This window comes from Bdellovibrio sp. HCB2-146 (assembly GCF_047345725.1).
In the GTDB taxonomy this organism is placed as follows: domain Bacteria; phylum Bdellovibrionota; class Bdellovibrionia; order Bdellovibrionales; family Bdellovibrionaceae; genus Bdellovibrio.
In genome coordinates this window covers 1-57,671 of record NZ_JBLEQP010000001.1, presented here as the reverse complement: position 1 = coordinate 57,671, position 57,671 = coordinate 1, and the positions used below count along the sequence as shown (strand labels likewise).

Sequence of the window (57,671 nt, the reverse complement as noted above, 5' to 3'; positions counted from 1 at the left end):
CTTACAGTTTTAACGTGAATAATGAAGGCGGGCTGATGGATGGCGTTCGCAATATGTTCAATGTGAAAAAAGCCTTTCACATCGTCACGGCGAACGTACCTGGATTGGACGAAGATATTTATTTCCTCAATACGCATTTGCATCCGTCATCGCAAGCAGTTCGTTTGACACAAATTCTGGATCTTTTAAACTGGCGTCTTAAAAATCAAAATCGCAAGCTCATCATCTCAGGTGATTTCAACGCAAGCTTCGATAAGCTTGAGCATGCGTTTGTAGAATCTACCTTGAGGGTGACGGATTCTTTAGAGCAAGTGCTGGGGAAGTATCCCGCCGACATATGTACATATTGCCATAAAAATCCCCTTAGCTGGATGAATGACGATCACGTCTTTGACTATGTATTTTACTCGAATGTGGGAGAAGCAAAATCGGTTCTGAAAGCGGTTGATGGCCGTATCAATCTTAAGGGCACCGAGCGCCGTCCTTTGTCTGATCACTATGGTCTACGTATCGAGTTTTCCTGGCAGGAAGCGGCAATCACTGTCGATTTCTTGACGGTGGAATTGGAGCGCGGAAAGGCCATTCAAGTCTTGTTGCAAGCACATGAAGTTCTTAAGCGTGAGAAGGGTTCTGAGTTTGCGCCATATAAAAAACAAATCAAAGAACTTGTTGCTCAACTACGCAACAACCAAGGCGTGTTCGCCGACTATTTTACAAAATCGAATTGATAGCCCCCGCTCATTAATCAAAAATGGTGGGGGAAGGTGAAGGTTGTGGAGTTGGAATTGGAGGCAAGGCTATGTTCTGCTGTTGCAACTGCTGCCTTTGATTCAATTGCTCTTGTTGCAGCTGTTGTCTCATAAGTAAATTTTGCTGTTCGATGATTTGCCGTTGTTGTAATTGCTCTTGTTCCACATCCTGTTGTTGCAGAAGTCTTTCCACGCGCAACTGTTGCATCTGTAATTGCTCTGGTGAATAGGCAGGTTGGGAAAAAGGATAGGGATAGGGTGAAGGAGAAGGTGCGGGAGGCAGAGTATCCAACGACTGTGCACAAGCCACATTATTGAACATCACACAAAATAAACCTACTAAGAAAGCCCTCACCATAAAAGCCTCCCACGTGATCATTCTATCACTTTGCTAAAATGATCACGTCAGCAAAAATTCAAAGCTGACATTCCACAGCCGACCAAGGTGATAGAGGCGAATAGTGGATTATGCCGGCACACAAAATATCACTAGGCGTAGGTGCTTTTTTCTTTTACGCTTAGCATATGAAGAAGAGTGAATATCTAGGTCGACTTTTAGTTGTAGTTGGAATCACGCTTGTCGTTCTTTTTGGACGCAAGGTCTTTGTTGAATATATCGAGAAAGCTCGAGAGTCCGAAATGACCACGAACATAGCTGCCGTGGTGACGTCCGAGGAAGCTTATTATCAAGAGTTCAAAACCTACACCACAGACCTGAAAAAAGCCGGCTACGTTCCCGAAGGGAAGTTGCGTGGTGCCATTTATCTGACTTATGAAGAAACACCTGCCGACATTCAGCAGTTATTAACTGAAGATGAAAAGCCGTTTGTTTCCCAAGACAGCTACCGCATTTTGGGTGTTTTTCGCGACGGAAAAACAGAGATCATTCTCTTTGTAAAAGACAAAGATCAACCGATCAAAAGAATCGCCAATCGCCTGCCACAAAATTTAGACTCGAAGTAACTTATTTGATCGCGCCGCTGGCTTTTGTACCCGAGCCACCGCTATTGCCAGGTCTTGCAGGACGGGATTTTCCGACTTGAATGCAGACGTCACTTAAAACAGGACTGCCTTTTTTAGTTTCGTAAAACGAATAACGACTGCGTAATTTTCCACAAGCTTCCGGATCAACAGGGCAGCGGTAGGTCTGATCCTTGCCTTGCTCGCGAGCTTTCGCTTCCAGTTTCGAAACATTCTTATCATAGATCGCACGGGCTTTGGCATCTTCTACGCTTACACAATTGATACCTTCATCCCAACCGGCATCAACATAATCAGCCCAAGTAAAATTACGCACCTGCGACCATGTTCCACCCGAACAAGTGAGATACGGATTATTCGTGTCAACCAGGGCATGATAAAAAAGGATGCCGTGATAATTGGCCATCATATCAGCAGAAGAAACAATACCTGTGGAAGCAGCGCCATAGATAGAACTCTCCATCCCTTTGCTGCCATCTAAAGCCACATCCATTCTATTTCCGCGTTCGCGAAAATAACGATAGCGTTCAAAGCCTTGATCGATAAAGTGACCGAGCTTATCAGTGCCAATAAGTTCGCCGTTTACTTTAATCGTTGATGCGAGATCGAGATTATTAAAAATCAAACCTTTAGAAAGCACACCTTCGTAAATTGATCCGTCAGGGGAGGCCTTGCGCTTTGCGATCTTGTCATTTTTTTCAGCCCAACTTTCCATCGAACCAATTTGAAAGCTGGCTTTGTTTTGTTCATGAAAGAGAACGCGTATTTTACGAAATGTTTCAGGAGATTTATCGCAGGCAATGCCGTCGGAGTTCGCTTCTGCGACAAGTTCTTGCAGGCGTCTATTCATTTCCTTGTCTAAAACTTCCGTGCTGTCTTGCAGAGTTTTATATCGACCCGTTAAGTTGTCGGTCTCTTTCGCAGACGAAAAAGAGGAAAATATAAATACGGCAGAGAAAATAAAAAAAGACAGGCACTTCATGTCTGTCTTTTCGGAATAAACCCCTTCGAACTTTGAATAATTTTGAGAATGTGAGAGTCCCTAACGAGACCGACCTTAGTCGGCCAAATGATCAGGTGTAAACGCCTCGGGGAAGAGCTCGCCGAATTTAAAAGTTCGCATGGTCCCTTTGTGGTTTGCTGTATAAATCATCGTGTTCGGGGTCCCAAATTCTGCGATAACCTGGCGGCAAAATCCACAAGGCGGCCATGGCTGATCAAAATCACTGATGACCATCACTTCCTTGATTTCTTTTGCGCCGCCTTCGCTGACAGCTTTAAAAATCGCTGTGCGTTCCGCACATACAGTGCCGCCGTAAGAGGCATTTTCGACATTGCAACCGCCGTACATTTTACCGTCGGCCATTAAGACAGCGGCACCAATGTAAGCTTTTGAATAAGGCACGTGGGCCTTTTTCTGAGTTGCAGAAGCCAGGTCGTAAAGTTTTTTTTGAATTTCAGTCATAGTCCACATCTCTCTAAAATTTTACGTAGCTCCATCAACGGCAATCCCGTGATGGCTGTAAAGTCTTGGGAATCGATTTTATCAAATAACATGATCCCGTGTTTTTCAATCTTATAACTGCCAGCACAATCAATCGGATTGTCGAGGCTGACATAATGTTCAGCTTGGGCACGAGTCAAAGAGCGCATCGTGAGGCGAGTGATATCTGTATAAGGAATGGCTTTCATCCCATCAAACACGCAGATCGCGGTGACCAGTTCATGGGTTTTTCCTTGCATGGAAAGCAACTGTTCAACAGCCTTTTCAGGTGTGTGAGATTTCCCTAAAATACGTCCTTCAAAAGAAACCAGTTGGTCGCCACCAATCACCACACGGCCTTCTTGAGCCAAGCTCTCTGCCTTTTTCAAAGCCAGATGTTCCGCCAAAGCTCGCGGGGCAAAGCCCAACCCTTTTTCCTTTTCTTCGTCAAACAAAGGAGCTTGGGATTCAAATGGAATCGCCAACCTTTGCAGCAGTTCGCGGCGATATTTCGAGGTACTTGCGAGAATCAATTGCTTTTGTGACATAGAAAGCCCTTTGAGAATGTAAAAACTATAGAGGAAACAATGGTTTAGGTCAATTCCTGAGATGCGAATGGCCAAGAACTCAAAAAAGGACGCCAAATACAGAAAACTGCGGTAAAAGAACGGCCATGACCAAAGACTCTCTGCCAGACGTGGCTAAAGAAACTCACCAAGAAAAATTCGCACCGATTGACTGGGTTGGAATGGGTTCCATCGAGTTGCCAGTATTACTCAAGCAAGCTGATGGCACTTACCGAATTCCTGCTCGCGTAGACGCCAAGGTCAGTCTTGATAAAAAACCTTCTCGCGGTATCCACATGTCGCGTTTATATCTTATTGCTCAAGATGTTCTTTCGAAAGAAGATCTGCAGCTCGGCCTTCTTGGCAAAGCCACAGATGAGTTTTTGAAAACACATCTCGAACTTTCAACACGTGCCATTGTGCAGGTTCAGTTCGAAGCTCCATTGGTTCGTAAGGCGCTCAAAACGGCGAACCAGGCCTGGCGTTCATATCCAGTGGTTCTTTCCACTTTGAATGTAGAAGGAAACAAAAAATACTACGTTGAAGTTGTTGTGACTTATTCAAGCACATGTCCTGCATCTGCGGCACTATCTCGTCAGTTGATTCAAGATAACTTCAAACAACAGTTTGGCGAACAGTCCGTAGATTTTGACGTTGTTCACCAGTGGTTGGGGACAACTCAAGGAATCGTCGCGACACCTCATGCTCAACGCAGTTTTGCTCGCGTGAAAGCGCAAGTGGGCGCAGATTTTTACTATGGTGATTTGATTGATCTTGTCGAAGAAGCTCTGAAAACAGCCGTGCAAGGTGCTGTTAAACGCGAAGACGAACAAGAATTTGCACTTCGCAATGGTCAGAACCTAATGTTCTGCGAGGACGCGGCTCGCCGAGTGAAAGAAGCTTTGGATGAAAAGGCAGCTATCATCGATTACATCGCTGAGTTCAGCCACGTTGAAAGTCTTCACCCACACAACGCCGTTTCTATGATTTCTAAAGGCGGGGAGTTGCGCTCGTTCTAAGGCGCAAACCCCTCGGTTACATTTCCGTCATTACTAGCATAGAACTTAACAAGCCCTACAAGACTCCCTATATCTCGTTCTTTCAAAAAGGAGTCTTTATGCGTTTGCTTTTCGGGGCATCGATCACGTTGTTTATTATTGTTATTGCCACAGGAATGGCGAAAGCTACACCTCGAGTTGAAAGTAGTTTTATTGATATCGACAAAGATTGTGTCGTTGTTTCTTCGGCGACCGAAAATGCACCGATTGATTTTTTTGAATCAGAATGTCGGTCATTCGGCGGCTATCAACTCAGTATTAAAGGCAGTGATCTGCGCTACAGCCCACGCCTGTCGTATCTAGGACGCGAAATTGAACTGCTTCGTCCCATGTCTTTTCATGACATGAATGATTCGCAAATTGAATGGATTTACAGTCTTGAAGTTGATGAAGAAGGCTCCGGCCAAATTGAATGGCGAGGCTTGATCTATCAGCTGTCGGTGGCCGACAACGATGAGGAAGATGAAAATAGCATCGGCGATAGACCCGTTTATTATGCGGTTCGTTTGCAAGGCGAGCAGACCTGTGTAATCGGAACTGTTGTTTCTGCTGAAGAAGCGCGAGTTCTGATTGCAGACCCCGCGACTCCTTGTCTTGAACAATAATTATTCGTAAAGTTGGGTGCCAGTCGGAGAAAACTTTTTCACGAAATGATTATTCGTATCGGCAACCAAAATATTTCCTGCTGCATCTACAAACATACCGCGATTCCCGTTGAAACCTTCAGGTCCTGTCGGTGCAATAGGAGTCAGCGGGGTTTTATCAGAATCAAAGACGACAATTCTGTTGTTGGCTTCATCGGAAACAAAGACTTTACCGAATTTGTCGGCGGCAAGAGCCACCGAAACCCCGTAAGCGTAGGGTGCAGAGTTAGGATATGTGTCTAAGAGTGTGCCCGAGCTATCGAATTTCAGAATATTCACAGCCGACACACCATCGAATTTAAGGGCATAAATATTTCCATCACTGGCGCAGTAAACCCCCGTAAATATGCCAGCCGCAAAGACGGTCCCAGTTGTATCTCCAGCGGCGACTTTATAAAGCCCGCCACCCGCATCGGCAACAAAGACGTTATTGCTCGCGTCGACAGACACTCCATAGGGTTGTGCGCTTCCAGGCAAGGTGATGTTGGTCATAGCAACTTCATCGGCGTCGAATCTAAGGACTGCGTTGGTCCCGAATCTTGTTACATAGATGATCTTGTTTGAGTCTGTGGCAATGCTCATCAGTGCGGCTCCGGTACCAAATGTCTTCGTCAGAGATCCGTCAGGGCTGTATTTGTGGATTCCGTTTTGAGCGGCAACGTAAGTCGTTCCATCTTTTCGCTGAGTCACACTTGTTGGGCGATCCAATGGTTTTTCGTAAACGATTTCAAGCGTTCCATCGGTTTTATAAATATAAACATTGTCACCCGATGCGACGTAGTAGTGTGAATTGAAAATCCCGATGCTGATCGTGTTGAACGGGAAAACAGGGCCGCCATTTTCTGAGCCATCGAGTGTGAGCAAGTGAGTGCCGGCGCTATTGAATTTGGTGATAACTTTGGCGTTAGTTGTAGACGCCAGGAAGTTACCATCTGAATCGACTTGGAACTCCTCAACAATGTCGATCATAACGGGCTTTGGCCATGTGACGGTTGAGACATGGTTGCCGTTAGAGTCAAAAGTCTGTAGGCGGTCTGTCTCCATGTCGACGGCTTTAAGGCCTCCGCCCGAGGTTAATACAAAATCCTGAATGCTGCGGAACTCACCGTCGGCGGCGCTGTTGACACCGGTTCCAATCGTGTCGAGCAGGGTTCCACTCATGTCATATTTTACGATTCGATAATTTTGTATAAAATAGAAAGTGTTGTCTGACGCCAATTTAAGTTTTTCGATATGATTTGTGGCGAACACGCCACCGCCCATATCTGTCGGGGCGAAAGTTTTGATGACTCCGGCAAGATTTCCGTTGAAGTCATATTTTTCAATAAAGGAAGTGCCGTTCGTTGTATAAACACCTGCAATATATAAATATGTACCGGTGCTGTCCGAAACCATCCCATCAATTTTGTCAGCACTCATCTGGAATTTTTTTAACAGCTTTCCTTCTGAGTTGAGAACGTATACGTACTCATCAAGGTCATTAAAGACGAAGCGATTTCCGGGAACAGCTTTCATGTTGTATTTGTCGCGTCCGGTGAACGCGGGTTCACCTAACGGAAACTGTCCTTTGAAGAGCACTTCACCAGGGGCCGTTGATTCTTGCGACTTGCTGAAAACATCGAGTTTCAAACTGCAGGCAGTCTGAGTGAAAGAAATGACAATGATGAGTATCCAAACGTTCCAATTCATAATACATCTGATCGGTGTATTGTGAGGGACAATTAAGTTTTTGTAGTGGTTGATTTTGAGAAAATAAAATCTGTTTGCACAGTTTAAGGCCGACGCGGACCGATCACGAAATTTTATCGGTGTTTTCTGAGTGCGTTATCGTATTTGAGAGCAAAGTTGCACTCAGATTTACAGCTCGTTAAAGTAACGTAAGTTATTGAAATTACGTCATTCGTAAGCTAATCACAAGCTAACTGATAATGATTATTAAAATAAATGGACCTAGACCCGGCTTCCGCTTATAAAGACGGAAGGAGAGCCTCATGGGTAAAGATTCGATTCCAGTTCCGGTACTACCAAGACAACACGATGATGACATCATCATTCACAGTGACTCGTTCGACGAGAGTGAACTGAAGCGAATCATTCGTGCTTTGAACTTGAAAGTGACAGGCCAACGCTTGGCGATTCTTAAAACTTTGCATGAAGGTCGTCGTCACGTCACAGCTCAAGAGCTTTATGAGAAACTCAGCAAACACCATCCTGATATTGGGTTTGCGACGGTGTATCGTTTCCTTCGTACTTTGACAGAGGGAAATTTCGTGACGGAAGTGCGTATGGGTGGTTTGCCGGCTCGTTACGAGCTTACACCAAAAGGTCACCATGACCATTTGACGTGCGTGAAGTGCGGAAAAATTTGTGAGTTCGAAAACCGTGCGATTGAAAGTCTTCAAGAAAAAGTAGCCAATCAATTTGGCTTCAAACTCACTCACCATATCCTTGAGCTTTATGGGATTTGTCCAGAGTGCCAGGCTAAAGGCCGGACATAAAGGATCCCTCGAATTAAGCCGATAACTCACCTATGAAAGTCTCGTGGGTGAGAGGGCTTTTAGTCCTCATAACATTCTTTTGCTTAGCTTTGAAAAAAGACGACATCGTCGAGCTTGAGCAATATTTCAATGCGCGCTATTCCGCCGACTTTTTAAAAACCACGGACAACGTCAAATTCGTAATGCCTCCCGGAACTAAGGGCAGGGTGGAATCGTTTAAGAAATTCAATTCTGGCAATTATGGATTATTCGTTGAACTGCAAAGTGGCGCGAATAAAGGTGAGAAGGTGTGGGTCTACTATAAAACTCCACCAGCAGATCCTGGTATGAAATTGTATTCAGGCAGCGATGAAGCTGTCGCGGAAGAAACGGCTGTCGTTGAATCTGCAACTTCGATGGTGACGACGAAAGAAACTCTCGCGCTGCGTGCGCCGGCCTCTGATAAGCCGCATATTCCGTTAGTGGTGACGAAGGAACACGCTGCTAAAATGCTTGAGCAAATGGACAAGGCGAAAGAAGAAATCAAAAAAGTTGAAAACAAAAATAGTCAAAAACCATGTGACGAAGATTGTAAGTTAGCACAAGCAACATACTCGCGCGATAATGGAATTCCCGATAAACCCGCGCCGAAGAAAGCCGAGGTTGTTCAAGCGGCCAAACCGGCTCTAGCTAAAAATCCTCCGACTAAAAAAGTGGAAGAAGTTATTTCCGCGCCAGTGGAGCCCGTGAAATTTGTCGGGAGAAGCTCGGCGGGACCTCCGGTTTTGCGGAACCCAGCTCGCACAGAAAATCCCTATGGACTGGGACCGATTTCTTGTGTGGAAGAAACCAAGGGGTTGACTTATCAAATGTGTCGTTCTTTGGATCGAAATCTTCAAGAAGAAGGCTTTCGCATTGTGAATGGCGGTCCCAATAAAATTGTTTCAGGAACGGGTGGAGTGAAGGACTACAACCGCTATCGTGAATTCCGTTTTTCTTATGTGGGGCAAGCTCGTCAGGATATTCAATTCAGCGTCCTGGACTCCAATGGAACCAATTCCCAAAGCCAGGAAAGTGTATTTATGCTTTTCCCTCGTGAAACTTTGCCGCACGTGCGATCGCAAAATGGACAAAACATCGTCACTTTGCCGACAGGGGAAACTGTGAGTTTTGATTCTCGTACGAATCAGATCACGGGTGGGGTTTTATCAGAAGATGCTCCTAGTCGTGTGGGGCCAGGTATCCGCGCCGCTAAGATTTCTTACGGTGGTAAGGGTGTGATGATTCAAGCTGTCGGGCAACCTGGCAAAGACCCTCGTCGCCCGGTCGGGGATCGAAACGTGACGATCACGAAGCAAGGCAAAAAGTGCGTGGTTCCGAAAAAAGAGCTGTGGCCGGATCAGCGTGAAAGCTCACCTATGCATTTTAAATATTTCTCTGACAAAGATTTTGATAGCTATCTGCAGCGTCGTTGCAAATTCGGTCTCTACTAATATTGCCAAAAATGTTTCAGATTTCAGTGGCCTCTAGAATCTAAGTTTGCCACTATCAGGCATGCTTAAGTTAATCTCTGGAATATCATGTCTCATGATTTTTTTCTTTTCGGCGGTTCTCTTTGCCGAAAAGCCTGAGAAGATTCGCGTTGTCTATTATCATTTTCCACCCGATATCATCGATACGCCCAACGGCCCGAGCGGGGCGGCTTACGATATTTGGGAGCGCGCTGCTAAAAGAGCCGGTATTAAAATCGAATGGAGCGGCTCAATTCCATATTTGCGAGCGCTTAAGATGTTGGAGTCAGGTCGTGTTGACGGGATGCTTCGATTGGCCCGAACGCCTGAGCGTGAAGTGAAGTTTTACTTTACTGACAAAGCTCCTTTCTGGGGATCGACCGGGATCATTGTGAAGAAAAACGACTCTCTACAGAAAATCTCAACAGACAAAGACGTGGCCGGAAAGAAAATAGGGTGGTTGAGAGGCGGCACCTTGCCACCCTTTTTGGCGCGCAACAGAGAGCGCATTGCATGGGAGTCTGCAACTGACAACTCGATTGAAGTGAATATGATGAAGCTTCAAAGCGATCGTGTTTGGGGCGTGTATTTTATTTTTTCCAGCACAGCTTTGTATTACTTGTCGGAGCATCATATGCTAGCGGACTATAAGGTTTTGCCATTCCCAGGAAGTGAAAAGGGCAGTGATATGTATGCTGCTTTTTCACGCAAAACGAACAAAAAACTGGTAGATAAGATGCTGCATGCCTTTGCGGAAGAACGTCCTCATTATGATTATGAGAAACTCGCTCAGCATTATATCGACATGGCAGGCCGAAAGACCCTGAAATAGCCCAGTTGTAGCGCGGCATCATGGCCTCAACCGAAGTCAGGTTTCTTGCTACGGCCGCGTGGCTGCTCTACAATAAATTCTTATGTCTGAAGCTGAAGATGGAATCATAGTAAAGGGCGCCAAAGAGCACAATCTTAAGAATGTGAGCGTGACCATTCCGCGAAACAAGATCACGGTTTTCACCGGATTAAGTGGCAGTGGAAAGTCGTCGCTTGCCTTCGATACGGTCTACGCGGAAGGACAGCGTCGTTATGTTGAAAGTTTGTCAGCTTATGCACGAAACTTTTTAGAACAACTTAAAAAACCAGAAGTTGATTCTATCACAGGTCTGTCACCAGCAATTGCGATTGATCAAAAATCTGTGAGCACAAATCCTCGCTCGACTGTGGGAACAGTGACGGAGATTTACGATTACTTGCGTTTGCTTTTTGCAAAAGTGGGTGTTCCGGAATGTCCTATTCATCATATTCCCGTCAGCAGCCAAACACCTCAGCAAATTATCGATGATGTTTTCAAAAAAGGTGTCGGTGCTAAATTTTTTGTTTTGGCGCCTATGGCTTCGGGAAAAAAAGGGGAGTTCTTAGCTGAATTCCAACGCTGGGCTAAAAAAGGTTTCGTAAAAGCCAAAGTCGACGGAAAAATGATCGAACTAGGTAAGGCAACCAAACTAGCAAAAACCAAAACCCATGATATTGATTTGGTCGTCGATCAGTTGATTTTAAAAGATACGCTGAAGCACCGTTTGTCTGAAAGTATCAACACCGCTCTTTCCATGGCTAACGGTCGTGTGATCATTGAAACACTGGATGGCGAGCGCACTGCTTACTCTTTGCATTCGGCATGTCCTCAGTGTGGATACAGTTTCCCAGAAATTGAACCGCGACTTTTTAGTTTCAATAATCCTCGCGGGGCCTGCCAGACTTGTAATGGCCTTGGTACGTTGGATTTGATCGAGGAAGAACAATTTTCCGACGGTGAAGTTGGCGGAAAGAAACTCGACAAAGTCGTTTATAAATACAAAGGTAAGAAAACCTCCGACGAAGATGAAGAAGAAGGCGAAGAAATGGTTCTTTCAGAGTGCCCGGATTGTCATGGCACTCGTTTGCGTCCTGAAGCTTTAAGTATTCGTCTGGGTGGGAAAACCATTGCTGAGCTTTCGGATCTGGGAACTGTTGAGCTGCGTGATTGGATCAATGAGCTAAAGTGGCGCTCCAAAGATCAGCTGGTTGCAGAAAAAATCGTGAAGCAAATCGTTTCTCGCTTGGAGTTTTTGATTCGGGTGGGAACTGGATATCTGTCTTTAAGTCGCCCCGCACGTACACTTTCAGGTGGTGAGGCACAACGCATCCGGTTGGCAACACAAGTCGGTTCTTCATTGATTGGTGTTTTGTATGTGATGGACGAGCCGAGTATCGGTTTGCATCCGCGCGACCATCATCGCTTGCTTGATATTATCGGCGAACTTAAAGATCGCGGTAATACAATTTTGTTGGTTGAGCATGACGAAGACACCATTCGCTATGCTGACTTTGTCGTGGATCTGGGACCTCGTGCGGGTCGCTTGGGCGGCGAAAAAATGGCGCAAGGAACTCCTGCGGAGTTAGAAAAAAATCCCAACTCACTTACGGGTAAATATCTGAAAGGTGAGCTGCGCGTTCCAATTCCTAAAACCCGCCGTGAAGGCAGCGGTAAGTCGTTAAAACTTTTGGGTGCAAGTGGAAACAACCTCCAAGACGTGGACATTTCTATTCCATTGGGAACCTTTACAGCCGTGACGGGTGTGTCGGGATCGGGAAAAAGTACCTTGATCATTGATACGCTGTACAAAATTTTGGCGCAGCATTTTTATAAAGCTTCTGCCAAACCGTCGCCGTATAAAAAAATTGAAGGCCTGGATTTGATTGATAAAGTTATTGATATCAATCAACGTCCTATTGGTCGCACGCCACGCTCGACTCCTGCAACCTATGTGGGACTCTTCCCTATGATTCGTGATTTGTTTGCAAATCTTCCGGACTCAAAACTTCGTGGCTATGAACCGGGACGTTTTAGTTTTAACGTCAAAGGTGGTCGCTGCGAAACCTGTATGGGCCATGGCCAGATTCGTGTTGAGATGCATTTCTTAAGTGATGTGTTTGTGACCTGCGATACCTGCCAAGGCAAGCGCTACAATCGCGAAACTTTGAATATTAAATATAAAAATAAATCTATTTCTGATGTTTTGGATATGAACGTGGAAGAAGCTCTGGAGTTTTTCCGTAATCACACTCAAATTTTCAGAAAGTTGGAAACTCTTCACCGCGTGGGTCTGGACTATATGACCTTGGGTCAAAGTTCGACGACGCTTTCAGGTGGTGAGGCACAACGTGTGAAACTTTCTAAGGAGCTTTCTCGTCGTGGTACGGGTAAAACCATGTACATCCTTGATGAGCCGACGACGGGATTGCATTTCGATGATGTTCGAAAGCTTGTGGAACTCTTGCAAGAACTTGCAGATCAGGGTAACACGGTTTTAGTTATCGAGCACAACTTAGAGGTTATCAAAGCGTCTGACCATATCATTGATATGGGACCGGATGGGGGTTCAGGCGGAGGCCGTTTGGTAGCAGCGGGAACGCCGGAACAAGTTGTGAAAGTTCGCGAAAGCGAAACCGGTAAATTCTTAAAGCAAGTTTTAAAATAAAGAGGATAGCGATGAAGTACTTTACGGGTTCATTTGCGTTCACCTTCATTGGGTTGATCGCATCATATTTTGTTGGACATTATTACGGTGGAACGGTTGGGGCGGGCCTTCAGGCTTTATTTATTGCTTCGATCTTAGCGGTTCTTGAAATTTCATTGTCTTTTGATAATGCGATCGTCAACGCAGTCGTGTTGAAAGAAATGACTCCGGTCTGGAGGCATCGTTTCCTAACTTGGGGTATGTTGATTGCGGTCTTCGGAATGCGCTTGGTGTTCCCGTTGTTGATCGTGACATTCGCCGCCCATGTTAATCCTTGGGAAGCCTTGGTGATGGCAGCAACTCAACCAGATCAATATGCAAAATTGATGTTGGGAGCGCATCTGCAAGTGGCTGCTTTCGGTGGAACTTTCCTTTTGATGGTGGCTCTTAAATATTTTTACGATGGCAGCAAAGAGCTTCACTGGATTCCTTTTATTGAAAAACCAACAGCCTACCTCGGCAGCAAAGTCGAAGCTATTGAAGTGGCATTGTGCTTGGTTATCTTGGCTTTGATCTCTCAATTCCTTCCTGATCATGAATCTTTGACATTCTTGCAAGCGGGTATGGCCGGTTTGATCACTTACGTGATCGTTGACGGTATCGGTTCTTGGTTGGAAGCTTCTGACGAACAAATGAAAGATGTACATCGCGCGAGCGCAGGTATGTTCTTGTACCTGGAAGTTCTCGATGCATCGTTCAGTTTTGACGGTGTGGTTGGTGCCTTTGCGATCACTCACAATCTTTTCATTATCATGATTGGTCTCAGCATCGGTGCATTCTTCGTCAGAAGTTTGACGATTATGTTTGTGGAAAAAGAAACTCTCACAAAGTTTACTTACCTTGAGCATGGCGCTTTTTATGCGATTGGAATGCTTGCGATGATCATGCTCACAGATCCATTCTTGCACGTACCTGAATGGGTGACGGGGCTTGCTGGGGGTGTGGTTATTGTGGTGTCGTTCCTGTGGTCTTTGAAGCAGGTGCCCAAAGAATCTGCATAACGGAAGCAAACATAATCGCAACAGCACCTGCAATTTGAATAGGTCGCAGGTGCTCACTCAGGATTAAAAATCCAAATAAAGCGGCGAACGGGGATTCTAACAAGAACAACATGCTCGCCGTTGTGTCTGACAAAATCTTTTGCGTGCGAATTTGCAGATAAAACGCAATCACGCTTGAAGCAATTCCTAACATCAAAATTCCGGTCCAAGCTTTCCATGAATCCGTCATAACAGTGATACTCTCCTGATTGATTAAAAACGGAACCGATATCAAGCACGCCCAAAACGATTGGAAATTGTTAAAACGGAAGGCATTGCCAATGATATTGGAAACCTTTCCGATATAAATAATATGAAACGAAGCCAGTACCGCACATGCCAATGTCCAAAGATCTCCGGGATTGATATCGCTGAGATCGGCATTCACCAAAAGAGCCGTTCCAAACAAAGCAACTGCCGCTAAAAGATAACTCTTCCAGCTCGATGGATTCTTAAAAAACCAAGTGTTCATCAGCGGAACTAAAATCACATACAACGCCGTGATAAAACCACTTTTCGTCGCTGTCGTGTATTGCAGACCAATTGTTTGCGTGAGTAGCATGCTGCCTAAAATGAGTCCGGCAGGAAGTGCAAGTTTGAGATCCGCCCACATGCCAGTGAGACGGGGACCACGGAAAATAAGATAGAGAAACTCACCGACAACAGTTGCAATCAGCAGTCGGTACACCATGGTTTCATAGGGCGTAAACGCCGTCAGAGCCCAAATCGCAGCCACAAAACCGAAGCCCCAAAGAGCTCCGGCGAAAACCAATTCAAGGGCCGCACGATTTTTAGTCAAAAGCTTCGGCCCAGATTTTTGATTTATCAAGACCATCGATTTCAAGAAGCTGATGTTTCACTTCTTTGATCATGCCACCATTGCCGCAGAGGTAAAATGTCGTCGGAATATTTTTGTAATCGAACTCGGGTAAGAAGTTTTGCACGTAACCTTTTTTGCCTTTCCAGTTTTCAGAAGGGCGGCTCAATACAAACTCGTACTTGAAGTCAGGGAAGGCTTCAACCAAGGCATCGAGTTCTTTTTGATAGTACATGTCTTTTTCCGTACGAACACCAAAGAGCATGCGGTATTTCAAATTTGGATACTGTTCTTTTTTAGAAAGCAGATAACAAATGTGCTGTGAGAGACCTGTTCCAGTGTTGAGGAAGACGATTTGCTCTGTTGGTGGTTCTTGGAAAGTCACTTTACCAAAGGGTCCAGTGAAGTTTAAAAGTTCGCCACCCTTGAGCGCCCATACAAAAGTCGATGCAATTCCATTCTCAACGAATTTGAAGAGCAATCGGAAGCCATTTTTCATGCGGTCATCAGAGGCGATCGAGTACGCACGAAGGACTGGCTTGGCTTCACCTTGCGGCACGTGAAGCATAACGAATTGGCCCGCTTTGAAGTCAAATTCAGAGGGTGTCTCCGTTTTCAGAACCAACTCACGGACGTTTTCCGTGTGATCGATAATTTCTGTGACTCTCATATGGCGGACTGTGCGGACCGAAGACATAAAACCTCTCTCTGTGGTGCTCTTTCTTCATAGTCCGAAAATGCCAGACAGTCCAATATTTTAGCTTGTTACGCTAGCTCGCATTTTATAAACTTAAAGGCACTATCAGAGGAGTTTCATGAATACTGCGCAGCATCTGATTTTTGTAACGGCAATGACGCTGTCATTGTCTTCTTGGGCCCAGAATAATACGCAGCCAGCTCCTGAGGAGACGGTTCAACCAACCGAGGCGGCACCAGCCGAACCTCAAGCACAAGTCGAGGTTGCAGCTCCAGCTCCGACTCCTGAAGAAGAAATTCCAGCTTCTCAAGCTTCTTTGTTGAAATCGGCTGCGACCAAAGAATTTAACAAGGCTCTTTATTTCGATCAGATCGATAACGGAGTTATTTTACCTCCAATGGAAATCGATTACGAAATGACGGCGGATGGAAAAGCTCTTCGTATGGGAAACACCATCCTTAACGAAAAAACTTTTTTCTTTGCTCTCACTCAATTGGGAAAAGCTCATCCAAAATTGGCGCAGGTTTTAAACGGCGCTGAAAACAACAAATTTGCTCTTGTCATGGCATGGCCAGAAAAATTAATGAGCCACGGAACGCTCGAGATGATTTCTCGTACGGGAACAGTTCTATGGAGCTATACATTTACCGAAGCTGATCGTCAGGCCTGGCAAAAACGTGTGAATGAGTGGCGAGCGTCTTTGTTGAAAAAAGGCGTTCCTGCGACGGAAGTGGCACGGACTGGAATTTTTGCTTCTACTTTCGCGATTCCAGATGTGGAAGTGGCCAAAGCTCCTTTCTGGAGCCAAAGAGAATCTTTCCGTTTTTGTTTAAGCTTCAGTGAAGGCCGCAATCAATCAAAACTCTGCTCTCAAAGATACGGTTCGAAATCAGAGGGCCGTCAGGTGATGATGGGTAAAGTTCGTACTGATGCGACAACTCCACGTGTACTTGTACAAAACGAAGAGGCTCCTCTTAAAAATGCGGCTGTTGTTCCTGACAATATGCCAGCAGCGTTCTTTGCGGAACTTTCAACAGGTGAGTCCTACGAGTTTGTATCGGTTCCGAACAAACTGCAGATGATGGACATCGCTGATACCAAAAATCCGCGCTTATTGCGTGTTGTTGGTTATGACACTCGTCCTTTGCAAAAAAATCTGATTCTGAATCCGGATCAATACGGCTCATTGACCAAAGCACTGGGCTTTGAAGCAACCATCGGCGATCCTCGTAAATTCTGGGCGGCTGCAATTAAAAAAGACGATCCAAAACTTTTCTTACCAGGGCAGGGCGGTGGTATTTTCCGTCAACGCTTTGAACTTTCGGAGATTCCTCGTCGCCAATCGCGTGTGTATCTGCATAAGGACAGCCCAAAGGGAACATACAACGACAATATCAAAATCTTCGGTCGTAAACAGCCCATCTCAAAAATCGCAACAGATCAAAACTCTGTGACGGTTGACGAAAGAGATCCCGCGAATTTCACTTGGAGATTTAAAGCTACTGAGCGCGGTGAAATTAATCGTTCTTACTTGGATGTTGAGTTTAATGGTAAAACGTATCGCTCGTATTACGAGTTGTACAAAGGTTACCCTCGCGAACTTTCAGGACGCTTTACAGGCGTTCAATCTTCGAGCGGATTTATCTTCCTGGGTGAAGTTGCTTACAATCAATGGTTCGAAGATATCTTTACTTGGACCAACTATTGGTTGTCTCGTCAGCGCTGGGGTATCAGCGGTCGTTACTTCCAATCTTTCAACCAAATTAAAGTCGACACTGCCGGTAATACAGCTCCACTGAGCGTGTGGAACGTGGATCTGAAATATCGCGGGACTCCCGGTTTGTGGGGGCGTGATGAGACCGTGGGTGGTTTGATTTCTTATCAAAACGTGACGTTTGATCAATTGAAAGCTCCCATGTTGGGTGTCGGTGCATTCTGGGCGCGTTCCATGCCAAAAGTTTTCGATGATATGTTCAACGTGTTTTCTTTTATGAACTATCCAAAGTGGGTGGATATGGATTTCGTTTACTACGTTCAATCCATGGATTCTGCGATCACATTGAACTCATCAATGGCACTTAACTTCCACGGTAAAGTTCTGTGGTCCCAACGCATCTTCGGCGAAGCCGGCTTCGGTATCAAACGCTACGCCTTCCAAAACGCATCAATAAACCAAAAAGCCGAGTTAAACGCTTTCTACGGCACGATCGGTTTAGGTATCAACTTCTAGTAAGACCGCTTTTCAGCCCTTGTCCTCGCTCCGACGTACCTTCAGGTACGCCTGCGCTGTGGGAAGGGCTTCCGCCTCGCATCTGACCACCACTTTTGAGCAGTCTTAAAAGTGGTTTTTTCTAACTGTTGTTCCTGCAGTATCTAAATTGAACTATCTCGAGCCTTTGTTGGCGTTGTGAACTCTGCAAAGATTTTGAATGTTATTTAGGGCAGACGTACCGCCATTGCTAAATGCAATTATGTGATCAAACTGAAGTTGAAACTTCGATGTGCATCTTTGTCCGTTTGAATGAATATATTCGCATTGATGATTAGACCTATTTAAAACAAATCGTTTTACATCGCGTAAAATATATCGCGAACTCTTGACGGAGAAGCTTTGCGTTGAAGTTTGAGCTTGAGTCTCAGTTTTTGCTCCAATCTGAATAGCTATGGGCACATCTTTTCGAAGATTTTCATTTTGAGAGTGGTTGTTCTCTTTCGATAGTGATCTTCTTTCTTTTGAGGATATTTTGATGCCCTTCTTCTTTTCGACTTTCTCAATTGCGGCATCAAGGGCAATATTCAAAAGGTCACAATAACTTGGATCTATGTTTTCATGGGAAATCAGAGACTTTAATTTTTCAATCTTTTCGAGAATAGTCCTATCAATAGTGACTTGTAGTTGAACGTGCTTTTGATCCAGGTACTGAACCTTATCTAAAGGAAGCTCAGAGACAGGACTGATGGTCGCTAAAATCTGCTTCACTTCTTGAGTGGATTTATTTTTAATAGATTCCACATATTGAACCTTCTGTTCCGGTGAAACCTTCTCGCCAGTTTCTTTTTCCTGCTTACGAATAAAACTTTGAGTCAGACTCAACGTCGTCAAATTCACCTCACCAGAATTCAATGCCTCGGCAGCTTCCGGAACAGCACTGATAATTTTTAGAGCCGAAATGCGGGAGTAAGCAACAGCTTCGCTATATTTAAAGTGCTTCACCAAGCATTCAAATAAACTTGTAAAGCCCATTTGAATATAAAGCTTTCGATCTTGGATCTCCTGCAAATGCCAAATCAGACATTCAACTAACTCGCGCTCGCGACGAACAAGGTACTCAACACGTTCAATAAGTTGGTTGTCAGTCATGGCTTTAATATTTGCAGAGTTCATAGAATCTCCTTGTTTTGGAGAACATAACATAGGTTTTTTTGGGCGAATTTTTCGCTCCAAAATTCACTATAAGGAGAAATAAATTTGAAATCGAGATTGATCGTGTTGCTACTATTTTATTGCGTTGGTCGCTCTGATATTGGCTCTAATACGGCTTTTTAGAGACCGTCGTGATTGATAAATATCAGAGAAAAAAACACCAAAAACAGCGTCAAATTGTTTTTCATTACACTTAAAAAGTTAATGCGAAGCTTCTCCGTCAAGAGTGAATTTGGAAGAATGATTGAGGGAAGAAACTGGTAAGTGGTTTGTTACAGCTGAGATTGGAGCGCGAAGTTTTACCGTCCTTGAGTGGGCTGTTTTCCGACCATCGTGGTCGGAAAAGGAGAGCATGTGATTCTGATTTGTTCGGGATGGCCGTTAGAATGGCCTTCTAAACACAGGGAACGCCCACTGAGCATAGAATCACTCTCAGTTAGTGTCGTTCTGACGATGTAAGACTTTCAAACTTACCTAACTACTTTGCTCTGCTGCTCAAATACCTAGCAGAAAATTGAAATTTCCTACAAAAACAGGGCTCTTTTGTGGCCCAACCTTTGCTCATGCAGTGGCGGGGTCCGGATTCGGATCACTTTTGACACCAGCCTTTGGGGGGCTTATGTCTTTTAAATATGTGTGGTTCTGGGCGCTCAGCCTTTTCATTGTCTCTCTTGCCAACGCGGGAAGTGTTTCGCTTCCGCTAAAAACGGTGAAAAAACCGTCTTCAGATTTGGTGAGCAATTCAGGTGTTGCCATTGACGTCGGTCAAGCAGCAGCGATGGCGCAAAAAGGGGAAGACCTCAGTCTCTTAAATCCGCTCGACAATAAGATGTGGCAAAATCGTGTGTATCCAGGAGTTGAAGAAGCTCCGGGCGCATTTCCGCAAGGAAATAACGGCGTTAAGTTTCTTTCTGAAGAAGCGGCCTTGCCATTCACATACATGTCGCGAGTTCAGTCGACCGAAAATCCGCAGCTGTTTTATCGCTTAAGCCTCAGCCGTTACTCACACACAGCTTTGATGCGTGCAGCACTTCTTCGTAAGCTTGGTTATTATCTTCCATCACCAAAATACTACCGCAACCTTCGTTTGTATTTCGCATCTGAAGAACAAAAAGCAGAGTTTCTTAAAAATGCCCAAGAGTCGATGATCTCTGACTTCGACAGCCGCGGTTGGGTTACTCAAGACGATAAGAAAAATCACTCATTAGTATTTGCCGATGCAGTGCTTGAGCCGGCAATGGCCGAATACTTCGATATTCACTGGGGATATGCACCAGATCCAAACAATCCAGATCAACTTCCAGCCGTTCAACGTTTCTCTCGCTACCGTGCATACCGCGCCTTGATCTTGCCATTCGCACTTGTCGATGTTCCAGAAAGTATCAATCGTTATTCCCCAAAATTCGGTTCAGTTCTTTCTGGTCACGTGGTGATCAATCATCCATCAGCAGATTCTTTTGGAACCTGCACGTATGAAGACGCAAGATGGTTGGCTCGTCGGTTAGCAGATTTCCGCTATCAAGATTACGTCGAGATCGTGAAAGCCGGTGCCTTCCCTGAAGAGTTGGAAGAGCTGGTCCTAGCGAAGCTCATCTATCGCGCGAACAACGCGTTTGAATTGCTGAACGTAAAATCAAACAGCAACATCCCACTTCCAAACCTGAACATGTCTTCGAAGTCGGGTCTTGTGAAAAACGGCAAGGTGACTCAAGAGTTCGTTCCAGGTTACCCGCAACGTTTTGCGCACGGTGACCGTGAAGCTCCTTTCCAAGACGGGGACTTACAACGTTACTTGGGCATTCAGGGTAAATCGATCGCGATCGCGACGATCTTGGCACATATTAATGATAAATTGAATTTCCTCAAAGTCAGTGACCTCTATAAAGATCGTCAGAACGACATGATCGATAGAATCACGAAACACATTAAAGAAAAACCTCTTGAGCCTCTTTACCAAAAGGTAGAAGGCTGGGGCGGACCTGTTGGCGGCATCAACCTCGCGGCCACTCGTCACGTCACAACAGGTACTTACTTCGGAAGCTCGGCTGCGATTCAGCTCGTCGATAACTTGTCAGTTGCTGGTAACCTTGGTTACTTTATGACATTGGACGGAGTGAATGACTATGTTCCAGTGGCAGGTGCGAATATCGTAGTCCTTCGCGATTACACGCACGTTCGTCCATTGCTTTCAATCGCGGAAGGAACAAAAGTTTCTTGGGGCGATCTCGTAATTCCGAAATTCATGAACAAATTGTCTTCCGTATTGGGGCAAAAAGAAGTTCCAGGACAAGATGGCAAACCACCTCGTCAACCACTTGACGCTTTCCTTTCGGATTTACGCGAAGGTGAAGTGTTCACGATCACAGACTCCGTGGCACTTCAAGCCTATGCACAAGTTTCTTCAAGTCTTGATACTTTGATGGGTATCACGCCATTGAACTTCTTGAATACGATTTCTGCAGGCGCTGACGGTTCTCGCGTGATCTTAAAGCAAACAAGCTTTATGCGCACAAAAGAAGGCGTTCAGGTCTTTATCAGAGCGCAAAACGGGAAAATCTTGGGTGCGACTCTTGATGTGAACTACTTCATCAATATCATGCGCATCCGTGGTCAGATTTCATGGAACGATATCAAATCAGACGTCTTCGTGATCGATTACAACCCGGAATACGCTGAAATGATCGACCCAAGCAATTCTGACTCTCAATTTGCGAAAGACTTCTTGAATACACGCAAAGATTTGGGACCGGCTCTGCGTTCGCTTTTCAAAAGCAACGATTCTGAGTTGTTATATGCAAAATTCCCACATAAGAAGTTTGACGTAAATCATGACCTTAAAACAAAAGAACTGCGCTCGAAGTTCCTAGCATGGCGCATGAACTCATTCACGGAAGACCATCTTCTTAAAATCCAATACCCACGCAGTCCAGATGCGCCGGAATTAAATCCAAAAGATGAAGAGATCACTTTGTTCGCCAATAAAAAAGGTGAACTTAAAGGAACAGACGTTCTTGGTTTTGCATTCGACTGGATCGAAGGCATCATCAATAAGTGGGCAAGTAAATCGCGCGTGGATATGGCTCGTAACGAAGATCCAAATCCAGCCAATACTCCGTTTGGTAAAGCCTTCTGGAGAATGGTGACAACGGAAGCTGACTTGACGGTGAATGGCACGCAATACCCATCGATCGCCGTGATTCAACACGTGTGGGGTGGATGGCATCTTGACAAGAAAGCGTTCTTTAAACTTCTTGATGAAGTTCAAGGTGAATTGCGCGGAACGCCAGTAAGCCGTTACCGTTTGATTGAACCAGAAGCGTTTGCACAAGTCACAGCAGTTGATTTCTACCGTTTGACAGCACAATTATCGATCCTGCCGGGCGGTCTTGAGAAGATCAAAGATTTGATCCGTCAAGAAGACGCTGTTGGCAGCAAAAAGCCATCGAACGGTTTTGAACGCTTTATCGGTAAAATCAATAAAGCACTTGGTAAGAAAGATCGTCCGAACGAAAAAGAAATGTTCAATGAGTTGATGGAAATCATGGGTAATGGCGACCACAAACGCGGCTTAAAGGAATTCAACGATCAATGCCGCCGTTACCAACAATCTCAACCACAAATGTTGGATAAAGCTCCTGAGCGCAACAAGTTTGATATCTGGAAAAACGGCAATCAGTATTACTGCTTGATGCCGTGGATGACAAAATTGATGGACTTGTCATCAAGCTATCCAAAAACGAAAAAAGCCCAAACGCAGTGGATGACAGAAGTTCTTTACACTTTGGAAGACAAAATTCCGTTGCCACAACTGCTTAAAATCTTAGGCGAAGATAACTACATCTTTTTCGTTCGCATCAACGGCTTTAGAGCTGGTGATGAAGACGGGGACTTGGAATACTTCTCAAATACTTTGGGCGATCCAAAGAAAAACATCGAATACGCAAATGGTTTGATCCAGATGTTTGCAACTAAAACACGCATCTCACCAATTGAACTCGATCGTTCTCAAGGGAGCTTCCGATAATGAAAACACAAATTTTATTGTCAGTTGTATTAGGTTTGAGTTTGTCTGCACACGCGGATCCATTTAGCGAGGCTCAGTGGGGTCTTCGTAACGGCGGTCAGCCACAAATGATCGACTTGGATCCTTTGCATACTTATAAAGTTCCAGCGCGTCAGCAAGAAGACGTGCGTGTACCAGCTCCGTTTGCCGCTAAAAAGAAGGTCATCGTGGCGGTGATGGATACGGGGATTCAAAAAAATCACCCGGATCTTAAAGGTGTCATCCACCGTAATGAGTCTGAATGTAAGGCGCTAGATAAATTCGAACAATGTGTTCAAGATAAAGACCGTAAAACTTGCGAAAAAATCTGGATGGATCCAAAAAATCCAGAAGTCGATCAAGATAAAAACGGTTACCCAATGGACTGTGAGGGCTGGAGTTTACTCGGTGGAAAAAATGAAGCCGGTATCTTAGGTCGTCCTGACTTTGGCGATGATCAAGGTCACGGAACTCATGTTTCAGGTATTATCGCAGCCATCAAAAATAACGGTATCGGCGTTGAGGGCGTAAGTTCAAATGTCGAGATCTTACCAGTTCAAGTTATCGGTTTGCAACCAAGCGAGCCTATTAAGCCGTTATCAATTTATGATTCGCCAAGCGAAGAAGGCCGTGAAGAAATCAACCGCAGCCTTGGAGATATGGTCGCACGTGGAGTGATTTATGCCATGAGATCGGGTGCGCAAGTGATTAACTTCTCTATGGGGTGGCCACAAGCAAAAGATTCTGAATTCATGCGCGAAGTGATCAAGCAAGCGCAGGATCGCGGCGTGATTATTGTCGCAGCTGCAGGGAATGACTCCACTCGTGCGCTTCTTCGTCCTTGTGCTTACGCCAATGTTATTTGCGTGGGCTCAAGTGGTCCAGATGGCGCGTTTTCACATTTTAGCAACTACGGAAGTGGTGTTGATATCTTAGCTCCGGGAACAAACATCCTGAGCACATATCCTGAAAGCAAACGCCCGGTGCGTTTCCGTTCGACTTTGGGTTATGAATACCTTTCTGGAACTTCTCAGGCGACTCCATTTGTGGCAGCAGCAGCAGCTGAATTGTTAGCGCGCGGAATTCCAGCTAAAGAAGTTTATGCTCGTTTGGTTCTAGGTGCTCGTCAGCCTCAAAGCAATTTGTCATTGCTAGAAGGTGGATCGCACACAGAAGGTAAAATCCTCAGCCCTGAACGCGAAGTTTATAAGAAGTATTCAGTCGCAGGAAATCTCGACATTGAATCTTCACTGAAAGTTCAACCCCAGGCACTGATCGTTCCAGCTCTTAAAGAAAAAATCGAAATCCCTTGGGATCGCCAAGCTAAAGATTTGACGTTTGAAATTAGCTTTGTAAATCGTTTTGCAGATATCGCCATCAATGATGTCACGATGAAAGCTGAATTCGTTAAGCCCCACGCGGAAGCGGTTCGTCCGTGGATCACAGGTATTAAAGAAGTGGTTCCGTACCAAGGTGTTTGGAAATCAGGCGAGGTTCGTAAGTACGTTGTGAGTATGTCGATTGTAGATAGCAAAGATCCAGCTCAATCTCGTATTCCAAGTGAGTTAGACCTTGCCGTTGATGTTCAAGTAAAAGGCCAAGAAACGCGTCGTCATATTTTCGAAAGCGAAATCATCGTGAACCTGATGCCTGCAATGACTGGCGAAGATGTTTTGTCGATTCCACTTCAAGGTATGCCAGTAGGCCGTCAAAGCTTCCTTCCAATTGACGAGAACTTGGACCTGGCGCCAGAGCGTCGTGATTACTTTGCAGTGTCTCAACAAAAAGGCACATGGCAAGTATGGTTGATCGCGGACACGGGTGTGGGTGCTTACACAACAGTTGGTGGCACTAAAATCAAAGTCGTTGGCGAAGAAAAACTTCTTCGTGAACAAGTGAATGCACGTATTGATATGGAAGATGATGGCCAATCTGAATACGTACTGGGAGTTATTGAAGATAAATCAGAAGTTGAGCCCACAGATGAAACGAAAGAAGAAGACATGTATTCCCCGATGTCTTTCTTTGTCTTTGATTCGAAAATGAAACTCAAAGACAGTTTCGTATATAAAGGTGATATCGCAGCGACTCCTTATGCAGTTTACTGGCAAAAAGTAGGCAACACAAAACGCCCAGCTTGGGTGGGTGGCGGTAAGGACCCAGACAAAAAACGTTCATTGCGTGATCGCTGGGAAAACCCAGAAGGTTTTGAAAAACCAGAGACTCGTTTTTATTACATGAACGAGAAAAATGAACTTAAGGCGATTCAAAAATACGAAGACTACCATATCATCGATGTGATTCAGCCTCGTCGTGAACAGGTGGCAGCAGGTCGCGTTCCATTGTTGCTTGCTAAAAACTTGGGAACAGAATCAAAACCAAGTTATCTATACAGCTTTGCGGTGGCAGAAGCCGTAAATGGTAAAATCGAGAACTTTATGGAACTCGATCTTTTTGCGAATCAAAACACGTACCGCAATATCTTGGATACTCGTGTTGATAAAGTTCAGTCTTTGAATTACTCCAAAGACGAATACGTGGGTAGTTACTGGTTCGGTGAAGGAATCAACCGTGAACAGCGTTTGTCGTTCCTGGATTCACACAATTGGGAACTTTTGGACCGTGCTTTGGGAGCAGAGCGCTCGCAGTTTGACTCGGCTTTGTGGGTGCGTGCTGTGTTTGCGGGATTGCAACGCAAAGGTGCCTTCGTACTCACAAACTCAGAGATTCAATATCATGATCTTATTAACAATAAGGTCGTGAGTAAGAGCTTTGAGCGTTACACATTCTTCCCCGACATGTTGATGACGAACTTGTACTTCCCAGTGACTCTGAAAGATCGCTTCGATGCGTCGAGCAAGTTGCCAGCTCTTTTCACAACAGAAACTTCTGAACTCAGTCGTGGAGTCAAAATGCTTGTACCAGCTTTAGCGAAAGACGGAACGTTGATGGAACTGGTGTCACCAGCTCGTTTACGCTTCAAGTCAGCAGCAGGTTGTCGCCCGATGGACACTCCTGTGTTTACTGGTGAGGTGGGAGCACACTCCTTTGACTACTACTGCGGAACAAAGATTTTGCGCGTGAATTTGGTTTACTAATTTCACTCTGAAAATGACTTCTAAAAAGGCTCGATTGCGAAAGCGTCGAGCCTTTTCTTTTTCGCCCAATCGATGTTGAAATTCATAACGCACGTTGAAAAATTATGCGCTCCGCCGTGGTGTCAAACTGAGTTGGCATCATCTCTGCATAAGAGGTTTTTGCAATCAACGTGAATCAAAAATTCACCAAGCATTAAAACAAAGTTCGTTAAACAAAATTGGGGGAACCACGAAATGAAAAATGTAATGAGATTTGTAGCAGCAGCAGCAGTCGCTTCAACTTTCGCAGCCTGTGGTGGCGGCGGTGGTGGTGGCGGCGGCGGCGGTGGCAGCTCTGTGATCTACTATCCATATGAAACTGTCTACGGTGACGCTTGTACTGGCCAAGAGCCATCTCCAGGTTGCACATTCTTGGAAAAAGATGGATCACGCGTAACTGTGAGCAAAGATCCTAACTACAACAAATACGGTTATGGTTCAGACGATCTTTGGTACGTAAAATTCGATTCATCCGGAACTTCTGCGGCTGTGTATGATGATCTTGGAAACTACCAAGGTACAAAACACATTTCTGAGTTCGCTGGTTACATCGGTGGTAACACGATCGGTGTGGGCGAAACGGGCTTGTTTTGGGAAAACGTAAGTTCTGGAACTTATTGGTGGGGTAAAAACGGCGTTCTTTACTCTGCAAACTCTGGTGATGGAAACTACGGTCAAGCTATCAATGACAAAACTTCATCTGAAGCTTCTGACACAAACTTCGCAGCCATCAATTCTGATGGAAACAAAAAGCTTGTTAAACGCGCAACTGAAAAGTTGATGAAAGACTACGGCTTCAGAGCAGACAAAGCACAAGCAGTTGCTTCTGCGTTGAACTCTTGGGCAGTAGCTGCAGCTGAGCGTGGTGCGACAACTGACAAAGACATGGACAAAACTTTCAAAGCTGTCTTCGGTGTTCAGTTCTCTGACGCTTTGTCAGCGGTAAAAGATCTTCAGTTCGGTGATACTGCAGGAATGAAAGAGTTAACAAATCGTTCTGCGGCAGCTCTTGGTTTGAAACCTCACCAAGCTCAAAAGTTCATGAAAGGTATGTACAAAAAAGCCCTTGCAAACTGGGGTTACGACGAAAACAGCATGAACTGGTAATTTTCTAAATTGTCCTTCGTTTAGAAACATGAAAAGCCCCGGGAAACCCTGGGGCTTTTCGCATTTCAGATTTGTACTTGCTCATGTCAAGATTGTTATTGTTCGAATTTTGTTGGATAGTGCCGGGATGGTACTTTTCAACAACCGCCAGAAAATCTGGTTGGTAAAACTTTTTTTAGTTTGTTTTTCGCCCCTATGGAGTTGGGCAGGCGAAGCGACTAAACAAACAGAAAATTCTTGTCATTATGATGAAGTACTAAAAATGGACGTGTGGGTTTCATACACCCCCGATTATGCGGTTCGCGAATTTAAAGACTACATTCGAAAAAAGTATCAAAAAAATATCGACCTTCACGTGAACAAAGTTTTTTCTCCTGATGAATTCTATGATCGAGTTCGTGCGGGGATTTCAGATATTATTTCTCCATCCCATAATTTTTTTAAAGACGAAGGCACGCGTCTGATTGACACGGGACTTTTAATTCCGTTGGATCCTAGCTCTATCCCGAACCTTGAAAGCTTAGATCGTTGGTTTGTTGAGAACGACTTTGCTTCCAACAACGGAAAAATTTACGGCGTACCTGTTGCGGCGGGTGGCTATAATTTATTGTACAATAAAGATCATGTGAAGGTTCCGCCTAAAAGTTGGAATATCCTTTGGGACGATGCTTACAGGGGACGATATTCAATTTCCAAGGACTACTACGAGGCCAATATTTATATCACTGCTTTTGCTCTTGGATATTCGAAAGATCAAATGAGTGACATCAAGCTGATCAACACTCCGGTGTTCAAAGCAAAACTCAAAAAGCTTCTTCAAAATGCAAACTATTGGCACGGTCGTCCGACGGTGGCCGATCTGGAAAAGTCTGTTTTGACAACAGGCTGGGGGCTTTCTCACTCGGTGAGCGGCGATAAAACAAAACAGTGGCGTCTGGCTTTTCCTAAAGAAGGCGTTGGTTTTTGGATGGATTATTTGGCAATCACGCGAAATACCAAACGCAGCGAATTTGCGCAAAAGCTTGCGATGGAGTGGCTGAATTTTTCAATTGGAAAGCGTTTTCAAAGTCGAAACATCATCCGGGATCGGAATTATATTTCTCCGCTCAAGGAAACCTCGTTACCAAAAGACGTACTTGCAATGCAGAACAGTCGCGAGCTTCATTATGTGCTCACGCATTCTGTCCCATGGCCGTTGCTGACTGAGCGTAATAGAAATGGGATTAAGCTTGTCTATGACGAGGTCGTAAAAGAGATCGAACAGAATCAAAAATAAACTTGAAGTCCGCCCAGCAAGCCAATGCCAGTCAGAGTCGTATCGCCGGAATCTTGTGCTAGGCGCATGTATTCATATCCTGCATCGATGCGAATCGCATATGAAGATCCACCTGGGAACCATTTCGCAAAAGGTCCAACAAATACATCCGTGACGCTGCTTTTTGTACCGGCTCCATTGTCGCGTTGGCCGAGTGCTAGGTAACCACCAACGCCGTAAAGAAATGCTTCGCCGGGAATATTTTGAATAATATTGAAGTCACCAAAACCGCCGGCTTTAATGAACGTCGCATTAAATCCGCCTGCATCCGACGACTCATACGCAAACAAGGGTCCCACTTCGAAGCTGCCAAAATTCCAACCAAAGCGAGCGCCAAGTTCTGCTTCAGTTGTATTTCTTGATCCTGCAGCATCGGACTTCGTGCTGAAGTAAGAAAAATTCAAACCAAAAGAATATTGGCGACCTCCGGAGCCGGAAAATCCAGATTCACCACCCAAATCATCTTGGGCCATCAAATCATAAACTTGGCCGGTTTGCAGGGGAGTGCCCACGAAGTCCACAACAGCTTGATTGCCTTTCACACGGCGAACTTTGATTTTCTGTGCGAACACAGAAGAACTAAATGTGAGAATGGCAACAGCAAGTAGAATTCTTCTCATGGATTCCTCTTCTTTTTGTCGAAGTTTTTGATACTAGGCTTAAGTCTTTCAATCGAGGATCGCGCTGTCAAATGGAAGTTGTCTCATTGTGGGATCATGCCTGTGCAATGGTTAAGTTTTGGTCTTCTTTAACCGAGAATATGTTTGGGGAACGAGGGGAGTCTTATGTCTTCTTCCTGGGGCGACATTCCAGCATGGGCTTATCAGGCCGCACAATCTCTGATGGAATCACTGAAAATGGTGGATCCAGTTACTTACGCTCATTGCTGCCGCGTCGGCGAAATGTCGCGTAAACTTGCCCGTGATGCCGGTCTTAATGAATATCAACAAAAGGTCGCAGAGTTCTCAGGTCTTTTTCATGACATCGGTAAAATGGGCATTTCTCAGGCGATCATCGCCAAGCCAGGTAAGTTGGATGAGGCTGAATTAAAGGCCATGCAAAATCATCCAGTTCTCAGTGAAACAATCGTTGAGCCACTTGGTTACAATTCATTTTTTAAAGACACTTTGCCAGCGATTCGCGGTCACCATGAGCGCGTGGATGGTACAGGTTATCCGGATAAAAAACGTGGCGATGAAGTTCCACTTCTTGCTCGCATTATTTTAGTAGTGGACACTTACGATGCTATGTCGCAAACGCGCGCGTATCGTAAAGGCTTGCCTGATGATGTGGTGTATGCGGAATTAAAACGTTGTTCGGGTACTCAGTTTGACCCGCAGCTGGTGAAGACATTTCTTGAGGCTCACTGCACCTGGCAGGGCCAAGAATCTGACCCTGATACAGTTCATTATATTTTAAAGAAGAGCGCGTAAAGCGCTCTATTTCATTTTGTTCGTACTCTCAAAAATCTTATCAGCCGATTTCGCAACAAAACCTTGATAAAGTTTGCCGTTTGCAAGCGGGTAGCGTTTGGCAAATTCATAATAGCAGCCAGGGATATTATAAGTGCCATCTGTGAATTTCACAGGGATCTCAGAAGCCATCGTTGAGCTTTGCTCAAGATAATCAGCCGGAGTTCCTTTGATTTCGCCGCCTGATTTATTGAGTACAAAGCCTTTTTCCTGAACGAATTTATTCAAAACGTGAATGTCGCTAAATTTTTTCAGATTGTTGATATTGATCGTGAAGTGATTAGGACGGAAGCCGTAGGCGGCCACCCAAGACGCATATTCACTTTCTTTTGCCAATTCAGAATACAATGCATATGTCATCGGCCAAGGGCGTCCGCACATCGGGAATGTTTCAGAAGCAATCAATGAATCTGGAATTTGATCCACCAATTTATTTACTTCCGCACGAATAAACGGAGAAACTTTTTCTAGTTCCAGTTCGCTGATAAAGATTTTCGGTTGTTTTTCATCTGGATGTTCATAGTGTTTGGCATAAAGCTTTTTTTCGACGAATGTGTATTCGCCTTTTTCAACGTAACCATAACGTTTGAAATGTTGAGCCAAAGACTCAATACCAAGACGAGGATGATTAAAGGTGCGAAGGGCAATATGGTCATTGTAGACAGTTTCACCCTCTGCAACGAACATATCGTAGATGCGTTTCGCAGCTGGGTTCAATTCACAATAGTCAATCCACATTTTCTCTAAGAGTTTTTCAAGACTCATCATAATATTCTCCCTTAACACAAACTTTACTCCGGTTAAGGAGGGGGAGCAACTCACAGTGAATGGCTGCGAGCGTTATACGTTGGAGGGTGGAGAAATATCGCCAAGAATGGTCTCTATGAGTTCACTTTCTGAAATTAAACAAATTGAATCCCGACTTTTGGCTTTAGGTTCACGCGTCCAATCCGAAGTGATTGCTGTGAGTGAAAGTGAAGATCTCCGTTTTCCTATTCACAAAATTACTTTCGGTAGCAAAGATCCTGCAGCACCAACGCTGGGATTTGTGGGTGGTGTGCACGGACTTGAGCGCATCGGCGCGCAAGTTTGTTTGGCGTTATTCAATTCGGTTTCAGAACTTGCGCAGTGGGATCGCAACTTTCAAAGAACTCTTGAAAGCATGCGCTTGTTTTTTATTCCGACAGTGAACCCCGTTGGAATTTTTAATAAAACTCGCAGCAATCCACGCGGTGTGGATTTGATGCGAAATGCACCCATTGATGCGGATAATCCGAATCGCTTTTTAGGTGGTCATCGCATCAGCAATAAGCTTCCTTGGTATCGCGGAATTGAAGGTGCACCGATGGAGTTAGAGTCTCAAGCGCTCGTCGATGCGGTGAAAAGAGAAATTCATGACAGCGAACTTGCCATCACCTTGGATATTCATTCTGGTTTTGGTTTGCGTGATCGCTTGTGGTTTCCCTATGCAAAAACATTAAAACCATTTCCTGAATTGGATTTGATGTATTCGCTTCACACTCTGTTAGAACGCACGTATCCACATCACTTTTATCAAGTGGAGCCACAAGCGCAGAACTACACAACCCACGGCGATTTGTGGGATTACCTCTATGATCAACATCGGGGGTTAGAGCGTCATAAAAAATATCTGCCACTGTGTTTGGAAATGGGCTCGTGGTTGTGGGTGAAGAAAAATCCATGGCAGCTTTTTCGCCCTGAAGGACCTTTCAACCCGATGATTGGTCATCGCCATAAAAGAACTTTGCGCCGCCATAACACTTTGATGGAGTTTTTAATTCGCGCCGTGGATTCGCCTGAATCCTGGGCTCACTATGATCAAGCACAAAGTCAGAAGTATCATCAGCAAGCACGGGAGCTTTGGTATGAGCAGCAACACTAGGTACTGGGTTTTATTGCGAGGCCTCGCTCGTGGCCAAGGACATTGGGGCAGTTTCGTTGAGGAATTGAAAAAGAAATTTCCGCAAGATCAGTTTGAGTTGATTGATATTCCGGGTAATGGAACGCGTGTCAGTGAGGACAGTCCGTTGGCGATGAAAGATTACGTTCGTCAAGTGCGTTCGAAATCAAAATTCATCAAAGAAGGCCGAAAAATTCGCCTGCTGGCTATTTCGCTGGGCGGGATGATTGCGACCGAGTGGATGCGTGAGTACCCACTGGAAATAGAAAAATCTTATTTGATGTGCACCAGTGCCGGAAACTTTTCGCCGATGGCAGATCGTTTTTTACTGCCGAACTATTTTGAAGCAGCAAAACTTTTCCGCTATCACAAAGATGGCAAAAAATGGGAGTTGTGCATTTTAGGCATGGTGGCTAATAGTGAAGAGCGCAAGTCCGCTGAAATTCCTGGGATGATTTCTTTCACCAATCAATATCCAGTTCGGCGACAAAATGTTCTTCGTCAGTTGTTGGCAGCTTCACGATTTAAATTTCCAACAGAAGCGCCCGGTGATGTGGTGTTGCTTGGAAGCCACGGGGATCGATTGGTTTCCCCGCGCTGCACTCTGGAAATTGGCAAGCGTTGGGGAATTCACCCAATTATGCACCCGTGGGCAGGGCATGATATCCCGGTTGACGACCCTCAGTGGGTCATTGAGCATTTGCTCTAAATAGCGGCATTTCCTTACAATTTTCATGGGAAGTTATTTCAAGATCACTGACGTTTTTTTACCCTGAGATGCGATATATTCGACCTGGACCCTTTTGGACGCGGGGTTCCGTTGACTCTCGAGGGCTTTTCTTATTCTCTAAATGCTGGACCTAAATCCAGGGGAATACGTGAGGGGTAAAACCTATATTTGGGCGTTTGTTTTTGCAAATGCCTTAACCATTCAAAGCCAGGCGCAATCGTCTTCGAAAGCAAGCTTATCCAAGTTTGAATCGGAGAAGGCTAGCAGCGTCCTTAAGCTTCCCCCGGAACAGCTTCCGAAAAAAGAAAGCAGGCCGGTTCAAACTTACGGTCAAATTCGCCTTGAAGGCATGCAGTATCTCACTCCGATCTCGGAAGAACCCTCTCTCACTTACAGCCAATTTCTTTCGGCACGACTCTCACTCTTAAAAGAAGCCAGCTGGATCGATTCCGCACTTGATGTCTCAGGCGGTACGTTCTTTTCGCGTGGTCAATCGCATTACATCGTTCACGAGGCTTACGTTGCAACGAAGGATCGTGAATCACGCGTGTACGTCGGTCGTAAAAAAATGGACTGGAGCGAGATGGATCGCCGTTGGCAACTGGGGCTTTATCAGTCCAAGTTTGCGATTGATGCCCTTCGCCCTGAAGAGCAGGGATTGGTTGGTGCGTTCTACAACTACAATAAAGAAAAATTTGAGTTTTTGATATTTGCTTCTCCGATCTTTATTCCAAGCATGGGGCCTGATATTCGCGAAGAAAGCGGCGGTCTTGTCTCTGACAGTCGATGGTATCGTGCTCCGTCGCGCAATTATGATTTTAATAGCCGCATCAACACCATCCAATACGAACTTTCAATTCCGGATGTGATGAAGCTTGCGACAAATGCGGGTGGGGCGATGATGACTCGCGTGGGTAGCAAAGAGCGAGGGCCATGGGCGACAGCGAGTGCTGGATACATGCCGGTGAATGAACTGACATTGAAGCGTCAGGCCTTTAAGGTGATCAATCAGGATCAATTCGACGTAACCGTTTCTCCGACGGTAACTTATCACCATATTCGTTCGTTGGATGTGGGCTATTCGTTTAACAAAGTTCAAACATCGGTTTCTTATTTGGAAGATTCACCCATTGCGAATACGCCGGATCAGGATTGGGCTGTCCAAAAACTGGAACCAATTCAGGCTTACTCCATCGCGACGGATTTTACACTTGAGCAAATCTGGGGTCGCACGCTCGCGATTCAGTTAGGCTACCTGAAAGTAGAAGGCGGCAGCATTGTCGATATTCGCGACGATGGAGCTCCTGATAAAGTCACTTTGTTCGACCAACGTTTGAAATTCACCAACGCATTTTCGGTGCGTTTGGAAGGACAGTTGGCAACTTTCTGGCGTCGTCCTTTTGTTACCCGTTTTAAATATCTTTATGATCAGGCCCAACGAGGTTCTTTGGTAAACACCGAGTTCCTTTATTATCCCAATCAAAAATGGGCTGTGGTCATGGGGGCTGACATTTTGGGAGTCGAAGACGAGTCCTATAAACCAGGCAGCTTCTTGAATGAGTACCGGGCGAATGATCGCTTTTACGGGGGCATGACTTATGTTTTCTAAATGCCGTGCACTTATAGCCATGATGGCTGCGGTTATGACTCTATCGAGTTGTAGCATTATCGTTGGTGAAGAGCCTCCTCCCGTTAAACCACAGGGTTTCGACAGTAAATGTCTTTCGCAAGTAGGTGTGGTTGCTGAAGCCTATATGAAGGGTACTGCACTTTCTCACGAAGTCGCGGCTAGCTGGGATTGTGTTATTTCAGCTGTTGAAGATTTCCGTCGTTACGTCAAAGGCCGCAACGAAGATCGTTATCTTTCGCAAGAACTGGCTACTTTCTTAGAGATGAACTTCCTTGAAGAGGACGAAAATAAAATTTCTCCTGAACTGCAAATGGAGTTTATGAAGTTTAAGCAGCTCTTCGTGGGCGGAAGTCGCGAATATATCACGCGTGATGAGCTTGTGACTGTTGGTAATGTTTTGAGCATGTTCAAAGATGTGACCTTGCGCTTAAATCCGTACATGATCGTATTGTCGCAAAATTGGCGCGTGAACGGTCGAGCGAACATGCAAAAGGACATGCAGTTCTTCGAGGAAGCCAATAACGAAGTGCAAGAGGTTGCAAAGACTATTGCAACTCAGGTTGAAAAGAATACGCAAAGTTACGTCCTTGCAGATTTTGTGACCTTGATGAGAGAGCTTGCAAAGTTCTCTGAATCTGATTGGGAATTCCCAGATACAATGGAACGTTACATGCCGATCGTGCAAAAGGTGAAAAAAGCCTTGGCGGGTGGCGATGAAACGACAATTGCGCCAAAAGAATGGCGTCGTTTTACTTTGTTAGGTGCTCGCGGTTACATCCAGTATTTGCGTTATCACTACTTTATTAAATCCGTGCCGGAGACGGGGAGCGGGTATCGCCTGACTTATTTGGCGCGTACCGTGGATGACCTTTTGTCAGTTTTCCAAGACATGGTTTCTGAAAAACCCGAAGGTATAGTTTCTCGTGATGAGGTTACGGACCTTCTTAAAACTCTGCATAATGCATGGCCTGCCTTTAAAGTTTCTCCTGAACTTGTGTTTGAGGGAATGAAGCTGAAGCAGTTGTTCTTTGGTGGCAGCGTTGACTCATTGACAGCTGGGGATTTTGATCGTGCTCGTTTAAAAGTCAGCCGTATTAAAGTTCTTATTGAACGTTTCATGCCTTACTACGCAGTTTATGGCGGCGAGTGGGAACCTGAAATGTACACACAAGAAGAAGCGCAAAAGTTCTTTATGGAAGCGCAATTCGTCTTGGAATCAACGGCGCGAGAATTGGGCTCCTTGTTTGAGGGCGCTTATGATTTAAATGATGCCTATCGTTTGATGGCGGAAGCTGAAGCCCTTTATCCGCCAGAAAATCCAAGTGAATCAGTGGCTCAGAAAGTCAAAGAAGCTTTGCCGCTTATTATTGACGCGAAAAATATGATCTTTGGTGGCAATGACTCAAGCTTGGCTCGTTCGAACTGGAGTTTGTTGTTGGGTATTGGATCGCGTGTTTATTCCGATATCTTATACGCGGAATACTTCCTGCGCGGTAAAAATATGAATCTTGAGCACAACATCGGTTCGATGTCTGTGTTTATGAATCAGTCGCTTAATATTTTGCGTGATGTTTTGGTGGCGAAAAAATCCACTCAGTTTACGCGTGCGGAACTTCGTACCTTGCTCATGCATTTGGTGCGCATGGACATCTTGCCTTCGAATATAAAAGAGAAGTCTTTAGATGATCTTTTGCAGGTGCTTTTAAATAATATTTTAAATTCTCCTGAAAATCGTTTGGCGAAAAAAATGCCAGATGCTTTGGGACTGTCGTCAGTTGAAGTGGCGCGCACTGAGATTCAAGTATGGCTCGATACAGAAGTCTTTATCGCCAGACTTTTTGAAAATGCCACGTTTGCGAAGGATGGTCTTAGTGGCAAAGCCCTCATTGAGGCTATCGACAATCAGCTTAAAGATTCTATGACGCCAGAGACGTTGGTCGCAGGCCTGAAGGAACTACGCTTAACGGCTGTTACGAATGTTCCAATGACGGTGGATCCGATGTCGCGTTTGATTATCACAAATCAGACCGTTCAATACTATGATCAGATCAGCTTGCGTCAGGTCAATATCAACCGCTTAGCTGCGCGTATGGCTGTTCGGTCTTTTGCCGGTGAAATGTCTCGCATCCGCAATTACGAAGGTGCGACTCTTCCAGAGGCCGAGGCGGCGTTCGTGAAACTTCGCCCGTTCCTGAATGAAATCGGCGCCGTGGATCCTAAAAATGCGACATTTGCGAGTTCACGTTTCCGTGAAGCGAATATGTTTATGCCTCATTCCGATGGCAACGTCTTGGCTTCTTATGCGGAGCTAGCTGACCTGGTAGGTATGATTTGGTCAGGCGTGAAAGTTCATAATTATTTAAAAGAAGATCTTGTTAGAATGTGTGTGGATTCAGATCAAGCCGTTAACGACAAGACTGAATTGAAAATCGCATGCGTGCGCAAAGCTTATCGCCAAGCGATGCCAAAAGTGATGACCGCCACTCCTGAGTACTTACGCTTTATGAACAAAGTTTCTGAGGATGAGTGGAATTACTATATTGGCAATGTCATGAAGGCTGCTGGTTACATTCCGAACTCAAAAGGTATTGCGTTGATGGGCGACATCTCTTTAGCTCCACACGTGATTCAATACATTGAGATGGTTTTTGCTCGCTTTGATAAAGATAAAAATCGCTACATCACAACGAGTGAAGCGAAACCTGCTTATGCAACTTTCAAAGGTATCTTGAAAGAGCTTGCGGAAGATCAGCTCAAGAGCGGCGACCTTAAAGAGTCTGAACTCTGGGACCTCTTTACGTATATTTTGAAGAACGGAAAACCGCCAGAGTCTCTCAAAGAAAAAATAAGCTTTAAGTTCTTCTGGATTGGTAAAGATAGCAGCTGGGAGATCGCGGCAGATCGTACCCAATTAGCAAAAATCTTGGGATATATTGCGGACAAGGTAGCTGAACAAAGCCTCGTGCAAGGCGGGACCAAAGCTCCAAGTCAGTCGTCTCCAAGTCAACAGCCGAAGACTCAAGAACCTACTGAACAAGCACCTTGGCCAGATCAACCTGGGCAGCAGTAACAGTCGCATTCCATAATTGAAGCCCCATATAGATGCCCTGGCCACCGCGATTCGCAGGAAGGCTAGGGTTGACGTCACCTGAGCTGTTTGTGTCGATATCAGCCGTATTAGCGGTATAAATCATAGAGTCGCGACGCCAAATAAAAACACGCACACGATCCGAGTCATTGTGGATATCAATGATCACATCCAATGAAGCCGGGAAGTATGTGCTGATGTTGCTGGGGTTCATATAGGACGTCGAACCATTTACGCTGATTGTGCCAATGACATTGATGCCACTACGGAGGAATTTAATCATCACGCCATCATTCGACGGCAGTTGAGGGTTGGCAGCGTTAAAAATCACCGCAATTGATGACTGATTGATTGAATCTGTGAGGTCCGCCTTGAGGGCTATAGACCGAGAAGATAAAACCCCAGGAAGGGTTTCAACAAAGCGAACCGTGCCCGTCCCGCGCAGGACATTGCCATCGCGCTGAACGAAACTGCCTTGAACATAGGCGTATTCATTGATGCCGTTGATATCATCAACTTCACCAGGAGCACATGCAGTTATAAGAGAAACGAACGAGACAAGGACCGTGAGTTTTAGAATGAATTTTTCCACATCATTGACTCCACCGGGATCGGTTGTTTGTCGTTATACTTTGCAGATCCTTTGACGTTGTAAGGCGTCAAAACATCACCTTTGATTTCAAAGTATATCAACTGACCGACAGGCATTCCAGTGTAAACTCGAACAGGCTGTTTAACTGAAATTTCTAGAGTCCAATAATTGCAGAAACCGACATCGCCTTTGCCAGCAGTGGCGTGGATGTCAATACCAAGGCGGCCGACACTTGATTTTCCCTCTAAGAATGGAACGTGCTTAAGAGTCTCTGTGTACTCATAAGTCACGCCGAGGTAAAGAGTGTCAGGCATTAGGACAAAACCTTCTTCAGGAATTTCGAAGGTTTTGATCTTGTTATGCTTCTTAGCGTCCAGCACTTTGTCTTCGTACACGGCAAGAGTTTTGCCTAAGTGAACGTCATAGGAATTTGTTCCTAGGCACTCACGACGGAAAGGCTCAACTTTAATAGAGCCTTCTTTCATGCACTCGAGAATCTGCTGATCCGTAAGAATCATTACTTAGTTTCTCTGTGGATTGTGTGACGCTTCAAATTTGGGTTGTATTTCTTTTTCTCAAGACGACTTGGAGTTTTTGTTTTGTTCTTAGTCGTAGTGTAACGAGAAACAGGTTTGCCTTCAGCACGCGCTTCAGTGCACTCAAGAGTAACGATGATTCTTCCAGATTTTTTTGCCATTTCAGCACCTCTAATAAAAACGAATAATATTGCCAACTGCAACAAAGCAAAAATGACAATACCTTTTCAAAGGGGCTCAAGGTATCAAAGGAGAAAGGAAACTTCAACAGACAATTTTACGTCTACGGGGGATTCATGGCTTTCAGAGCGCTTTTTAGCTTTCTACTTCTTTTTCCAGGCGTTAGTTTTGCCGAAGAAAACGGCATTTTCAAGGGCGATAGTCTTGCGCCGATGGGCTTGGTCGAAGCGTTTCAAAATATCCCTCAGGGATCCATTGTCGTTTTAGGAGAAAATCACGGATTTAAGGTTCATCAGACGCAACACATTGCGGTTCTGGATACTTTGCGTTCTTTAGGCCACAAGGTTTCTGTGGGACTAGAATTTTTTACATATACAGATCAGTCTCTCGTGGAAGATTATCGCGCAGGGCGTCTTAGTGAGGCGGATTTTTTGACGGCGATTCGCTGGGGATCACCCTCTTATGACTTCTATCGTGCTCAAGCTCTTTATCCCAATCTGGGGGAAGGGGCGTCTACTTGGGCTCTGAATGCGCCTCGCGCCCTGACGAGCAAAGTTGCAAAAACGGGTTTGAATTCATTGTCCCCAGAGGATGCGGCCTTGTTGCCGCCGAACTTTACCCTGGGGCGAGAGTCTTATCGTCAGCGTTTCTTAGGAATGATGCCGCACTTGCCTTCACCAGAAGCAGGTGAACGCTATTTTGCCGCGCAATCTATTTGGGACGACACGATGGCGTGGAGAGCAGAGCAGTTCGTTGCCACTCATCCTGGTCAAACTCTAGTGATTGTTGTTGGGGAGTTTCACGTGCAGTACGGAGGAGGTCTTCCGGATCGCCTGCGTGCGCGTTTGCCTCACACCAAGGTTGTGACTCTTTCGCAGATCAATTCTTATGGTTTGAGTGCAACAGAGCTCCAAAATGAAATGCGTCCGTCTAATGAGTACGGTCCGCGTGCGGACTTACTGTGGGTCGCAGCAGATAAAGGTCCAGTCCAATAAAGAACCTTTGAATCTATACGAGCTTTTTTTAAGATAAGGGAACAGCTAAGGAGAATACCTCTATGTTCCCATCCGACACACGCATCTTAGTCATTGATGATATGCCTTCGATTCGCGAGCTCGTGAAGAATACATTGAAAGCGTTGGGTTTCAAAAATATCCAAGAAGCAGGTGATGGTGAAGAGGGCTTGAAGGTTTTGCTGAGCGCGAACACCTCAGGTTATCCGATTCAGTTGGTGATTTCAGATTGGAATATGCCAAAAATGAAGGGCTTGGATTTGTTAAAACAAATTCGCTCGACAGTCGAGTTTGCAAACCTTCCCTTTGTGCTTTTGACATCAGAATCCGAGCGTGACCAAGTCACGGAAGCCGTTTTAGCAGGTGTTTCTCAGTACATCGTGAAGCCATTCTCGGCGAAGATTTTCGAAGACAAATTGAAAGTCGCGTACTCGAAACACAATAAGTAAAAATCTGAGCTAGATATCGAAAGTAAAAAGCCCGAGTCACCTCGGGCTTTTTTTATTTAGTTAGTTCCTTGCTTGAAGCAACTTTCCTATTGATACAGCGGAGTCAAAATTAAGGACAGATGAGTGCACTTTCTTCGGCGCTGATTTTATATTTCGCAAGCTGTTTGAATTTTCTCAAGCGTGCTTTTGTCGATTCGTGACCAGAAGAGTTGCCATCTGTGTTCGCAATCCAATATTTTTCTGCCTGAGAGTCAGACCAATTACAGAACTGCTTCAACGCGATACCAGAAATCACACCAGAAGCATGCCATCCATTCCAGCAGTGCGCGTAAATAGGGCCGCTGCGTTTTCCTTTAATACGATCATAAATCATCGTCAGGATTTTATTGAGGTCGGCTTCGTTGTAAGGACCGGCTTGAACATAGTTAAACACGTTGTCTTGGTGAGACGTGTTTTTACAGCTCACAGTTTTCGGAGCCTTGCTGTAGTTTTCTGAGTAAAGATAAACAGCACCCGAGAAATCATCTTCACACAAATTCTGCAAACCTTTTGTTGGCAGAGGGTTTGTGTTTGAGCGTGGTGGATCAAAATATTTATTGTTCGCGCCACCGCGATAGAAAACTCCGTGTAAAACCACGCGGAAGTTTCTTGCGCCCCAAAGATCTGAATAGCCTTTGCCTTTGTTGTCGATGAGTTTTGTGTATGGATCCTTTAATCCATAACGCGTTTTAAATTTGTTCACCTCTTGATCCAAGCGGAAACCTTCAGGAGCAGGGGAAGGTTCTGGTGATGGAGCAGGAGAAGGTGCTGTATCAACGATGTTTTGAGAGCCGTCATCAGCTCCATCGTTGATAGTTGGGGTTGTTTTTTCTCCTCCAGAGAAGCCTTGCGGTGAGCAGGCAATGAAAGTCGAAGAGAGGAGCGCTGCCAGTACGGTCGGGATAGTTTTTTGTATTTTCATGTGACTTTATTCTGACAGTCCGATGTCGACCGACACAACACGACCTGGCCCAAGCTCTGTGGACGAGACGGCAAATTAGGACTTAGGGGAAGCTGAGCTTCAAAAGTCCTCAGATTTCATTGTCTCATTTTGGTCCTGTCCTTGCACCAGGGGCTTCAGTGGTTTCAGAAGGACGTTATATGCGGATTAAGGTGTTCGTACATTTTGCATGGGTTGCCATTTTGTGTCACTTCAGTGTGGCGCAGGCGATTCCTATGACCTGTGAGAGTCTTTTTAAAGGACCTGCAGGCGTTTCCGCGTCCATTGAAGAGCCCTTGGTAGCCCTCCGTGATCTCTTGTCACAATTCCAAAAAAGTTTATTGGAGCCGCGTGAGTCCGAAGATATTTTAAGCCCCCTCAAAGATTTGCCAGAAGACCCGCGTGAAATTGCGTTTGTTTTACAAGGCTCTTATAGACTGCTTCTTTCGCATCCTCATGTAAATGACATCTTAAGTGAAAAACAGATCCGTAAACTGCAAGCTGGTATGGATCAAATGAAGTGGTTTGAGAAAAAACTGGGTGAGTACGGGAATTCCAAAGACCTCGTGAAGGCGGCGAAAAAAATTGAAGTGCCATTAGACTTTTTGGAACACTTGAAAGCGCAAAGAAATTCGCTGGCGCAAACCATTCACGACAAGCTTTTAAAGCGTGGCTATATCGATGCGGAAATCAGCGCGGTCACGGGTTTGATTGAAGAACTTCGCGGAATGCGTAAGCTTGATTCGAAAATGTCCGACACCTATTTACCTGAAAGTTTACAAGCTGAAATTTTGCGGGTGAAGGAAAAGGTCGACAGTGAAATGAAGGGGCTTATTATGAAGCCGACTTATACATTTCATGAGGTCGAAGAAGGTGCTCATGCGTTCAGACGCAGTTTGCGTTGGTTGAAAGTTTATATCTTAGCTTATCGCGATCATTTTTCTTTGATCGAACAAAAAAATCCAGCGACCGCCTATGAGTCTCATCTGCGGGAGCTTTATGCGTCCGATTTGAGTATTGCTCTCTCAGTCGATGGAAAAATCAAGCTGCGTGAAATGGATTACTATTTGTTGAATGACTTGATTGCCGAGCTTCGCAAGATCAAAGGCATCGGTGAAATCAAAGAACAGATGACGCGGGAATTGATTTCCTTTGGTAAATGGAACGGCCGTGTTGTCAGTGCAGAGAAGGCGACAGATATCGTTGCAGCTCGTCTAGATGAAAAACTCGTCGATCTGGAAATTCGCACGCAAGAAATTCTGGGCAATTATGAAAATGCCTTTGGCCTGCGCCGTATGATCGTAGGGGGGCTGTGATGAAGAACTGGCTTGCAATTGGAATGTCTCTTGTTCTGGCATCGTCGGGCGTCGCGCAGGAAAAGTGCGAAGATATATTTGAAACCCGTACTCTCTCAATTTCGGATGATTCGTTTGCGCCGGCTCTCCAAGCTGATAAAGAACGATCAAAAATTTTGGCGTTGAAGATCCTGCAGATGGCGGCTTTTGGGCGCTCGGTTGATTTTACCGAGAAACAAGTCTTAGAAAAGGGCGAGCTTTTATTGGCCCGAACGCTGAACGATGGTTGGAGCATGGAAGCTGAATATGGAATTGATCAGCGTGGTGCTGCTGCTAAATTCCGAATGAAGAAGCTTCTTTTGGTGAAGCCAAATGGTGAAGAAATTGTTCTAGATAAATCACCGATTGATGTTTCAGGGCTTAAATTTAACAATCGCTTTTATACAGTTGAGCAATTTAATTCATCGCTCAAGAGTGCGTCTTTAGAATTTCCGGTCACTGTAGAAGGGGCGCTGTACGATCAAGTGGTAAAATGGGCGGCCTATTCTGATCACTTGAAGTCAGAAGAATTGCGAGCCCTTCAATCGGAGAAGGATCTCAATGTTTTGCGCCTTAAGGTTTTTGGTCGCGGTGTCGTTGATTACACCAATAAGGTTATTAAAAAGCAGTCTTTCAAATTCGCGCTTCTTGGATTTGTGATGTATCTGTACACGCAAAAAGACGAAGTCCGAGGTAAGATTTTCGTCGATGATCCTTGGGAAAAAATATTGAAGAACGGTGGGGTCAATATTTTGCCTGCTGAGGAATATGCTGCCTTTATTTCAAGCTTCAGTTTGTTCGAAGGTCCACTTGATTTCTTTAAGATGGGTTTAGGGCCAAAGAGTGAAACAAACGTTAAGTACATCGATTTTTCAAAGCTTGCGACCTATATAGAAGATCTCAATCGTATTGAACGCTCGAAAAGTGGTCGACCCGTTGTCATTTACTCAGATGCGGAAGCCAAGAAAGTCAGTATTTTGAATTATAAAAAGTTTGGCGGTCAATGGGGCGATTCCGTGCAAAACGCCAGTTCCATGGTGGTGATTTATCCTGTAACCAAGAGAGCACTGGTCCTTTCGAGCGACCTTGTTCACATTGAGGGCGAAGAAGATACGATTTTACCAATTGCGATCGATGGCACTGCATATCCTGAATTATATAATTATCTAGTGAAACAAGTGAAATCTGCGAAAAAGGATTCCAAATGAAAGCTTTAGTAAGAATCATTCCAGGTGTAATAACGCTTCTTTCGACGGCATCCTGGGCATTGGATGTGCGTGATTTGCAAGGTGAGAAACTCACGACGTTTCATTCTCCAGGTGGCGTGGAAGAGCGCTGCGTAGTTCCGCAAAAATGGATTCCTGAAAAATTCAGCGAAGACGATCGTAAAATCGAAGCCAAGCTTTGTGGGAAAGATTTTTATTCAATAGGAATTTGTCCGAAGTACAACTCTTCAAATCCAGGCGTCTTGCTTTTAGATCCAAAAGGGTCTGCGACAGCTCAGATTATTACGAACTCCAACTGTAGCGAAGAAGTCATTGATGAGTTGGATGTCAAAGTTGACGCAAAATTCAAACAGAGCTTGAGCTGCTCATATACTCCGTCTGTTTTGGCGTACTATCAGATTTCTCGTCTGTTTGATGGCGCAGGACGTGTTCCTGTCAGCGTGATTCGTACCATGGATATCGCAACACATAGAGCGCTCACTGATAAAGCAAACAGAGCTTTGCGTGGGTCGAGAGACCTGATTGCTCAAACTTGGAAGATGTTTGCGGCGGTTCACGAAAACCCAGGTAAGTATAATGCGATCGTTGATGATTCTCGCAAACATATTTACGGCGCTATCGCCCAAAATGTAAAAGGTGAATATATCTATACGGAAGTAAATGGTCGTGGTGACTACGACTCTCGCTATCAGCGCTTTCAAAAACAACCTCCGTTCTTGAAGGTAGCAAGCTCGTCAGGTCTTATTGAATTGGCTGGTGGCAGCAGTTTCCAAAAAATTGCTCCTGTTGCGGTTCAAATGAAAGACGTTTCAGATATGGTTTTGCTTGATACTCTTTTAAACCAAACAGACCGTATCGGAAATATCGCATTTAAGTTTGTGTGGTATTACCAAGATAAAGCGCAGTCACCAACTTGGGTGTCCGTTAAGTCGAAAGCGGAAGTTAAAAAAATCGATGGTGTTGCCAAAACAATCGTACCACCAGCGGAAATTAAAGAATTCCAACAAGGTAAAAACGCCGTCCTAGTGCGCGAGATGTACCTGAAAGACAATGATTGCGGTGTCGCTAAAGACAATAATATGCGCATCAATAGCGTGATCGAAAAAGTTCGCCATATGAGCTACGTCACTTATACTCGCTTTATGCAGATGGCGAAAAAGATGCCGCTGGCGGAGACACGCGCTTACTTTAAGCGTGAGTTGCTCTTTACGGATAAAGATTTTGATAGCGTTTCGAAAAACTTCCAGTTCGCAAAAGACTTGCTTTACCGTAACTGTAAGTCGGGCTTCTTAAAGTTCGATATCGACTTGGCAGACTATGTTTCTGGCAGTGGTCCTTCGTCTAAGTCTTGTGATATTTAAGTTCTAAAATTTGCTTCATAGCATTTGTGAAAGCGGCATTCTAACAAGATTGCCGCTTTTGTCTTTTCAGCCCTCGACGATGGCGTTTTCCTATAGAGGAAGGCGATGCACTTCGAAGGGGGTATTATGGCAGCGAGTATCTGGAAAGGTTCTATCAGTTTTGGACTTCTGAATATTCCTGTCAGTCTTCAAAGCGCGCAAATGGATAAAGATGTGCACTTTTCTTTGCTCGACAAAAAGGACATGTCGCGAATTCGCTATCAAAAAATCAGTGCGAAAACCGGGGAGGAAGTTCCCTCTGATCGCATCGTCAAAGCTTATCAATACGAGCCTGGCCGCTTTGTGATGGTCACGGAGGCCGATCTTAAAAAGGCCAATGTCAAAGCCACCCAGACAATTGATATCGAAGATTTTGTTTTGCTGGAAGATGTCGACCCGCTTCTGTTCGATCGACCGTATTACCTGGTTCCGCAAAAGGGTGCGGAAAAAGGCTATTATCTTTTGCGGGATGCCTTGGCCGAAACTCAAAAAGTAGCTATCGGAAAAATTGTCATTCGCGTGAAGCAACATCTGGCCATGATCATGGCGCGACGAGGGCATTTGGTTTTGGAACTCTTACGCTTTGCCCATCAGGTGAAGAGCGAAAAGCAAGTGCAGTTGATGACGGCAAGTGCAAAGAAGACACCGTACACGCAAAAAGAACTAAAAATGGCGGAAGATCTCATCGACGGTATGACTTCGGATTGGAAGCCTGAGCAGTACAAAGACACTTATTATAACGACATTATGAAGGCCATTCAAAACAAGGTGAAACAAGGCAAAGGCTATCGTGTTGCGGAACCTAAAAAAGAAGAGAAAATTGTTCCTACTGACAATGTCATAGACCTGATGCCGCTCCTTAAGAAAAGTCTTGAAACGCATCGACCTCGCACAGCCAAAAAGAAAGTAAGTTCTCGACCATCCAGACGTGCAGGAGCTTAATATGTCGTTACGTACGTATTCAGAGAAAAGAAACTTTAAAAAAACGTCGGAGCCAAAAGGCAAAGTTCCGAAAGCTAAAAAGGCTAAGCATCTGATGTTCGTGGTACAGGAACATCACGCTTCCCATCTTCATTATGACTTCCGGTTGGAGTGGGAGGGGGTTTTGAAGAGTTGGGCGGTGCCAAAGGGGCCTTCACTGGATCCGGGGTCCAAACGCCTGGCTGTTGAAGTTGAAGATCATCCTCTCGAGTACGGAAAATTTGAAGGTGTGATACCTGAAAAACAGTATGGGGCGGGTGAAGTTTATATTTGGGATACGGGAGTGTGGAATCCTCTGAGTGATCCCGCTTATGGACTTCGCAAAGGGCATCTCGAGTTTGAATTAAAAGGAAAGCGCTTAAAGGGACGCTGGGATTTGATTCGCACAAAGACACCGGGTCGACAGCCACAATGGCTTTTGATTAAAAAGGATGACGCTTTTTCGGTGACGGGACATGTGGCGGAAGAAATCGGAACCAGTGGAAGTTTTCACAAGCGCCGTCTTCGGCAGAAAAAATTAACATTTATTCAACCGCAGCTTTCTTTACTGGTTGATGCTCCTCCAGAAGGGACACAATGGTTGCATGAAACGAAATTCGATGGGTATCGTCTGCAAGTGCATATCGAAAATGGCGAAGTTCGTCTGTGGACTCGCTCTCAGCAAAACTGGACGGATAAATTTCCTACCATTGAAAAAGCTTTTGCAAAGTTAAAAGTGGACGACGCCATCTTTGACGGAGAGCTGGTGTGGTTGGATGAAAAAGGACATAGTAGTTTTCAAAAATTACAGAACGCTCTTAAAGACCGAGATTCCCGATCTTTGTATTTTTATGCCTTTGATCTGCTCTGGTTCAATGGAAAGTCCTTTCAAGAAATGCCATTGCTTGAGAGAAAAAAAGAACTCGATAAGGCCTTAAAAGGCGTTCGTCCTCCACTTCGCGTCAGTACATACATGTTGAGCAAAGGAACTGAACTTTTTAAAAAAGTCTGTGATTTGGGACTTGAAGGTATTATTTCAAAAAGAAAAGACCGGCCTTATATCTCGGGAAGAAAAGGCGATTGGACGAAAGCCAAATGCGGGCATCGCCAAGAATTCGTCATTGGTGGATATACGGAAGGCGAAGGGTCGCGATCCTCGCACTTGGGTGCTTTGTTGTTGGGAATTTATGAAGGCGAAAACCTTCGCTATGTCGGCAAAGTCGGTACGGGATTTACCCAAAAGTCCTTGCAAGATGTTTATAAAACTTTGCATCGAATTGAATCCGATCATTCTCCTTTTGATCTTAAATCTCCCAAGGGCAAAGGCATTCACTGGGTGACACCGATCAAGGCGGCCGAAGTGAGTTTTGGCAACTGGACGGATGAGAAGATTCTGCGCACCCCAGTTTTTCATGGTTTACGTGAAGACAAATCAACGGCGGAAATTTCAATTGAAAAGCCCACTCGAAAAATTAATAAAAAAGTCTCTCGATCGGTTAAGGGTCCTGATGGCGGCCTTCGCCTTTCTAATCCGCAAAAAATTATTTATCCAGCAGAGGGTCTGACGAAACTCGATGCAGCGATGTACTATGTGACCGTAGCGGATTTTATGCTCGAACATTTAAAACATCGCCCGCTGTCGCTCTTGCGATGTCCTGAAGGGTCGCGGAAGAATTGTTTTTTTCAAAAGCATGTGAATTCCAATATCTCTCCGCATATTCATGAAATCGCCATTGAAGAAAAACATAAAATGGAAAGCTATATGACGGTTTCAACGATGGAGGGCCTTGCGGAACTTGCGCAAATGGGTGCATTTGAAATTCATTGCTGGGGTTCGCATGATGATAAAGTCGACTATCCGGATGTCATCGTCATGGATTTGGATCCGGGCCCGGGAGTTTCTTGGAATCAAGTTGTTAAGTCAGCCTTTGAAATGAAAGAGATCTTGGAGAAATTGAAACTCAAGAGTTTTGTGAAGTTAAGTGGCGGAAAAGGCGTGCATTTGCATATTCCAATTGCACGCCTTTACACCTGGGATCAGGTGAAAGCCTTTTCCAAGGCATTGGCGCAACTGATGGAAGATCAATATCCGCAAACTTATGTGAGCAATATGAACAAGAAATTGCGGAATAAGAAAATTTTTGTCGACTATCTTCGTAACGGACGAGGAGCAACCGCCGTGGCGCCTTATTCCTTGAGATCAGGCGAGCATAGCGCTGTGGCCATGCCCATCACGTGGGCCGAGCTCAAGAAAACGAAATCCTCCCAGGAATTCAGTCTTCCTCAAGCGCTGGCACACTTAAAGAAACGAAAGAGAGATCCCTGGGAAGGTTATTTCAAGCTTCAACAAAAGCTTCCGCAAAGTTAACTACATGCTATGAGGGGGTGGTGAGCCTGGTGGGGGCGGGGGCGTTTGCCCCGGCACATGAGGTTCAACTTCGGGAATAGGACGAGGCGGAGGTTCTGTCACCGGTAGTTTCTCTTTATCTTTGGCGGGATCCGAAACTGGTGTTTTCTTTTTCGCCTTATCGACTTTTTCAGCTTGGCTGACTTTCGGAGTGGCATCTAAGCGCGGTGGCGCTTGTGCAAAGGTCTGCGCACCCGCGGCACGCCAAGCAAAAATCATAAGGAGACCTAGTATGAATGATTTCATAAATAACCTCCCGCTCTTATTCTAATTCAACAAGAGTTAGGATGTGAGTCAGGAGTGCTTGTAATGCAACACTAGGCTGCGTGAAGATTTCGAGTCGATTCTTTTTTTAACTCAGAGATATAAGGAATTTCAATATTCAAACAAGAGCCTTGGCCAACGACGGATGTGACCCAGACCTTGCCGCCGAGGGCTTGGGCTGAGTTTAAAATCGCATCCATGCCCACGCCACGGCCGGAAATCTCCGTGACTTGATCGCGAGTCGAAAACTGACTGTCAAAAATATGTTGAATCACTTGTTCATCAGTTTCTGAAGATGCGTCGATGTTCTTGCTTTGCAGACGAGCGCGAATCTTTTGTGGATCAATGCCTGCACCGTCGTCTTTGATAGCGATGAGTAAGTACGGTTGATCTTGCTTTTGCGCCACTTCAATCAGAACTTCGATTTGTCCCTCTGCGGGCTTGCCAGCAGCCAGGCGGGTGTCTGGCTTTTCAATGCCATGGTCGACAGCATTTCTAAAAGCGTGCACCAATGTGCCAAAGAAAGAAGAGTAAGCTTCCGGTAGAACCATAATGGAGTTCTTTTGGATGCGTAGAGGAGCCAGCATCTTGTCTTCTTTTTCTGCGATCTTTGCCACCACATCTTGATAAGGTTCAAAGAAGCGGTTGATAGGTTCCATCACCAGTTCAAGAAGAAGTTCTTGCGCCACGGGTCCGCCACCTGGAAGATTGCGAACACGGCGAGCAATTTCATTAAGTTTGCTGATAGCAATTTCAATTTGGCGTTCCGCTGAAAGAACCGACGTACCCAAGATTTCTTTAGTTTCATTCAAAAACGCATGATAGGCCGTTTCGATTTTCGCGCATTGTTCTTTAAAAGTTTTAAGCACGCTCTCCGATGAAGTTTCTTTGTATTCGGTAAGCAAGTTTTCCGCAAGGTGACAGCTCTCTGCCAATTCCTTGACAGAGTAAATTGCCGCGCCACCTTTTAAAGTGTGAAGAGAGCGGTAAAGGGCTTCTGTATCGTAAGGACCTTTGGTCTTTGCAAGTTCAGTGTGGATTTCATTGAGAAATCCCTGTGAGTCTTGAATAAAGCGATAGATCTCACGCTTGCTCTTAATCATATTGATGATGAGTTTAGCGTGCTCTTTTTCGTTTTCAGCTTGTCTTTGTGCTGCTACCAATGACGTGATATCCGTGGCAACAACAACAACTCCCTCAATTGCACCTTCTGGTGAACGAAGCGGGTGATATTCTAAAGAAATATTGCGGCCTTCACTGTGTGGGTAAACGACAGGGCCTAGAGGTGCTAAATCTTCAAATGGCAACATCTCCATAAAGAGAGTCTGCATCCATTTTTTAAAGCCTTCGATTTTATTGTCAGCTAATTTAAGCACATTCCAAATATCTTGCCCCTGCGGACGGCACTCGATCGTGTTTTCGCAAGCTTTGGAAGTGACATCCAAAACGCGGCCATCCGAGTTAAAGATAAAGAAGCCTTGCCCCAAGCTGTCAAGGAGGGCGGTCATGGTTTGATTCATGCGCGACAATTCAGCCGTGCGATCCGCAACCATTTTTTCGAGATTTTTACTGTAGTCTTCTAACTGAACCTTGGCGTCTTCAAGGTCTTTGATGACGTCTTCTTTTTGTTCGAGCTCCGCTCGGTATTTTTTTTGTAAGCGTTCTTCCAGTGTCACGTCACGAACAAAAACAATCCAATTTTTATCACCCATCGAATCAAAGACGGGCTGAAGTGTGAGTTGAACTTTGCCTTCGCCACCTTGAGAAGTTGTAAAATTCACTTCTTTGTAAGGAGTTGGATCCGTGATGCTAATCAATGTATCGAGAGCTTCTAAAGGTTCGCTGAACGTAAAAAGCTCGGGGAATTTCATTCCGCGGGTGATTTTGCGAATAGAAAGACCGCAAATAATAGCCGCTGTTTCATTGCAATAGATGACCTTTTGATCTGCATTCAGAACAAAGACAGGTTCTAGCAAAGTGTCAAACAGCGAATATTGAATCTTCATTTTACGAAGGTCTCATTTTTCTGGTGATAGATAATGAACTCGCGAGTCGCGGCCCAGTCAGACAAGGCCGTACTCTCTTTAGATTCCGCACGAACGCGCCAGTAAAGCTTGCCGAGTGGAACTTTTTCTTTGATCAAGAAACGGTTTCCTGGTTGAGATTTCGTTAAGAGGATATGAGAAAAGTCTTCTTTATCCGAAACTTCAACGATGTAGTTTGTGGCACCTTCGACCTTTTTCCACTCGAGCCAAATAAATGGCTCCATCGCTGTTTGCAAAAACACCGATGCTTTATCAAACGGCTCCATTAATTTTGGAGCTGCAAGAGGAGAGCGGAACGAGTAAAGAACTTCTTCGATGTTGGAGAAGTCTGTGATCGGTTTGTTATTTTCATCCAAAGCTTGGACGCGCACTTTATAGCGGCCCGGCGCTGGCAGAGTCAAAGTTCCCGAAGTCGTTTTATATTCGGCTTGTTGCGGAGAAGCAAAGTCGCCTTTGCTATCCAATTGCACTAAATAAGACTTTGCAAATGGAATTTCTGTCCACGTAACAGGGGCTTGCTTCGGAGTCGGAGCAGAGTCACGGCTGACGATTTCTTTAAAAGGAGAGAGGATAGGATTCACTGAAGTGATATCAATTGTACCCACTTCGCTTGGATCGCTCACGAGTCCATTCATACCACGAGCAAAAACACGATAGTAGTATTTACCCGGGCGGTACTGAGACCATGCCACAGTTGTTTGAGTTGCATCAAATTTCTGAGCATCTTTGAAACTCAAATCTTTGGACACTTGGATATGATAATTTTTAGACTGCAATACAGGTTTCCATGCCATCTTCGGTGCTTTTTCTGCCGCTGGATTTCTATCTTGGCCCGATGGTGGCGTGAATTGAATTTTCTTAGTGATTAAGATAGGGCGATCTGGTTTTTGTTCAACCGTCGCTTGCAAATTTAAACTAAAAGAGACAGGTTGCGACCAAGGTGACGCATTTTTCTTTTCAGTTTCACCTTTGACGCGCACCCAGTAAGTTCCGCTTGTCAGTTTCGGTGTGACGGCAGCAAGTTCTGTTGTTTGCGCTTCTTTGATAATAGTCGCAAAGTTTTCATCTTGTGAAAGCTGCCAAGTAAATCCTTTTAGGAGCGACATTGCCTTCCATTGGATTTCAGTAGAAGTCGAAACTTCTTCATTTGGCATGACTTTCATTTCCAACTGAATCGTGGAAGCTTGAACTGGAGTCACGATTTCTGGAGGAGCCAAATTCGTGATCTGCATTTTACGAGTTTCCGAAGTCACAGCAACTTGGCCATTGCTATTATAAGCTTTCAAACGCCAAAAGTAGGGACCCGGTGAAAGTGGATCGACTACTTTTGCCTGTGATTCTTTTGTTACTTTTGAAATAGCCACAGACTCGAATTTTTCAGCCGGCGAAACTTCAAGTTCAAAGCGAGCGATATCGCCTTTACCCATCCATTCAAATCCAATAGGATCATCTGGCTGGATGCGCACCCACGAAATATTATCTGGAGTTTTAAGAACCAGAACTGCTTTTTCCAGCTCGCGAACTTCACCTTTTTTAGAGACGGCGACAACAGCATCTTTTTTAAGCTCTTGTTTCGCTTTCTTATCGATAAGCTGCGCTTTACCCGCCAAAAGTTTCATGTCGACATTTCCGCTATGGGATTTGTTCAACTGAATTTTAGATTTCTCTGGTGAGTCTTTGGCGCTTTCAAGCTTGAATTCTTCATTTCCTGATTTAACAGTCAGGCTGGCACCGCTGGCGATTTCACCAGTCAAATTACCATAACGAAGGTCGAGATTCATTTGGCCATTTTTAAGATTCAAGGTGATCAACGAGTTAGGTTCGATACGAATTTGCGTTCCATCTTCCAAACGAATGATGGCTTCAGAGCGGTCACCTGTATAGATAGAATCGCTTTGATAAATTTTGTCTTTTTTGCCTGCAGGAATCCAACTGAATGTATCCAGGTTTTTACGGCGTACGTCGTTTGTGGAAATGGCAACATCACCAATGAGTTCCATTTGTCCCGAGTTTTGTTTTGGGAATAGGAGAGAGTCATCGTACAGGAAATACGAGAATGCCAGCAGCATGCACAAAGCACTGACAAAGATGAGTCTTTCTGTTCTACCGAAACGCGACATAATACCTCTTCAGTAAGACTTATCGGCGGAAATCGTTAATGATTTACAGACCTTGGGCCAAGTTATGTGAGAAATTCTTTTCGCATTGTCTGCGAAAAGGCATAATGAGGACGTGAAAAAACGTGGATTATCAATAAGATATAAGATTCTTTTGCTACTAACTTCATTGCCTCTGATTACGCTGACTGTGTATTTGGTCCTCGCAATGAACATCTTTGAAGAAGATAAAATCGCGTACGTGTATGAGTCATCGTCCAACATGTCTGGAACCATGGCGACTCAAATTAGGACACAGCTCAATTCGGTTCTCAGCACGGCTCGTCCCATCTTTCAAGACTACTTGTCACAACAAAAATTCTCTTCCATCGGTGAATCTATTTTCATGAATGAGCCTAATATGGAAGCGATTGTGGTTTTCACACCGTCGGCAACAGGTGCCTTTGAAAAGAAAATGATTCTTGAGAAAGTAGCCGGGCAGACTGAAGGTGTTTTAGGTTCGCTTTCAGCTCATTTGCCAATATATTTCACTGAAGTTGAGTCGGCGAAACGCACGGTGAAGGCGCCTTTCAATGACGACCGAGTTTTTATTTTTGAACAAGTCGAAGACGAAAAGGGTCAGCGCCAAACTGTTTTCCTTGTTATCGTGCGCATGAGTGAATCGAGTGAAATGTTCAAAGCGGGCACTTCACAAAAAATTTATCTTACATCTCGCGATGGTCGCATTCTTTTTGGCCCTGATAATATGCAAGGGCATCAGCTGCAAGAAATCGTCACGCCGTCATTTATTGGCAAGGCTAGTACCGACTCTGTTGCAGGAAAAGCAGAACCAGGTAAGCGTGCAGACGGAACGGATTTACTCGTATCTTATTCGAAAGCGGGCTTTGGCGATTTGATGGTCGTCACGACAGTTGAAAAAGAAAAAGCTCTTGGCGGAGTTCAACTTTTGATCCGTCGGTCTTTGATCTTTTTTGGTTTGCTGATTTCTGTCACTGTCATTATCAGTCTTTTTGCGTCTAGTGGTTTGACTCAAGCGTTGACCGAGCTTTTCCAAGCAACGAAAAAGGTTTCTGAAGGCGACTTCAATATTCGAGTCAAAGTGAACTCAGGTGATGAGGTTGGAAGCTTAGCTGATAATTTTAATATTATGGCAGCTGAGGTGGCACGACTCTTAGATCAAACGGCTGAAAAAGCGCGTATGGAATCTGAGTTGCAAACCGCGAAAACCGTGCAAGAAACTCTTTTTCCTGAGGCGCGTGCGAAGATCGGCCCATTGTCGATTGCAGGTTACTACGAGCCTGCCAGTGAGTGCGGTGGCGATTGGTGGCACTACTGTCAAATCGGCAATAAAATTTTCTTGTGGATCGGGGACGCGACTGGACACGGAGCTCCTGCGGCTTTGATTACAAGTGCGGCCAAGTCTGCATCGACGATTATTGAAAGATTAAATATTTCTCCGGCTAAAGCTTTGGAACTTTTGAATCGTTCGATTTATGACGTTTCAAGAGGACGCATTATGATGACATTCTTTTTGGCGTCGTTTGATTTGGAAACAGGGGAGCTTGTGTACTGCAATGCTTCGCATGAAGCTCCATTCTTGATCAAAAAAGGCGAGGGGCCTTTAAAGAAAAAAGATTTGGTTCCTTTAAATGAAGTGAATAATCCCAGATTGGGACAAAGCAGGGATTCCGTTTATGAGCAAACCAGTTTAAAATTGGATGCTGGAGACTCGGTCTTCTTTTACACGGATGGTATACCTGATATTCAAAATCCAAGTAGCGAGGCTTGGGGTGAAAGGGAATTCATCAAAGCCTTGATCGCTGCAAACAAAGACTATCCTGGTGTAAATGACTCCGTGGAGAGATTCGCGATGAGTTTCCAAGGACATCGCCAAGGGGCGGCCTTGGTCGATGATGTGACTTTTTTTGTGGTAAAGAACGAAGGTCTTCAGTAGATTTTTAAGTGCTCGATTATGAGGAGAAACTATGGGTAAACTCGACGTAAAAATGAATAAAGCATCTGATAAACTCAATGTTCAGATGAATGGAACCATCGACGAGGATGTGGACTTCTCTCAATTTAATCTTGGTGGAAGCCCTCAGGTCGAAATGGAACTTGAAGGTGTGAAAAGTATCAACTCATGCGGTATTCGCGAGTGGATTAAATGGATGGGCACAGCATCCGGCGCACAAATTGTTTTCAAAAATTGTCCAAAGGTGATCGTCGATCAGATCAATATGGTGGATGGTTTCTTGCCAGCCAATGGTCGTGTTTCGTCTTTTTTTGTCCCATATTATAACGATGACTCGGGCTCCGAGAAAAACGTGCTCTTTACATTTGGGAAAGAGTTCTCTGATTCGGGCGTGACTCCTCCTGAAGGAATCAAAGATGAAGACGGAAATGAAATGGAAATGGACGTTATTGAGTCCAAATACTTCAAATTCTTGAAGAAATAAGACCACAAGTCTTAGGTCTAGTTTTGGGAGCAGGAGCTGGTCAACAGTCCTGCTTTTCTCTTTTTGAACTTAAACAAAAGCCTCTTACGACCGATTAGTAAGACGTGAGCGACAATAAATCAAAAATTCTAATTTTAGAAGATGATGAAAGCTTGGGAACAGCACTCAAAGAAGTGTTGAGCCGTGCAGGTCATTATACGTACATTGCCGCTCGTCCTGACGAGGCTTTGAGTATGGTCGGCGCTCACAATGTCGATTTTATTTTCTGTGATTGCTTACTTCCGCAAATGACAGGATTGGATTTTGTCGAAAAAGCTCGTCAAACTTATCCCGCTGCAAAATTCAAAGTGATTCTGATGTCTGGTATCTATTCAGATAAGCAGTTCATCCAAGAAGCTTTACAAAAGACTCAAGCACTTTCATTCCTTAAAAAGCCCTTCGACATGGATCAAGTTCTTAAACTTGTGAAGAAAGACGAAGTGCCACGCAAGGAAGAATCCAGCGCGCGTAAGTTGCTTTACCAAATGTTCGCCAATCCAACAGTGACCAATCGTCAAAAAAGAAAGGTCATTGAGTCCATCGAAGAGGTGAGTGGTTTTGACTTGCCGTTTTTGTATTCGTTGTTGGCGGAAACAAAGAGTAGCGGTTATTTGAATATCTATAATGCCGACGGAACAGTTTCCGGTATTTCTTTCTGTAATGGAAACATTGTCGGTGTCGACGTTGATGACCGTACGACTTTCTTAGGTGAGATGTTGATCCAAAGTGGTTATGCGACACCTATCGACGTGCAAACAGCTTTGCGCGATAAAAACACGCGTCGTATCGGGAACTTCTTAATTCAGAATAATCAACTGAGCCCTCATGCATTTGATATTATCTTGATGGAGCAAATGAATATCCGTCTGGTGCGCACGATCGTGGATCATAAAATCCGCGTGAACTTTGCAGCAACAGAAGTGGACATGAGCAATCCAAGTATCGATGCTGATACGCTGTCATACTATCTCCATGACTGGATTGCTTCTAAAATCTCTGTTAGCTGGTTGAAGTCATTGTACATCATGTGGCAGGGGAATTTGATCAGCAAGAGTCCGAGCTTCCGCGAAGATCACCCTGCACTTAATATGTCTCTTGTTAAAGCGCTTGATGGTTTCACAGATAAATTGAGTCAAGACGTTACGTTGAATCAGTTGTTAGAGGAAAAAGGTTATAGCGAAGTTGCGGTCTATAAGGCTTTGCATTTCTTGCTAACTAAAGGTCTGATTGTCTTTGCTCAGAAAACGGCCTTTGCAAATCCTAAAGAGCAACTGAAAGCTCTTAAAAAAATGTGGAACAACTTCGAAGGTAAAAATCCTTACGAATTGGCTGCCTACTTAGAATCCATGGTTATGGCTTCGGGTGGTGAAGAGGCGATGATGGCTGAATTCTTGAGCTTGATTGGTGAGCAGCCACAAGATCAAGAAGCATATGATCTTTGGAGTAAGCTGAAGAGTTCTGCCGAAGAGGCGATTCGTATGGCGAAGGACTCCAATAAGTTGGAGCAAGTTCGTCAAGAGAACCAACGTACTGAGGCTGAAGCTAAGTTGAAAGCAAACAGCTTGATGGAAGAAGCTAAAAAGGCTCTTCATCTCAATCAGTATTCGCGTGCACAAACTCTTTTGGCAGAAGTGGCGAAACTCAATCCACAAAGTCAGCATCTGCATATCTGTAATTCTTGGGCAAAAATGGGTAATATGGATCCAGCCAAGAAACAGTTCTATATGAAAGATATTGAGCTTGAGATCATGCAAGTTCCGCCAGATGAGCGTTACGAAGCGATCTTCTTGTTTGTGATTGGTCTCTTTAATAAATTCAAAGGCGATATTCCTGCTGCGAAGAAATCTTTCGAGAAGTGTATGGCGATGGACTCTGGCTTCATTCCTGCTCGTCGTGAGATGTCGATGCTTTCAGTACAAAATAAAAAGCAGGACGTTTTCAATATGGACCTCAAGCAGGTCGTCTCAGGATTCTTTAAACGTCGTTAATTTTTTCAGGGTTTTCACTTTGAATGCTTCGAACTTCCTGGCAGATGGTGGACTGCAAGTGGTCCAGCCGTGCAGTGCTCTGTTCCCGAGAGGGATAGATTTTGCATTGTATTGACCGGCGGAGCGCTTTCTCACCGCGGCAAAGAAAATCATTTGGATAGTTTGGTTTCGGCGAGGAAAATTTTCTAATTTTCTAATTTTCTAATTTTCTAATTTTCTAATTTTCTAATTTTCTAATTTTCT

The 57,671-nt window shown here is 44.8% G+C and carries 46 protein-coding genes (1 of these 46 running past the window's edge); 29 read left to right on the top strand and 17 right to left on the bottom strand.

What is annotated here, in order from left to right; genetic code table 11:
• Positions 1-728 carry the 3' portion of an endonuclease/exonuclease/phosphatase family protein gene (locus tag ACLWOR_RS00230; protein WP_413938642.1) on the top strand. Its footprint begins 352 nt before the window's first position, so 728 of the gene's 1,080 nt are visible here — the last part of the coding sequence; its start codon lies off the left edge, out of view; the stop codon is at positions 726-728.
• 13 nt (positions 729-741) lie between these two features.
• On the opposite strand, the gene ACLWOR_RS00225 is transcribed toward ACLWOR_RS00230, so the two are convergent.
• The gene (locus ACLWOR_RS00225) at positions 742-1,128 is read right to left on the bottom strand and encodes a hypothetical protein (RefSeq protein ID WP_413938641.1); all 387 of its coding nucleotides are present in this window, start codon (positions 1,126-1,128) and stop codon (positions 742-744) included.
• A 146-nt stretch (positions 1,129-1,274) separates the two neighbouring features.
• Between ACLWOR_RS00225 and ACLWOR_RS00220 the strand changes: the two genes are divergently transcribed.
• The gene (locus ACLWOR_RS00220; RefSeq protein WP_413938640.1) at positions 1,275-1,712 is read left to right on the top strand and encodes a hypothetical protein; all 438 of its coding nucleotides are present in this window, start codon (positions 1,275-1,277) and stop codon (positions 1,710-1,712) included.
• Position 1,713: 1 nt separating this feature from the next.
• Here the strand turns inward: ACLWOR_RS00220 and ACLWOR_RS00215 are convergent, their stop codons facing one another.
• The 3 genes from ACLWOR_RS00215 to ACLWOR_RS00205 all read right to left on the bottom strand — a co-directional run bounded on the left by ACLWOR_RS00215 (position 1,714) and on the right by ACLWOR_RS00205 (position 3,761).
• Positions 1,714-2,712 (bottom strand): TonB-dependent receptor, encoded by a 999-nt coding sequence (locus tag ACLWOR_RS00215; RefSeq protein WP_413938639.1) that lies wholly within the window; start codon positions 2,710-2,712, stop codon positions 1,714-1,716.
• A gap of 75 nt (positions 2,713-2,787) precedes the next feature.
• Positions 2,788-3,195, bottom strand: coding sequence for a cytidine deaminase (locus ACLWOR_RS00210; RefSeq protein WP_413938638.1), 408 nt, complete (start codon positions 3,193-3,195; stop codon positions 2,788-2,790).
• Complete coding sequence (locus tag ACLWOR_RS00205; protein ID WP_413938637.1) at positions 3,192-3,761, bottom strand: Maf family protein; 570 nt, start codon at positions 3,759-3,761, stop codon at positions 3,192-3,194. Before ACLWOR_RS00205 ends, ACLWOR_RS00210 begins: the two co-directional genes overlap by 4 nt.
• A 125-nt stretch (positions 3,762-3,886) precedes the next feature.
• Here ACLWOR_RS00205 and folE2 point away from each other — a divergent pair, with 125 nt between their 5' ends.
• Positions 3,887-4,798: a GTP cyclohydrolase FolE2 gene (gene folE2 / locus ACLWOR_RS00200; RefSeq protein WP_413938636.1), complete on the top strand. Its 912-nt coding sequence runs from the start codon at positions 3,887-3,889 to the stop codon at positions 4,796-4,798.
• A gap of 98 nt (positions 4,799-4,896) precedes the next feature.
• A complete protein-coding gene (locus tag ACLWOR_RS00195) occupies positions 4,897-5,442 on the top strand; it encodes a hypothetical protein (RefSeq protein WP_413938635.1) in 546 nt (181 codons plus the stop codon).
• On the opposite strand, the gene ACLWOR_RS00190 is transcribed toward ACLWOR_RS00195, so the two are convergent.
• Positions 5,443-7,170, bottom strand: coding sequence for an NHL repeat-containing protein (locus tag ACLWOR_RS00190; RefSeq protein WP_413938634.1), 1,728 nt, complete (start codon positions 7,168-7,170; stop codon positions 5,443-5,445).
• 302 nt (positions 7,171-7,472) lie between these two features.
• Here ACLWOR_RS00190 and ACLWOR_RS00185 point away from each other — a divergent pair, with 302 nt between their 5' ends.
• The 5 genes from ACLWOR_RS00185 (at position 7,473) to ACLWOR_RS00165 (ending at position 14,024) form a co-directional block, all read left to right on the top strand.
• Positions 7,473-7,979 carry a Fur family transcriptional regulator gene (locus ACLWOR_RS00185; protein WP_413938633.1) on the top strand — a complete coding sequence of 169 codons (507 nt, stop codon included), beginning with the start codon at positions 7,473-7,475 and terminating at the stop codon, positions 7,977-7,979.
• Positions 7,980-8,011: 32 nt separating this feature from the next.
• A complete protein-coding gene (locus tag ACLWOR_RS00180; RefSeq protein WP_413938632.1) occupies positions 8,012-9,451 on the top strand; it encodes a hypothetical protein in 1,440 nt (479 codons plus the stop codon).
• Positions 9,452-9,545: 94 nt separating this feature from the next.
• On the top strand, positions 9,546-10,301 hold the full coding sequence (locus ACLWOR_RS00175; RefSeq protein ID WP_413938631.1) for a substrate-binding periplasmic protein: 756 nt from the start codon (positions 9,546-9,548) through the stop codon (positions 10,299-10,301).
• Between the two features lie 82 nt (positions 10,302-10,383).
• Positions 10,384-12,984, top strand: a complete 2,601-nt coding sequence (gene uvrA, locus ACLWOR_RS00170; RefSeq protein WP_413938630.1) for an excinuclease ABC subunit UvrA — start codon at positions 10,384-10,386, stop codon at positions 12,982-12,984.
• 11 nt (positions 12,985-12,995) lie between these two features.
• Entirely contained in the window at positions 12,996-14,024 is a 1,029-nt protein-coding gene (locus ACLWOR_RS00165) for a DUF475 domain-containing protein (RefSeq protein WP_413938629.1), read from the top strand.
• Here ACLWOR_RS00165 and ACLWOR_RS00160 read toward each other — a convergent pair.
• Both ACLWOR_RS00160 and ACLWOR_RS00155 read right to left on the bottom strand, forming a co-directional pair.
• On the bottom strand, positions 13,969-14,862 hold the full coding sequence (locus tag ACLWOR_RS00160) for a DMT family transporter (protein WP_413938628.1): 894 nt from the start codon (positions 14,860-14,862) through the stop codon (positions 13,969-13,971). The genes ACLWOR_RS00165 and ACLWOR_RS00160 overlap by 56 nt on opposite strands.
• Positions 14,855-15,577, bottom strand: coding sequence for an FAD-binding oxidoreductase (locus ACLWOR_RS00155; RefSeq protein WP_413938627.1), 723 nt, complete (start codon positions 15,575-15,577; stop codon positions 14,855-14,857). Before ACLWOR_RS00155 ends, ACLWOR_RS00160 begins: the two co-directional genes overlap by 8 nt.
• A gap of 118 nt (positions 15,578-15,695) precedes the next feature.
• Here ACLWOR_RS00155 and ACLWOR_RS00150 point away from each other — a divergent pair, with 118 nt between their 5' ends.
• Positions 15,696-17,807, top strand: a complete 2,112-nt coding sequence (locus ACLWOR_RS00150) for a hypothetical protein (protein WP_413938626.1) — start codon at positions 15,696-15,698, stop codon at positions 17,805-17,807.
• Between the two features lie 153 nt (positions 17,808-17,960).
• Here ACLWOR_RS00150 and ACLWOR_RS00145 read toward each other — a convergent pair whose 3' ends face one another.
• Positions 17,961-18,962, bottom strand: a complete 1,002-nt coding sequence (locus ACLWOR_RS00145) for an HNH endonuclease (protein ID WP_413938625.1) — start codon at positions 18,960-18,962, stop codon at positions 17,961-17,963.
• 658 nt (positions 18,963-19,620) lie between these two features.
• On the opposite strand from ACLWOR_RS00145, the gene ACLWOR_RS00140 reads away from it, so the two are divergent.
• From ACLWOR_RS00140 to ACLWOR_RS00125, 4 genes are all read left to right on the top strand, one after another.
• Complete coding sequence (locus ACLWOR_RS00140) at positions 19,621-23,025, top strand: hypothetical protein (RefSeq protein ID WP_413938624.1); 3,405 nt, start codon at positions 19,621-19,623, stop codon at positions 23,023-23,025.
• Positions 23,025-26,141, top strand: coding sequence for a S8 family serine peptidase (locus tag ACLWOR_RS00135; RefSeq protein ID WP_413938623.1), 3,117 nt, complete (start codon positions 23,025-23,027; stop codon positions 26,139-26,141). The genes ACLWOR_RS00140 and ACLWOR_RS00135 overlap by 1 nt, the downstream gene beginning before the upstream one ends.
• A gap of 234 nt (positions 26,142-26,375) precedes the next feature.
• The gene (locus ACLWOR_RS00130) at positions 26,376-27,287 is read left to right on the top strand and encodes a hypothetical protein (protein ID WP_413938622.1); all 912 of its coding nucleotides are present in this window, start codon (positions 26,376-26,378) and stop codon (positions 27,285-27,287) included.
• Between the two features lie 127 nt (positions 27,288-27,414).
• The gene (locus tag ACLWOR_RS00125; protein ID WP_413938621.1) at positions 27,415-28,563 is read left to right on the top strand and encodes an ABC transporter substrate-binding protein; all 1,149 of its coding nucleotides are present in this window, start codon (positions 27,415-27,417) and stop codon (positions 28,561-28,563) included.
• On the opposite strand, the gene ACLWOR_RS00120 is transcribed toward ACLWOR_RS00125, so the two are convergent.
• Positions 28,554-29,222, bottom strand: coding sequence for a hypothetical protein (locus ACLWOR_RS00120; RefSeq protein WP_413938620.1), 669 nt, complete (start codon positions 29,220-29,222; stop codon positions 28,554-28,556). The genes ACLWOR_RS00125 and ACLWOR_RS00120 overlap by 10 nt on opposite strands.
• A gap of 165 nt (positions 29,223-29,387) precedes the next feature.
• On the opposite strand from ACLWOR_RS00120, the gene ACLWOR_RS00115 reads away from it, so the two are divergent.
• Positions 29,388-30,035 (top strand): HD-GYP domain-containing protein, encoded by a 648-nt coding sequence (locus ACLWOR_RS00115; protein ID WP_413938619.1) that lies wholly within the window; start codon positions 29,388-29,390, stop codon positions 30,033-30,035.
• A gap of 6 nt (positions 30,036-30,041) precedes the next feature.
• Here the strand turns inward: ACLWOR_RS00115 and ACLWOR_RS00110 are convergent, their stop codons facing one another.
• On the bottom strand, positions 30,042-30,842 hold the full coding sequence (locus ACLWOR_RS00110; protein ID WP_413938618.1) for a DUF1338 domain-containing protein: 801 nt from the start codon (positions 30,840-30,842) through the stop codon (positions 30,042-30,044).
• 115 nt (positions 30,843-30,957) lie between these two features.
• Between ACLWOR_RS00110 and ACLWOR_RS00105 the strand changes: the two genes are divergently transcribed.
• The 4 genes from ACLWOR_RS00105 to ACLWOR_RS00090 all read left to right on the top strand — a co-directional run bounded on the left by ACLWOR_RS00105 (position 30,958) and on the right by ACLWOR_RS00090 (position 37,425).
• Entirely contained in the window at positions 30,958-31,977 is a 1,020-nt protein-coding gene (locus ACLWOR_RS00105) for a M14 family zinc carboxypeptidase (protein WP_413938617.1), read from the top strand.
• Positions 31,961-32,704, top strand: a complete 744-nt coding sequence (locus ACLWOR_RS00100; RefSeq protein WP_413938616.1) for an alpha/beta fold hydrolase — start codon at positions 31,961-31,963, stop codon at positions 32,702-32,704. The genes ACLWOR_RS00105 and ACLWOR_RS00100 overlap by 17 nt, the downstream gene beginning before the upstream one ends.
• A gap of 169 nt (positions 32,705-32,873) precedes the next feature.
• A complete protein-coding gene (locus ACLWOR_RS00095; protein WP_413938615.1) occupies positions 32,874-34,334 on the top strand; it encodes a transposase in 1,461 nt (486 codons plus the stop codon).
• Positions 34,324-37,425 carry a hypothetical protein gene (locus ACLWOR_RS00090; protein ID WP_413938614.1) on the top strand — a complete coding sequence of 1,034 codons (3,102 nt, stop codon included), beginning with the start codon at positions 34,324-34,326 and terminating at the stop codon, positions 37,423-37,425. Before ACLWOR_RS00095 ends, ACLWOR_RS00090 begins: the two co-directional genes overlap by 11 nt.
• Here ACLWOR_RS00090 and ACLWOR_RS00085 read toward each other — a convergent pair.
• The 3 genes from ACLWOR_RS00085 to rpmG are packed head-to-tail and all read right to left on the bottom strand — an operon-like array spanning position 37,382 to position 38,732.
• Entirely contained in the window at positions 37,382-38,035 is a 654-nt protein-coding gene (locus tag ACLWOR_RS00085) for a hypothetical protein (protein ID WP_413938613.1), read from the bottom strand. The two genes, ACLWOR_RS00090 and ACLWOR_RS00085, sit on opposite strands and share 44 nt — an antisense overlap.
• Positions 38,017-38,553 (bottom strand): dCTP deaminase, encoded by a 537-nt coding sequence (dcd, locus tag ACLWOR_RS00080; RefSeq protein ID WP_413938611.1) that lies wholly within the window; start codon positions 38,551-38,553, stop codon positions 38,017-38,019. Before dcd ends, ACLWOR_RS00085 begins: the two co-directional genes overlap by 19 nt.
• A complete protein-coding gene (rpmG, locus tag ACLWOR_RS00075; RefSeq protein ID WP_413938609.1) occupies positions 38,553-38,732 on the bottom strand; it encodes a 50S ribosomal protein L33 in 180 nt (59 codons plus the stop codon). Before rpmG ends, dcd begins: the two co-directional genes overlap by 1 nt.
• Positions 38,733-38,867: 135 nt before the next feature.
• Here rpmG and ACLWOR_RS00070 point away from each other — a divergent pair, with 135 nt between their 5' ends.
• Entirely contained in the window at positions 38,868-39,746 is an 879-nt protein-coding gene (locus ACLWOR_RS00070; RefSeq protein WP_413938608.1) for a ChaN family lipoprotein, read from the top strand.
• A gap of 62 nt (positions 39,747-39,808) precedes the next feature.
• Entirely contained in the window at positions 39,809-40,213 is a 405-nt protein-coding gene (locus ACLWOR_RS00065; RefSeq protein ID WP_413938606.1) for a response regulator, read from the top strand.
• 109 nt (positions 40,214-40,322) lie between these two features.
• On the opposite strand, the gene ACLWOR_RS00060 is transcribed toward ACLWOR_RS00065, so the two are convergent.
• Positions 40,323-41,174, bottom strand: coding sequence for a hypothetical protein (locus ACLWOR_RS00060; protein WP_413938604.1), 852 nt, complete (start codon positions 41,172-41,174; stop codon positions 40,323-40,325).
• A 179-nt stretch (positions 41,175-41,353) separates the two neighbouring features.
• Here ACLWOR_RS00060 and ACLWOR_RS00055 point away from each other — a divergent pair, with 179 nt between their 5' ends.
• The 5 genes from ACLWOR_RS00055 to ligD all read left to right on the top strand — a co-directional run bounded on the left by ACLWOR_RS00055 (position 41,354) and on the right by ligD (position 48,480).
• Positions 41,354-42,508: a hypothetical protein gene (locus ACLWOR_RS00055; RefSeq protein ID WP_413938603.1), complete on the top strand. Its 1,155-nt coding sequence runs from the start codon at positions 41,354-41,356 to the stop codon at positions 42,506-42,508.
• Positions 42,508-43,734 carry a hypothetical protein gene (locus tag ACLWOR_RS00050; protein WP_413938601.1) on the top strand — a complete coding sequence of 409 codons (1,227 nt, stop codon included), beginning with the start codon at positions 42,508-42,510 and terminating at the stop codon, positions 43,732-43,734. Before ACLWOR_RS00055 ends, ACLWOR_RS00050 begins: the two co-directional genes overlap by 1 nt.
• Positions 43,731-45,113, top strand: a complete 1,383-nt coding sequence (locus ACLWOR_RS00045; protein WP_413938600.1) for a hypothetical protein — start codon at positions 43,731-43,733, stop codon at positions 45,111-45,113. Before ACLWOR_RS00050 ends, ACLWOR_RS00045 begins: the two co-directional genes overlap by 4 nt.
• 126 nt (positions 45,114-45,239) lie before the next feature.
• A complete protein-coding gene (locus ACLWOR_RS00040) occupies positions 45,240-46,094 on the top strand; it encodes a Ku protein (RefSeq protein WP_413938599.1) in 855 nt (284 codons plus the stop codon).
• A 1-nt stretch (position 46,095) separates the two neighbouring features.
• The gene (gene ligD, locus ACLWOR_RS00035) at positions 46,096-48,480 is read left to right on the top strand and encodes a DNA ligase D (protein WP_413938597.1); all 2,385 of its coding nucleotides are present in this window, start codon (positions 46,096-46,098) and stop codon (positions 48,478-48,480) included.
• On the opposite strand, the gene ACLWOR_RS00030 is transcribed toward ligD, so the two are convergent.
• The 3 genes from ACLWOR_RS00030 to ACLWOR_RS00020 all read right to left on the bottom strand — a co-directional run bounded on the left by ACLWOR_RS00030 (position 48,481) and on the right by ACLWOR_RS00020 (position 52,948).
• A complete protein-coding gene (locus tag ACLWOR_RS00030) occupies positions 48,481-48,765 on the bottom strand; it encodes a hypothetical protein (RefSeq protein ID WP_413938595.1) in 285 nt (94 codons plus the stop codon).
• Between the two features lie 71 nt (positions 48,766-48,836).
• A complete protein-coding gene (locus tag ACLWOR_RS00025; protein ID WP_413938594.1) occupies positions 48,837-50,789 on the bottom strand; it encodes an ATP-binding protein in 1,953 nt (650 codons plus the stop codon).
• Positions 50,786-52,948 carry a hypothetical protein gene (locus tag ACLWOR_RS00020; protein WP_413938592.1) on the bottom strand — a complete coding sequence of 721 codons (2,163 nt, stop codon included), beginning with the start codon at positions 52,946-52,948 and terminating at the stop codon, positions 50,786-50,788. The genes ACLWOR_RS00025 and ACLWOR_RS00020 overlap by 4 nt, the downstream gene beginning before the upstream one ends.
• Positions 52,949-53,060: 112 nt before the next feature.
• Here ACLWOR_RS00020 and ACLWOR_RS00015 point away from each other — a divergent pair, with 112 nt between their 5' ends.
• The 3 genes from ACLWOR_RS00015 to ACLWOR_RS00005 all read left to right on the top strand — a co-directional run bounded on the left by ACLWOR_RS00015 (position 53,061) and on the right by ACLWOR_RS00005 (position 57,428).
• A complete protein-coding gene (locus tag ACLWOR_RS00015; RefSeq protein ID WP_413938591.1) occupies positions 53,061-54,899 on the top strand; it encodes a SpoIIE family protein phosphatase in 1,839 nt (612 codons plus the stop codon).
• 31 nt (positions 54,900-54,930) lie between these two features.
• Positions 54,931-55,401: a hypothetical protein gene (locus ACLWOR_RS00010; protein ID WP_413938590.1), complete on the top strand. Its 471-nt coding sequence runs from the start codon at positions 54,931-54,933 to the stop codon at positions 55,399-55,401.
• 104 nt (positions 55,402-55,505) lie between these two features.
• A complete protein-coding gene (locus tag ACLWOR_RS00005; RefSeq protein ID WP_413938588.1) occupies positions 55,506-57,428 on the top strand; it encodes a response regulator in 1,923 nt (640 codons plus the stop codon).
• Positions 57,429-57,671: the final 243 nt, after the last annotated feature.

Coding starts and splice junctions, on each gene's coding strand:
- ACLWOR_RS00225 (WP_413938641.1), bottom strand. CDS start 1,128: ATGATCACGTGGGAGGCTTTTATGGTGAGGGCTTTCTTAGTAGGTTTA.
- ACLWOR_RS00220 (WP_413938640.1), top strand. CDS start 1,275: ATGAAGAAGAGTGAATATCTAGGTCGACTTTTAGTTGTAGTTGGAATC.
- ACLWOR_RS00215 (WP_413938639.1), bottom strand. CDS start 2,712: ATGAAGTGCCTGTCTTTTTTTATTTTCTCTGCCGTATTTATATTTTCC.
- ACLWOR_RS00210 (WP_413938638.1), bottom strand. CDS start 3,195: ATGACTGAAATTCAAAAAAAACTTTACGACCTGGCTTCTGCAACTCAG.
- ACLWOR_RS00205 (WP_413938637.1), bottom strand. CDS start 3,761: ATGTCACAAAAGCAATTGATTCTCGCAAGTACCTCGAAATATCGCCGC.
- folE2 (WP_413938636.1), top strand. CDS start 3,887: ATGACCAAAGACTCTCTGCCAGACGTGGCTAAAGAAACTCACCAAGAA.
- ACLWOR_RS00195 (WP_413938635.1), top strand. CDS start 4,897: ATGCGTTTGCTTTTCGGGGCATCGATCACGTTGTTTATTATTGTTATT.
- ACLWOR_RS00190 (WP_413938634.1), bottom strand. CDS start 7,170: ATGAATTGGAACGTTTGGATACTCATCATTGTCATTTCTTTCACTCAG.
- ACLWOR_RS00185 (WP_413938633.1), top strand. CDS start 7,473: ATGGGTAAAGATTCGATTCCAGTTCCGGTACTACCAAGACAACACGAT.
- ACLWOR_RS00180 (WP_413938632.1), top strand. CDS start 8,012: ATGAAAGTCTCGTGGGTGAGAGGGCTTTTAGTCCTCATAACATTCTTT.
- ACLWOR_RS00175 (WP_413938631.1), top strand. CDS start 9,546: ATGATTTTTTTCTTTTCGGCGGTTCTCTTTGCCGAAAAGCCTGAGAAG.
- uvrA (WP_413938630.1), top strand. CDS start 10,384: ATGTCTGAAGCTGAAGATGGAATCATAGTAAAGGGCGCCAAAGAGCAC.
- ACLWOR_RS00165 (WP_413938629.1), top strand. CDS start 12,996: ATGAAGTACTTTACGGGTTCATTTGCGTTCACCTTCATTGGGTTGATC.
- ACLWOR_RS00155 (WP_413938627.1), bottom strand. CDS start 15,577: ATGTCTTCGGTCCGCACAGTCCGCCATATGAGAGTCACAGAAATTATC.
- ACLWOR_RS00150 (WP_413938626.1), top strand. CDS start 15,696: ATGAATACTGCGCAGCATCTGATTTTTGTAACGGCAATGACGCTGTCA.
- ACLWOR_RS00145 (WP_413938625.1), bottom strand. CDS start 18,962: ATGAACTCTGCAAATATTAAAGCCATGACTGACAACCAACTTATTGAA.
- ACLWOR_RS00140 (WP_413938624.1), top strand. CDS start 19,621: ATGTCTTTTAAATATGTGTGGTTCTGGGCGCTCAGCCTTTTCATTGTC.
- ACLWOR_RS00135 (WP_413938623.1), top strand. CDS start 23,025: ATGAAAACACAAATTTTATTGTCAGTTGTATTAGGTTTGAGTTTGTCT.
- ACLWOR_RS00130 (WP_413938622.1), top strand. CDS start 26,376: ATGAAAAATGTAATGAGATTTGTAGCAGCAGCAGCAGTCGCTTCAACT.
- ACLWOR_RS00125 (WP_413938621.1), top strand. CDS start 27,415: ATGGTACTTTTCAACAACCGCCAGAAAATCTGGTTGGTAAAACTTTTT.
- ACLWOR_RS00120 (WP_413938620.1), bottom strand. CDS start 29,222: ATGAGAAGAATTCTACTTGCTGTTGCCATTCTCACATTTAGTTCTTCT.
- ACLWOR_RS00115 (WP_413938619.1), top strand. CDS start 29,388: ATGTCTTCTTCCTGGGGCGACATTCCAGCATGGGCTTATCAGGCCGCA.
- ACLWOR_RS00110 (WP_413938618.1), bottom strand. CDS start 30,842: ATGATGAGTCTTGAAAAACTCTTAGAGAAAATGTGGATTGACTATTGT.
- ACLWOR_RS00105 (WP_413938617.1), top strand. CDS start 30,958: ATGAGTTCACTTTCTGAAATTAAACAAATTGAATCCCGACTTTTGGCT.
- ACLWOR_RS00100 (WP_413938616.1), top strand. CDS start 31,961: ATGAGCAGCAACACTAGGTACTGGGTTTTATTGCGAGGCCTCGCTCGT.
- ACLWOR_RS00090 (WP_413938614.1), top strand. CDS start 34,324: ATGTTTTCTAAATGCCGTGCACTTATAGCCATGATGGCTGCGGTTATG.
- dcd (WP_413938611.1), bottom strand. CDS start 38,553: ATGATTCTTACGGATCAGCAGATTCTCGAGTGCATGAAAGAAGGCTCT.
- rpmG (WP_413938609.1), bottom strand. CDS start 38,732: ATGGCAAAAAAATCTGGAAGAATCATCGTTACTCTTGAGTGCACTGAA.
- ACLWOR_RS00070 (WP_413938608.1), top strand. CDS start 38,868: ATGGCTTTCAGAGCGCTTTTTAGCTTTCTACTTCTTTTTCCAGGCGTT.
- ACLWOR_RS00065 (WP_413938606.1), top strand. CDS start 39,809: ATGTTCCCATCCGACACACGCATCTTAGTCATTGATGATATGCCTTCG.
- ACLWOR_RS00060 (WP_413938604.1), bottom strand. CDS start 41,174: ATGAAAATACAAAAAACTATCCCGACCGTACTGGCAGCGCTCCTCTCT.
- ACLWOR_RS00055 (WP_413938603.1), top strand. CDS start 41,354: ATGCGGATTAAGGTGTTCGTACATTTTGCATGGGTTGCCATTTTGTGT.
- ACLWOR_RS00050 (WP_413938601.1), top strand. CDS start 42,508: ATGAAGAACTGGCTTGCAATTGGAATGTCTCTTGTTCTGGCATCGTCG.
- ACLWOR_RS00045 (WP_413938600.1), top strand. CDS start 43,731: ATGAAAGCTTTAGTAAGAATCATTCCAGGTGTAATAACGCTTCTTTCG.
- ACLWOR_RS00040 (WP_413938599.1), top strand. CDS start 45,240: ATGGCAGCGAGTATCTGGAAAGGTTCTATCAGTTTTGGACTTCTGAAT.
- ligD (WP_413938597.1), top strand. CDS start 46,096: ATGTCGTTACGTACGTATTCAGAGAAAAGAAACTTTAAAAAAACGTCG.
- ACLWOR_RS00030 (WP_413938595.1), bottom strand. CDS start 48,765: ATGAAATCATTCATACTAGGTCTCCTTATGATTTTTGCTTGGCGTGCC.
- ACLWOR_RS00025 (WP_413938594.1), bottom strand. CDS start 50,789: ATGAAGATTCAATATTCGCTGTTTGACACTTTGCTAGAACCTGTCTTT.
- ACLWOR_RS00020 (WP_413938592.1), bottom strand. CDS start 52,948: ATGTCGCGTTTCGGTAGAACAGAAAGACTCATCTTTGTCAGTGCTTTG.
- ACLWOR_RS00010 (WP_413938590.1), top strand. CDS start 54,931: ATGGGTAAACTCGACGTAAAAATGAATAAAGCATCTGATAAACTCAAT.